This window comes from Arthrobacter vasquezii (assembly GCF_029455255.1).
In the GTDB taxonomy this organism is placed as follows: domain Bacteria; phylum Actinomycetota; class Actinomycetes; order Actinomycetales; family Micrococcaceae; genus Arthrobacter_D; species Arthrobacter_D parietis.
The window spans coordinates 169,458-225,150 of the sequence record NZ_JAROKN010000001.1 but is presented as its reverse complement, the minus strand read 5'-3'; the positions used below and the strand labels follow the sequence as shown (position 1 = coordinate 225,150).

Here is a 55,693-nt window from a genome sequence, read left to right as displayed (position 1 = left end):
GCGAAATCATGGTCATCTCGATGAACGAGGTGGCCGCCGAGTCCATCTGGTCCCGTGCGCTCATCCTGGTTGTCGTGGCTATCGCGATCACCGTGCTCGTTTACGGAGCCGTTGGTCTGATCGTCAAGATGGACGACATCGGGCTGCACCTGACAACCAAAGACTCTGCAGGCTCCAAGCGGTTCGGTGAGCTGCTCGTCAAGGGAATGCCCGCGGTGCTGGCCGCGATTACCTTCATCGGCACTATCGCCATGCTCTGGGTAGGTGGCCACATCATGGTGCAGGGCGTCCATGACCTTGGATGGCACCCGCCGTACGACCTCATCCACTCCCTCGAAGAACCGTTCGTGAGTATTGCAGTGGTGGGTGGGCTGCTGGCCTGGCTCGTGAACACGCTGTTGTCGGCAATCGTCGGACTTGCCTGGGGCCTCGCCGTCATGGCCATCGTGCACCCGCTGCTGAAGGCATTGCCGTTCGGCAAGGACAAAGGCGGGCACGAGGAGGGCGACGTACGCGCAGCAGTCTCGGGCTATCGGCCGAAGAAACACAACGCCGATTCCGCTCAGGCAACTTCCGCTCAGGCAACAGAGACGCCGAACACCAACCCCAGAACGTAGGTCGCTGCGGCCGCTCCCAGCCCGATGGCGAGCTGACGCAGTGCCCGCCTGAGCGGAGAGGCGCCGGAAAGCAAACCGACGACGGCGCCTGTCGCCAATAGCGCCAGCCCCACCAGGGCGCAGGCAACAATCACAGCCGTGATTCCGGTGAGCCCGAAAATGTACGGAAGAACGGGGATCACTGCCCCGGAGGCAAAGAAGCAGAAACTCGCGGCCGCCGCTCCCATCGCTGTCCCCACGCTCTCGTGGTCGTCCTGCCGTTCCTGACGCTCGGGCTGGAGCGAGAAACTCGGATCGCAGTCACAGCTGAACTGCCCCAGGCGTTCGGCTGCACGATGTTCTGCTGCCTCAGGGGACATGCCGCGTGCGCGGTAGACCAGCACGAGTTCGTTGGCGTCGATATCGAGCTCTTTGGCTGCCGTCAGGGTGACCTGCGTGGGACGTGACGCTGTCAGAAGCTCCCGCTGCGACCGCACCGACACGTATTCGCCGGCGCCCATGGACAGCGCGCCGGCGAGCAGGCCCGCGAGACCGCTGAACAGCACGAACGCGCTCGAGACTCCTGTTGCGCCGATACCCATGACAAGAGCCAGGTTGCTCACCAGGCCGTCATTCGCACCGAAGACCGCGGCACGGAAGTTGCCGGAAAGCCGATTGCGTCCACGCGTTGCGAGGCCCCGCACAACCTCCTCGTGGATCTGCTCGTCCGCAGCCATTGCGCTGGTCGCGGAAGGGTCCGCAGCGTAGGGGGAGCGGCCCTCGGCACGCTGGGCCAGGGCCAGCACAAACACGGAGCCGAAGCGCCGGGCAAGGAAGCCGAGAATCCGGTTCCGCAGCGACGGACGCAACGGTTTGCCGGCGTCGTTCCCCAGCAGGGTGAGCCAGTGCTGTTCGTGTCGTCCCTCAGCCTGGGCGAGAGCGAGGAGGATTTCCTTCTCCTCGCCGCCGCGCTTGCGGGCAAGGTAGCGGTAGGTTGCAGCCTCTGCCCGTTCGTCGGCGAGATACTGCCGCCAACGTTTGATCTCGGCGGGTGTTCGGGTTACCTCGGGGCTCACAGCCGGCTCCTGATTTTCTCCGGCCAGGGCTGTTGAGGAGCTCCGGCCATTAACGAATGCATGGCCGAAGGTCTCGTTCGCCGCTGATGCGGTGGACTGCCGGGCATCATCGCTGATCACCAGTATGTCGACAGGCCGCGGAGCGCATTGCACTCCGGAACTACTCCCCTTCGCAAACATCCATGGTACCCGCAACGGGTCCTGAAGCCGGCACTGGTTAGGATGAGGCGGTGGATACCGCAATGAACGACGACGACGGCGCTCGGCGCGGTCTCGCCCGCCGCCTCCTGCGCGGAGGTGCCGAGCCGGACCCGAGGTTTACGCTTGCGAACGAACGTACGTTCCTTGCGTGGATCCGCACCTCACTGGCGCTGATGGCCGGCGGGATCGCCGTGGAGGCGTTCACCACCGCGATCTTCGAGCCGCAACTGCGGACCGCCCTGGCCGTCCTGCTGCTCCTGCTTGCGATGATCATCTCTTCGCTGGCGTGTTTTCGCTGGCTCAATGTTGAGCGTGCGATGCGGCACGGCACGCCTTTGCCGCTTCCTTTCCTGGCGCCGCTGCTGGCGTTGGGAGGGTCGGTAGTTGCCGCCGTCGTCGTTGTTTTCGTGCTGATGCGGAGCAGTTGAAGTGATTTCGCTGGTCCGGGACTCCGGCCTTCAGCCGGAGCGGACATCACTGGCCTGGGGTAGGACAATGACGGCGCTGGTCGGCTCCAGTCTCCTGTTCCTGCGGTGGGTGCCAACCTACGGCTGGTTCGCTGGAACGCTTGTGGCTGCGGCACTGGCGGCGGCGCTCGGCATTTATGTGAGCCAGCGCCGCAGGTATGCGCGGAGCGTCGCAGGGATTTCGCGGGGACGGGTGGAGGCGGATGTTGTGGCGGTGATGTCTACCTCGCTGGCGGTGTTCGCGGTAGGCGCGCTCGGAATCTACACCGTGCTGTTCCTGCCGCTGTAACAGGCTGCACGTAGGGTAGTAGCGAACCCGCCTGCTTTCAGCATGCCCTCTCGTACCAGGAAGAAGCGCCGTGGAGTACAGACGCGACACCAATGCAGCACGCAACCAGCCGAACCCATGGAGGGACGGCCTCGGAAGGGTGAGCCTCCGCAGTGCGCAGCTGCTCCTGCTCCTGACGTTGCTGGTGGTATCGATCTACGGTCTGATCCAGGTGCGGCTCGTGGTCATTCCGCTGCTGCTCGCGCTGATCCTCGCCGCAGCCATCAGCCCTCTGGTCAACATGCTGCGACGCCGCGGCTGGCCGAGCGCGCTGGCAACTGCCACCTCCTTCCTGCTGCTGCTGGTGGTGCTCGGCGGTGTGATCACCGGGATCGTGTTCGCGGTACGCAGCCAGCTCGACGAGCTGATCCAGCAGGCCAACGAGGGTTTCCAGCAGGTCTACGACTTCATCCAGACCGGTCCCATCCCGATTGACCAGGAGCAAATCGAAAGCGCCCGGCAATCCCTGATCGACTTCGCTACGAGCTCGACCGTGGGTAGTACTGCGCTGACCGGGCTCAGCGCAGCCGGCAGCTTTCTCACGGGAGCGCTGCTCATGCTGGTGATCCTGTTCTTCTTCCTGAAGGACGGCGACAAGATCTGGGCCTTCATGCTGCGGCCTTTCCGCGGGGAACGGTTGCACCGCGCGCAGCGCGTTGGGCACAGGAGCCTGGACGTGCTGGGCGGCTACGTTCGGGGAACGGCCATTATCGCCACCGTGGACTCGGTGTTCATCGGCATCGCCCTGCTGATTCTGGGTGTGCCGCTGGCCATCCCGCTGGCCGTGATCGTGTTCATCGGCTCATTCGTTCCACTCGTCGGCGCAACCGTTGCGGGAGTCCTCGCCGCGCTGGTTGCACTGGTGGCCAACGGGCCGTTCGTTGCGCTGATGGTGATTCTCGCCGTCGTCGTTGTGAACCAGCTGGAAGGCAACTTCCTGCAGCCGGTTGTCATGGGGCGCTCGCTGAACATCCACGCACTCGTGATCCTGCTGGCGTTGACCGCGGGGACCATCCTGGCCGGCATCGTCGGTGCGATTCTTGCCGTACCGGTGGCCGCAGTTACGTGGGCGGCGATCAAGGCATGGAACGAGGAGGATGAGCCGGAGCCGGCTGCTGTGCCTGCGAAATCCGATCCGGACGGCGCCGGGGCGGTGCCTGCGCAGGAACCGTAAACACAGAAACTGCCCGCGGGTACAGGGCCGCCGGTTCGAAACGGCAGCCCTGCACCTGCGGGCAGTTTTTGTACTGGGGAGCCGACAGCGTCTGTATGCTCGTAAACCAGCAGCCCCGGAAGGAACCACAGTGAAGGCTCTCCCAGTTGAACCGAGCAACGCGCCGGTCGCGATTGGTTCGCGGATCAGGTCAGCGCGGCAGGCCCAGCGCATGACGATCGAACAAGTGGCAGACTCCACCGGGCTGACCAAAGGCTTCCTCAGCAGGGTGGAGCGGGACCTGACGTCGCCGTCGGTCGCTTCTCTCGTGACGCTGTGCCAGGTTTTGTCCATCTCCATCGGGGACCTCTTCACCGTCCCGGAAACGCATCTCACCCGGCTGAGTGAAGCACCGAAGATCAGTCTCGGTGGTGAAGGCATCAACGAGCGGCTCATGACAGCGCGTTCGGAGCAGCGCCTTCAGATGATTCGGGCTGTTGTTGCACCCAATGGCAAAGGCGAGTCGGATTTGTACTCGGTGGACTGCGAAGTGGAGACCCTGCATATTGTGGCCGGTCGGTTCGAACTGATTTTCTCCAACGACCGGTACGCGATGGAAGCGGGTGACACCATCACCTTCCCGGGGCGGGAACCGCACACCTGGGTGAACCCCTCTGACGAGGAAGCGGTGGTGCTATGGACCCTGGTCCCAGCGGCGTCAAGAAGCTGATTTTTCCTGTCCCAATTGTTACCGGGATACCAAGCGAGCTTATGGAATACTGATCGAACGACGCCGGTCTATACAGGATCGGCGACTGTTGTGGTCACTCATCGCGGCAGGCCGGCTCGTACCGGTTGTTCGCCTCGATGCCTCGACGACGCCGCGCCGGTGCCCGGCGCGCTAGCTTGTGAAGGGACTGGAGCGATGAAAACTTCTCGGACAGCAGGGTTTGCGGTGGTTGCGGCTGTTGCGTTGACCGCCACGGCATGTGGCGGCGGAGGCGGCGGGACTGCCGATGGCGGCGAGGCCGCAGATTACGGGGCAGAACTCTCCGGCACCATGACGACGGGCGGCTTCACTCTGGGGGATGAGGTGGCAACGTCCCGTGCGGACCTTGCTACCGCCGCCCTGGAGGAGGACGGCGTGACCGTCGAGATCAACGAGAGCAACTTCGATCCCCAACGGTTTGCTGCGCAGGCCGCGAGCGGAACACTGCCGGACCTTGTGGTGATGGACCGCCAGTACGTGGCAACCTATGCGGCCAAGGGGCTGATCGAGCCGGTTGATGAATGCTTCACTACGCATGATGTCAACGCTGAGGAGCACTACTACCCTGCGGTGCTGCAGGACGTTACCTATGACGGGAAGGTGTATGGCATTCCCCAGTTCTGGCAGCCCTGGTCAATCATCACCAACACCCGCGTCATGGACGAGGCCGGTGTCACGGCTGAGGACCTCGACACCTCGAATCCTGATGCCGTTCTCGCCGCTGCAGAGAAAATGTACGAGTCCGATGGTGAAAACCCCACCCGTCTTGGCTTCGATCCTCAAATGCCGTCACAGGCTCCGATCTGGTTCGCCGCGTTCGGTGGGCAGATCATGGACGAGACAGGTAAACCCACCCTCGACGACCCCGCGAATATCGAAGCGCTCACCTGGCTGAAGGAGATCTACGACGCCCAGGGTGGTTATGAGACCGCCTACAGCTTCGGCCAGACCTGGGACTTCTTCGGCGAGAACAACCAGTTCGTTGCTGACCAGGTTGGCGCAGGACTGTACGCCCAGTGGTACCCCAACGTCCTCGCTGATTATGCGGACAAGCTCGAGATTTCCGGTGTTCCGCTGCGGAACCAGGACGGTGAGGCCATCGCCGTTGCCGGCGGGCAGTCCTACGTGATCCCGACGGGTGCCAAGAACAAGGCGGCAGCCTGTAAGTGGGCCGTCACCAACACCTCCGATGAAGCCTGGATGGCAGCAGCCGAGGCGCGCGTTTCGGGTATGGAGGAGGGCGGGATCTTCACCGGAATCTTCACCGGTTCGCAGACCGCAGACCAGCTGATCAAGGAAGAGTACCTGGAGCCGACCGGTAACGAGGGTTTCGACCAGCTGATCGACTCCTATTACCAGGCGCTCGAGAACGGTGTGCCGCTCGGTTCATCGCCGGCTGGCCTTGAGATTCAGACCGAACTGCAGAACGCCATGGCTCCCGCGATGTCCGGTGACAAGACCATTGAGGAAGCACTGGGCGATGCGCAGGCCGCCGCAATGCTGGTATACGAACAGGCGACCGCCGGCGCACAGTAGGCGCCGCCGTCGTTGTTAAGACGTAAAGAGGGGAGCCGGCCGCAAGGCTGGCTCCCCTCTCTTTGCGCCCCGGTGGTGGGTCAGCCCTTGCGGCCCTGTCCCGCCAGGCCCTCGATGAAGTACCGCTGACCGAAAGCGAACAGGATCAGCATGGGCAGCGTTACCAGCAGGGCCGCTGTCATCACGTACTGGTAGTCGGCCTCACCGCCGGAGGTCGGGCTGAACAGCGACATCGCGTAGGAAATGCCGAGCGGCACCGTGTACTGGTCCGGGCTGCCGAAGTTCAGGTAGATCAGCGGCGCCTGCAGGTTATTCCAGCTCGCCTGGAACTCAAAGATGAACACGATGATGAAGGACGGGATGGACAGCGGCATGGCTATCCGCCGGAACAATCCGAAGTAGCTGCACCCGTCGATGCGGGCGGCTTCGAAGATATCCCGGGGCAGGCCAAGGAAGAACTGGCGCTGCAGGAAGATGTAAAACGCTGAGCCGAAGAGATTGGCTCCCCACAGAGGCACCGTTGTGCCGAGGAAACCGAGTTCCTTCCAGATCAGGTAGACCGGGATCATGGTCACTGCTCCGGGCAGCATCATGGTTCCAAGCACGAGGCCGAACAGCAGGTTGCGGAACGGGAAACGGAAGTAGGCAAAGCCGAAGGCCACCAGAGAGCTCGAGAAGGTCACCAGCCCGGCTGCCAGCAGGGCGATGATCAGGCTGTTGGAGATCCAGGCGAGGAGCGGCAGCTGGTCCCACACCTCAACGTAGTTGGTGAAGACCCAGGTTTCCGGGATGAGCCGGTTGTCGAAGACGTCCTGGCGTGGCTTGAACGTTGCCGCCAGCAGCCACGCGAACGGGTACAGGAACAGCACGGAAAATCCCAGGAGAAGCGCCCAGAGGACGACCCGCCCAATGATGCTGCGCGGCTTGTACCAGGGGAAGCGCTGCGTGGGGGTTGCGGCGGACTTGTCCCGCGGATCCGACTCAGCGGCAGCCTGCGGTTGCGACTTGAGAACTGACGCCATGGTTACCGGCCCCCCTCGTAGTAGACGAACTTGTTTCCGAAGCGGACCTGGAAGACCGTGATCAGGAGGATGATGACGAACAGCAGCCAGGCGATGGCCGCAGCGAAACCCATGTTGAACTGCTGGAAAGCCTGCTGGAACAGGTAGACACCGACAAAGAGTGCGGCGTCGGGTGCTGCGCTTGTCGTATCCCTGTAGAAGAGCAGGAACGCCTGGTCGAAGACCTGGAGCGCGGCGATGGTCAGCACGATGGTGCAGAAAAACAGGGCGTTGGAGATCATCGGCAGGGTGACGGAGAAGAACTGCCGGATGGCCCCTGCGCCGTCGAGGGACGCTGCCTCGTACAGGTCCTGCGGGACATTCTTCAGCGCCGCAAGGAGGATCAGCATGGTGCCGCTGACACTCCATAAACCAATGATGATGATGGACGGCTTCATCCAGTCCGGGTCAATCAACCACTGCGGACCGTCGATCCCGAAAATGCCCAGGAAGCCGTTGATCGCCCCGGAGTTCCCGTTGAGGAGCAGGAGGAAGATTGACGCGGCGGCGACGGACGGCGTCATCTTCGGCAGGTAGTAGATGATGCGGAAGACGCCGGCCCCCCGTTCGGGAATGCGGTGCAGCAGATAGGCCAGGAGTAGGGCGAAGCAGATCTCGAGCGGCACTGACAGTACGGCGTAATACAGCGTGTTGCCCAGGGACGTCATCACCTTGGGATCTTTGAACAGCAGTTCGTAGTTGCTGAAGCCCACAGGCGTGGCGGTGTCGGTGGAGAGGTCGTAATTCGTGAAGGAGATGACGAGGCTGTACACCATGGCTCCGAGCGTGAACACGAGGAACCCAACCACCCAGGGAAGGATGAACAGATACCCTGCCCTCGCCTCCCTGTTGAAGGGTTCCTTGATCCAGCGGGGACGCCGAAGCCGTCGCTTCCGGGGGGAGTCAACCGCTGTGGCCATGCTGCACCTCCTTGCTGTCGGCAGAGTCGCTTCTCAACAGAGTAAGCCATAAGCAAGCTTTGTTTACGGCGCAAATCTTCCCATTCGAGAAGCGATGGGCTATACGTGCCGGAGGCGGTCCGATAGCGTGAGCCGTCCCTCTCAAGGTCAGGAGCTGTCAATGGACTGGACACTGGAAGTCATTGTGGTGCCGGTGAGCGACATCGCGCGCTCGATCGGGTTTTACCGCGACAAACTTGGATTCGTGCAGGATTTCGAGACCGACTCCGGCGGCGTGCATTTCACCCAGTTCACCCCGCCCGGTTCCGGTTGTTCCATCGTGTTCGGCAACGGGCCGGGCATGAGCGCTATGCAGCCCGGCAGCCTGAAGGGCCTTCAACTGGTCGTCTCCGACGTCAAAGCAGCGCGCGAGGAGCTGATTGGTCGCGGTGCCGAGGTCGGCGACGTCACCGTCTTTGACGAGCGCGACGGCGGCACTTTCTTTGGATTTGATGACCCGGACGGCAATTCCTGGGCTGTGCAGCAGATCAAGGCACGCGCCGACAAGCCGCTGATTCCGCGTTCCTGACTGTTTCCGCTCTCCTTCATGCCGACCGGCATGAACTGACCCGCGACCTTGACTGAGACGCGTACCACAATTAGCCTTACGAGAAACAGTTGATGCCTATAGGGCAACTGCGTCCGGAGTACGAGCGGACGTCACGGGGACTAAGGAGATGTACATGGAAGAGCTGCGCGTCACGGCAGGCGGCAACCTTGGGCCGATCGATTCGGCCCGCATTCCGCGGTACGCCGGAGCGGCCACGTTCGCGCGGCTGCCGCGGATCGACCAGGTGGAGAAGACCGACATCACCGTTGTCGGTGTGCCGTTCGACTCCGGAGTCTCCTACCGGCCGGGCGCGCGGTTCGGCGCCAACCATGTCCGCGAGGCCTCGCGGCTGCTGCGCCCCTACAACCCGGCGATGGATATCTCGCCCTTCGAGCGAGTGCAGGTCGCTGACGCCGGTGACATGGCCGTGAATCCCTTCAACATCAACGAGGCCATTGAGACCATCCAGCAGAACGCGCTGGACCTCACGCACGACGGCGCCCGCCTGGTCACGCTCGGTGGTGACCACACCATCGCACTGCCGTTGCTGCGCGCGGCCTCCGAACGCGCCGGTGAGCCGGTTGCGCTGCTGCACTTCGATGCCCACCTGGACACCTGGGACACCTACTTCGGTGCCGAGTACACGCACGGAACACCCTTCCGCCGCGCTGTGGAGGAAGGGATCCTGGACACTGAGGCCATCTCCCACGTCGGCACCCGCGGGCCGCTGTACGGAGTGAAGGACCTGGAGGATGACCGGCGCTTCGGCTTCGGCATTGTGACCTCCTCCGATGTGTTCCGCCAGGGTGTTGACGAAACCGTCGCCAAGCTCCGAGACCGGATCGGGAACCGGCCCCTCTACGTGTCGATCGACATCGACGTGCTGGATCCGGCACACGCGCCGGGCACCGGCACCCCCGAAGCCGGTGGGATCACCAGCCGTGAGCTGCTCGAGATCCTGCGCGGCCTGCGCGGGATGAATCTGGTGGGCGCCGACGTCGTCGAAGTTGCTCCCGCGTACGATCACGCAGAAATCACCGGTGTGGCGGCGTCGCATGTCGCCTACGATCTGGTGAGTCTGATGGCCGACGAAATCTCCACGCGAAAGGACGGCTGATGCAGTCCGTTGAAAGTGATGCAACAGTTCCCCCGCAGCCGGTCTCGGGCCAGCGCAACGGCGGTGACCTGGTTGTCGAGACGCTGAGCGCGCTGGGCGCCTCCACCGTCTTCGGCATCCCGGGCCAGCACGCGCTGGGCCTGTTCGATGCGTTGTCCCGTTCTGATCTGCAGTTCGTCTCTTCCCGGGTGGAAAACAACTCCGCATTTGCCGCCGACGGGTTCTCCCGTGCCACCGGTGAAGTGGGAGTGCTCTTCCTCTCGACCGGACCCGGCGCATTGACCTCTTTGGCCGGGCTGCAGGAGGCATACGCCACGGGAGTGCCGATGGTCGTCATTGCAAGCCAGATCCCGCTTGAGGGCCTGGGCGCCCGCCGGAAGGGCATGCTGCACCAGCTCGATGACCAGAAGGCCTCGGCCGCCAACGTCACCAAGAGCCAGCGGCTGATCCAGCACGCGTCCGGCATCCCGTCCGCAATTCAGGATGCGTGGACCGAAGCCGTCTCCTCGCCCCAGGGGCCTGTGTGGGTGGAGGTTCCGCAGAATGTGCTGCTGGACGCCGTCGTTGTGCCCCAGGTCGAGGATGCGCTGGCAGAGCCGTTCGATAATCCGCCGCGCATCGAGCTGGTCCGTGAAGCCGTCAAGTGGCTCTCGGACGCTAAGCGCCCAGCGATTGTGGCCGGCGGCGGCGCCCGGCGCGGCAAGGCCGAGAAGGAGTTGCTCTCGCTCGCGGAGAAGCTGGATGCGCCGGTGCTGTGCTCGCCCGGCGGCAACGGCGCCTTCCCCTGGAACCACGAGCTGTCGCTGCAATCCTGGGTTGAGGACCGTTACGTCACCGAAGTGCTCGAAGACGCCGATGTGCTCCTGGTGATCGGTTCCTCGCTCGGTGAGGTGACGTCCAACTACTTCAGCCTCGAGCCGCGAGGCCGCATCATCCAGATCGACGCCGAACCACGGGTCCTCGAATCCAACCGTCCTGCCCTCGGCATCCGGGCCGACGCCGGCCAGGCACTCACCGCGCTGGATGACGCACTCGAACCGGCCGGGCGCCGCACCGGCGACTATGATCCGCGCAGGCTCGTTGCCGAGACCCTTGCCAAGGTGCAGGCGCGCCTTGATGAGCAGGACCTGGGCAAGGAGCGGACCTTCATGGCCGACATCCGGGCGGCCGCGCCCGATGACATGCAGACGTTCTGGGACATGACCATCGCGGCTTACTGGGCCTGGAGCTGCTGGGATTCCCGGGATGGAGAATTTCACTCGGCGCAGGGGGCCGGAGGCCTCGGCTACGGCTTCCCCAGCGCTATTGGCGGCTCGGTGGGGCTCGCATCGAAGGGGCTGTCTGACCGCGTGCTTGCCGTGTCTGGCGACGGCTCGGCCATGTACTCGATCGCTGAGCTTGCCACGGTCCGCCAGCACAATCTGCCGGTCACCTGGCTCATTGTCGACGACGGCGGCTACGGCATCCTCCGCGAATACATGGAGGGCGCGTTCGGCAAGGCAACAGCCACCGAGCTCACCCGGCCGGACTTCGTAAAGCTGGCCGAATCCTTTGGCGTCCCCGCTGTCCGCGTGGCGCCGGAAGACGTGCGGGAGGCACTGGAGACAAGCTTCGCTGCGGAGGGTCCCAACGTCGTCGTTGTTGAGACGCTGCTGAGGCTCTTCGCTCCCACACACCTGTAAATTGGGAGGCGAAGTCCGCTGACTCTGGGAGGCCCCGCCGTGTTTGATCTGCGCGAACTGGACAGGCCCATCATCGGAGCGCCGATGGCCGGCGGGCCTACCACGCTGGAGCTTGCCGCTGCGGTGAGCAATGCCGGCGGTCTGGGTTTCCTCGCAGCCGGGTACCGTGCGCCGGAGGATCTCGAGACGCAGCTGCGCAGCGTTTCCACGCTGAGCAGTGGTCCAGTCGGGGTGAACCTGTTTGTGCCGGATGCCTTCCAGCCGGATGTGGCGCTCCTCGGTGCCTACCGTGAGTCCCTGCGCCCGGAGGCTGCCGCGCTTGGAGCTGAGTTAGGTGAACCCCGGTACGACGACGACGGCTGGGACGCAAAGCTCTCTCTCGTTCTGGATTTCCGCCCCGCTGCGGTGTCCTTCACCTTCGGCTGCCCGGACGCCGCGGTTCTGGGAAGGATGGCCGACGCGGGGATTCTTCCGATCGTCACCGTGACAACCCCCGTTGAGGCGGAGTATGCGGTCACGGCAGGGGCTCGGGCGCTCGCCGTTCAGGGGCCGAACGCCGGCGGCCACCGCGGGACGTTCGATCAGGGGAAGGCACCGGCTTCGGATCCGCTCGAGAACGTGCTTGCCGCTATTCGGTCCAGAACTGAGGTGCCGCTGGCTGCGGGCGGGGGAGTGTCCGGGCCAGCCGACGTCGTGCGTTTGCGTGCAGCGGGCGCCGATGCGGTGCAGGTGGGTACCGCGCTGCTGCTCTCGGATGAAGCGGGCACCAATCCGCTGCACCGGGCAGCGCTGAGCGAGGGTCGATTCGCGGGGACGTCACTTACCCGCGCCTACACCGGACGGTATGCGCGCGGCCTGACGAACCGGTTCATTCGTGAGCATCAGGACGCGCCTGCCGGGTATCCGCAGTTGCACTACGTGACGGCGCCGCTCCGCAAGGTCGCGGTGGCGCAGGGGAATGCCGATGTGGCGCACCTGTGGGCGGGGACCGGGTTTGCTTCGGTACGGCCGGGGCCGGCAGCGGAGATCATCCGGTCCCTGGCCTGAACACAGCGTCTCAATACAGGGCCCGAGGTCAGGCGGCCGTGGATTCGCGTGCAATGACCTCGAACTGCGTCAGGATCTCGCGAGGCGCCGGGCCCGCCGGGTTCTTGATGCGCTCCATGAGTACTTTGATCGCGGTCTCGGCAATTTCTTCTCGTCCGGGGTTGACGCTGCTCAGGGTGGGGATGGAGTACCGGGTTTCGTCGAGGTCGTCGAAGCCGATCACGGCCACGTCGGAGGGGATGCGCCGGCCGGCCTCCTGCAGCACCCGCATTGCGCCCTGTGCCAGGGTGTCGTTGAAGCCGAACACCGCATCGAACTCGACGCCGCGGTCAAGCAGCTCATGCATCGCTTCGGCACCATTCGCGCGGTGCCACGTTCCGACATAGGCGACCAAGCCGTCGTCGTACTCTATTCCGCGCGATTCAAGCGCCTCACGGTAGCCCTTGAGGCGAAGCCCTGCCGAGCCGATGACCTCGCCCTCATGCGCACCGACGACGGCGATGCGCTGCCTCCCGGTATCCAGCAGGTGTTCGGTGGCGGCACGGGCGCCTTCGACGTTCTGCATGGTGACGTGGTCGCAGCCGCCGGAGAAGATCCGTTCGCCGAGCAACACCATTGGCACTTCGGCGGTGACCAGCGCGGCGTCCTCTTCACCGAGACCGAGAGGGCTGAAGATCAACCCGTCCGACATGCGCAGCCTGGGGCTTTTGAGGAATTCGAGTTCACGGTCGCGTTCGCCGCTCGTCTGCTCGATGAGCACCACCAGACCGCGGGCTTCGGCGGCGCGGATTACGGCGTCGGCCAATTCAGCGAAGTAGGGGAGGCGCAGCTGGGGAACCGCAAGGGTGATGGCACCGGTATGGCCGGATCGAAGACTGCGCGCCGTGAGGTTGGGCCGGTAACCCAACTCGGCGATGGCCTTCTGAACGCGCTCCCGTGTTGCGGGGCGAACGTTCGGGTGGTCGTTGATGACGTTGGACACCGTCTTGAACGACACCCCGGCCACGTGGGCCACATCATGCAGGGTCGCCGCCATGTGGAGAGTCCTTTGTCGAGTTGGAGCCGGTGGGACACATCGCGGTGTCCCACCGGCAGAATATCGCGTTGGTGGAATTCCACGCCGCCGGGCGGTTGACGACCCACATGCTGCGTGAGATCATTTTCAACGTTGTAATCCTCATAAAAACACGAGCACCCGTGCGTTCTGACAGGCAGGAAACTTATCCGTGACCACCACCACCACGCCCGATTCGACGGCGGCCACGACCTCCGCGGCAAGCGGCGAGCTTCCCATGGAAGCGCCGACCACCATCCGCATTGACCGTTCCGCCGTAGTCGCGCCCGTCAGCCCAAGAATCTTCGGCTCCTTCGTTGAGCACCTCGGCCGCTGCGTGTATGACGGCATCTACGAACCCGGTCACCCGACCGCCAACGAGGACGGCTTCCGCATGGACGTCGTCGAGCTTGTCCGCGAACTCGGCTCCACGACCATCCGCTATCCCGGCGGCAACTTCGTCTCCGGCTACCGCTGGGAAGACGGCGTAGGCCCCCGCGACCAGCGCCCCGTCCGCCGCGACCTCGCCTGGCATTCCATCGAGACCAACCAGGTGGGCCTCGAGGAGTTTGCGCGCTGGTGCAAGTTGACCGGCTCCGAGCTGATGATGGCCGTCAACCTTGGCACCCGCGGCATCGAAGCGGCGCTCGACCTCCTCGAATACGCCAACCATCCCTCCGGCACAGCGCTGAGTGACCAGCGCATCGCCAACGGCGCCAAGGAACCCTATGACATCCGCATGTGGTGCCTGGGCAATGAGATGGACGGGCCCTGGCAGATTGGGCACATGTCCGCCGAGGACTACGGGAAGATCGCCGCCCGCACCGCCTCCGCCATGAAGACGGCGGACAAGGACCTCGAGCTGGTGGTGTGCGGTTCCTCCGGTTCCTCAATGCCGACCTTCGGTGAGTGGGAGCGCGTGGTCCTCGAGCAGAGCTATGACTACGTGGACTACATTTCCTGCCACGCGTACTACCAGGAGCGCAACGGGGACCTCGGTTCCTACCTCGCCTCCTCGCTGGACATGCAGTACTTCATCGAAACCGTGGTGGCCACGGCAGACCACGTCAAGCACAAGCTCAAGAGCAAGAAGACCATCAAGCTCTCCTTCGACGAGTGGAACATCTGGTATCTCGAGGAGCACCAGGCATCCGATGAGGTCAACGACGAATGGCGCGTAGCCCCGCGCCAGCTCGAAGACACGTACTCCGTCGCTGACGCAGTGGTTTTCGGCAACCTGCTGATTACGCTGCTGAAGAACCATGATCGGGTGGCGTCGGCGTCGCTCGCCCAGCTGGTCAACGTCATTGCACCGATCATGACCGAGCCGGGCGGCGACACCTGGCGCCAGACCACCTTCTTCCCGTTCTCCGTCACCTCACGGCTGGCGAAGGGCGAGGTGTTGCGTCCGCAGATCGACGCCGGCACGTACTCCACGAAGGTCTACGGCGACGCGCCGCTGGTCGATGCTGTGGCCACTGTCGACGGCGGGAAGTCGGCGCTGTTCCTCGTCAACCGCAGTCAGACCGAGACCATTGACGTGTCGGTCGACGTGAAGGATCTCGGCGCCGAAGTCGTCACTGAAGCTCTCACCCTGCATGATGAGGACGTTTACGCCAAGAACACGCGTGAGGACCAGTTCCGGGTGGGCCTGAAGCAGCTGCCCGGCGCAGTGCTCGACGACGGTGTCCTCACCGTCTCGCTGCCTCCGGTTTCCTGGTCAGCGATCGCCCTCGGCTAGTGAAACGACGCGCAGCGGCCTGGTCCGCCACCCTTGCACTCGCTATTGGGGTGGCGGGCTGTGCCGCGCCGGCGTCCTCGTCGGGGGAGTGGGAGCTGAGCGGGGACTATTTCACGCACGATCCCGCTCTGGTAGCCGGTCCCTCACACGATGGGGATGACTGGTTCGTCTACTCCACCGGCGACGGGCAGGTGGCCGACGGCAATATCCAGGTCCGCCGCTCGGACGACGGCGTGCACTGGGAATATGCCGGCGAGGTGTGGCAGGAGAAGCCGGAGTGGCTCACCGAGGCGGTTCCCGGCGTCGACAATCTGTGGGCACCGGAGCTCTACGAGCACAACGGCACCTGGTACCTCTACTACTCCGCGTCCACGTTCGGGAGCAATGACTCGCTGATCGGGTTGGCGACGAACAGCACTCTTGATCCCGAGGACCCGGCCTATGAGTGGGTCGACCAGGGCGAGGTCATTGCGTCGGCGGGGGAAAATTTCAACGCCATTGACCCCGGCATTGTGGAGGATGCTGACGGTACGCCGTGGATGAGTTTTGGCTCGTTTTGGGGTGGCCTGCAGCTTGTGGAACTCGAGTGGCCGTCGGGGCTCCTTGCGGACTCGGACGCCGAGCCGGTCACTATCGCCGACCGGGGAACTCCGCCGAATGCCATTGAGGCGCCGTACCTGATTGAGCGCGACGGCTACTACTACCTGTTTGTCTCGAAGGACTTCTGCTGCCAAGGCCTCGAGAGCACCTACAACATGGCGGTCGGGCGGTCCACGGAGATCGATGGGCCCTACGTGGACCGCGACGGTGTGTCCATGCTCGACGACGGCGGCACGCCCCTGTTGGCAAGTGACGGACCGCGTGTGGGCCCCGGTGGCCAGTCCGTTTCCGGCGACCTGCTCGCCTTTCACTACTACGATGAAGCACTCGACGGCGCATCCCGGCTCGGCCTGGTCCCGTTGAACTGGGAGGACGGCTGGCCTACAGCGCGCTGGGAATAGGTGGCACCGGCTGCGCCGAGGTGAGACGCTGAAGCAATGTCATACAGCAAGGGAACCAAGGTCAGCTGGAACACGTCGCAGGGCAAGACGCACGGCACGGTCGTGGAGAAAAAGGACAAGGAGTTCACGTTCGACGGCCAGAAGTTCAACGCCTCCAAGGACGAGCCGTACTACATCGTCGAGAGCGAGAAGTCGGGCAAGCAGGCCGCCCACAAGGAAAGCGCGCTCGACAAACAGTAGCGGGAATGTTTCCGGCTGTTCGCTGGTTCAACTAGATGCAAATGCATGAAGCGCAGCGAAGGAGAACCGGCACATGGAAACACGCCGAGTAGTAGTGGTGTCAGGCGGCATGGGAACGCCATCGTCAAGCCGGATGCTGGCGGATCAGCTCGGAGAGGCAGCCCGTCGCCAGCTCGAGCGCGTCGACATCCACACCGACATCACCACCATCGAACTGCGCGAACTGGCCGTGGACATCGCGAACAACATGGTCACCGGCTTCGCTCCGCCTGCGCTCGCAGACGCCCTGAAGTCCGTGGCGGATGCTGATGCGCTCATTGTTGTCAGCCCGGTCTTCTCCGGCTCCTACAGCGGCCTGCTGAAATCGTTCTTCGATGTCCTCGACAACACCGCACTGGACTCGATGCCCGTGCTCATCGCCGCAACCGGCGGCAGCGTCCGGCACTCCCTCATGCTTGACCACGCCATGCGCCCGCTCTTCACGTATCTCCGGGCCCGCGTTGTCTCGACCGGGGTCTACGCCGGTCCCGAGGACTGGGGAACCGGATCCGACGGCGCACCGGCACTGGACCAGCGCGTCACCCGCGCGGCCGGCGAACTCGCGGGCATGATTGCGGGAACGACGACGGCGCGCCGCCCCAACAGCGCGCAGGCCTCCCTTCCGTTCGAGCAGCTTCTGGCTCAGGTGCAGGGCCGCTAGTTCCTAACCCGCGCTGCTGATCCTCCCGCCGCCCTTCCCGCTGAACATGCGGGTTCGGTGGGAACGAGCGTCTTCTTCCCACTGAACGCGCCGGTTCAGTGGGATAGTCGGAGCCGGGATTCTCACCCGCGGGGCTGCGCCGGCACGCGTAAGCGTGTTTTGCTGGACCCATGACTCGGATAGCAGTGGTGGGAGCAGGAATCGTCGGACTGGCTACGGCGCACGCACTTCGGAAAACGGGCGCGGACGTCACTATCTACGAGTCCGGAACGCCCGGCGGCGGACAGTCCGCCGGTGACGGGCGAATCTTCCGGCACGCCCACGACGACGTCCGGCTGGCCGGATTCGTCAGCTCCAGCCGCACTCTCTGGCGGCAGTGGGAGGCCGAGTTCGGTGTGGAACTGGTGTCCGACGCCGGAGCGGTGGCGATCGGCGACAGCGTCGAGGACAAGCTGCGCATCCTCAGCGACCTTCCACATATCCGCGTGGCGCTCCTGGCCCAGGGCCAACTCGCATCCGCTTTGCCGATCCTCGCTGATTTCGAGGGTAAGGCCATGCTCGATGTGGACGGCGGCGCTATCCGCACGCTCGCCGCCTTCCGTGCGCTGACCGAAAGCCTTACAGAAGCTTTGGTGGCGGATCACGTGCTGACGGTCCAGCACACCAGTGAGGGCGATGTCGAGATCCGTACCGGAACCGGGGTGGACCGTTTTGACCATGCTGTCCTCTCCGCGGGCCGCGGCACGGCTCCACTGGCACGGAATGCGGGGCTCGAGATCCCCGTTGAACTCGCTGCCCATGCCCGCGTGACGTTCCCCGTGCGCCAGGACGTGGATACTCCGCTACCCACCTTCCAGGACGGCAGCGGAACTTTCGGAGAAACCGGAGTCTACGCGGCCCCTTCAGCCGATAACCGTTCCTACTCGGTAGGCCTCAGCGAAACGACCGGGGTACGGCAGGACGGAAGCCTCGCGGATCCTCCGGCACTCGAATCCCTTGCTGCCCGGGCGGCGGCCTACGTCCGCCACGCTCTGCCGGGCCTGGACCCGGAGCCGTCCGGCTACGTGCACTGCTGGGTGACCCGTCTGCCCTGGGGCGAGGACGGCGTAGGGATCTGGTCCACCGGGAAAATCAGCGCCATCGCCGGCCATAATCTCTTCAAACAGGCACCGGCTCTGGGTGAGGCGCTGGCAGAAACTGCAGTGTCCGGCGTCGTGCCCGCCTTACTGCGTCCGGAAGCCCAGCTCGGAAAGGCCTGATTCGCCGGCCCGCTTCTTGGAGCGTGAGCCTCAGTGCATTGTGAAAGTGCGTGCTACGGCATCGTGCACCCTGGGTACTCCGGCCATCCTGCCCATCACCCGATTACGCAGTTCCAGCATGCCCGGCGGCAGTGGACGCCCAAGGATCATGTTGATGTGCGCCTGACGCGAGGCTGCCAGGGCTGCCCGGCGCCGCTCCTCGTTGAAGCGCCGAAGTCCAAGCCCGACGTCGGTGCCCGCCAGCGAAGTGATGACCAGCGGCACGAGCTGCACGGCATCGAGCCACCCCAGGTTCATGCCCTGCCCGCCAATGGGGGACACCTCATGCGCGGCATCGCCGATCAACGCAATACGCCCCTGCACAAACCGTTCCGCTATGCGCCGCCGTACCGCAAAGGAGCTCAACATCGTGTTGTTCCGGGTATCGACGCCCACACCGGTGCGGCTCGCCACCAGCTCCGCGACTGCCTCGGCCGTGGGGTCTTTCACAAGCGACGGCATCCGCACCACCCAGCGCCGGACCGAGCCGGGCAACGGGAAAGACTCAACAATTCCGGCCGGCTCCAGGTACAGGGCAGCGGTGCTTCCGTCACCGGTGGTGTCAGGGAAATCGCCCATGACGTAGGCGTCGGGATACGGCCGGATGCTCGCGCCGATGCCCGCCGCATCGCGTACGGTGCTTCTGGCCCCGTCGGCCCCGATGAGCAACGCGGACCGGTGGGTGCCGTTGTCAGTAATGGTCAGAACCTCACTCCCGACCTCGTGAACGGCCTCGACGGTTTCGCCCCTGCGCAGCGCGTCAGGTGCCAGCTCAGCGAGCCGCTCCGAAAGGATGCGCTCCGTCTGCTCCTGGGGGATTGCAAGCACGTAACGGTGTCTGCCGGGAAGGGACGAGAAGGACAGTTCAGCGACCGTCCGACCGCGGCTCCGCGCAACACCGCCGGGAATCTGAACGCCCGCGGCAACCAGGTTCTCCGCTACTCCAGCCTGTTCCAGTGCGGCAAGCGCCGGTGGGTGGATGCCGATCGCCCGGGAGTGCGAACTGCGCTCGGTGCGGCGCTCCAGGACCTGAACCTCTACACCTGACTGCGCCAGCAGGATCGCGGCGTACAGCCCTACCGGCCCACCGCCGACTATCAGGACATCAGGCACGGCGCACCAGCAGATTCCGGAATGGCACCTGCCGCTCCACGCGCCAACCTGGAGGGACGACGGCGCGCAGTTCGTCCGCCAGATAGCTTCGCCGGATCGACGTCAGCCCGTCCTCGCGGATGTAGGAACCGGGCAACGGCAGAGTGGCCACGGAGAACAGTGCAAACCCCACGCGGGTCCGCGACAGGTCGCTGTGCAGGGCGAGCCGCGTGCCCAGCTTCTCCGAGTCGCTGAGCAGTCCGCTCAGCTCGTCCGGCGAGAGGTGGTGGAGCACATGGTTGGAAGTGACGACGTCGAACTGGGCACCTTCGGCGACCAGTTCCGAACTGAACGCACGGCGGTACCTGAGCCCCGGCGTCCTTGGTCGGCTGCTGGCGAACGCATTCGCGCGTTCGTCGGGGTCAATCGCGGTGATCTCCAGCCTGAAGCCGTCGCGGGCAGCCCAGCGGGCAAGCGCACGGGGTACGTCGCCGCCGCCTGAGCCGACGTCGAGCAGCGTATTGGTACGCGCCGTCGACAGGACCGGCCGGATGTAGTGTGCCCAGGTGCGGTGCCAGCCGGCGACCGAGCGGTTGACGAGCGGGAACTGGGCATAGGTGCGGTCGAGCTTGGCGGGATCGCAGTCCGGCTTGTCCATCTCCTCGATTGCCGTGAGGTTCCGGGAGGCGAGGAAGGCCATTCAGGCGGATGTCTTGGTCAGGAGGGCGGTCTCCACTGTGAGCCCCGGACCGAACGCCATGGAGCAGATGCGCTCATCGGAGTCCGAGCCGGGCTGATCGAGGATGTGCTTGAGGACAAACATCACGGTGGCGCTACTCATGTTCCCGTAGTCCCGCAGCGTTTCCCGGGCGGGGACCAGCTGGTCATCGCTGAGCTTAAGCTTGGCCTGCACCTTGTCCAGAATGCTGCGGCCGCCCGGGTGGATGGCCCAGTGCTCGATGTCCCGGTACTCGACACCGATCAGGGACTCATCGCGTTCCAGTAAGGGAGCGAGGGCGCCGACGATGTGCTCGTCGATGATGTGCGGCACGTAGGTTCCGAGGACCATCTCGAAACCCTCGTCGCCGATGTTCCAGGCCATCGATTCCTCGCCGACCGGGGTCAGGGTGGTTTCGAAGAAGTCGAGGGACAGGGCTGGCCCCGACGGCGGCGCCAGGTCAGTCCGAGCGGTAATGACCGCGGCCGCTGCGCCGTCGGCAAAGAGGGACGTCCCCACAATCGTGTCCGGGTTGTTGGAGGACCGCACGTGCAACGAGCACAGCTCGCCGCTGACCACGAGGACCACCGCGTTGGGATCGGCGTCGCAGAAAGATTTCGCCGCGCGCAGCGCCGGGAACGCCGCGTAGCACCCCATGAAGCCGAGGTGGTAGCGCTGTGCTGACGGGTTCAGCCCCAGTGCGCGGACGATTTTGTAGTCCGGGCCGGGGTTGAAGAACCCGGTGCAGGAAACTGTCACCACGTGGGTGATGTCCTCAGCTTCAACTCCCTCTGCTGCATCCAGCGCTTTCTGTGCAGCTTCGACGAACAGCTTGGTGCCGGCTTCGGCGTAGACCTCGTTCCGGGCCTTGGTGCCCGGGCTGAGGATGGTCATGGTGTCCGAGTCGAAAAACACCGGGGTCTCGTTGTGGCGTTCGAGCGTGAGTTCCTCCACAGCCGTGTAACGCGTATCGATGCCGGAGGAATCGAACGCAGCAGTCACCAGCCGCTGCCCCAACCTGTTCAGCCCCGGCTGTGCTGCAAAGACATCCCGTACCTGGGACTGCACCATGACGGTGGTCGGTACGGCGGTTTCGAGGGACCTCATCAGGACTGTCATAGTTCATTGTTAGGCGACCGAGTAACTGAACACAATACGAAGCAGGCGGCCGGGAAGTCTGCCGCCTCTGCGCTGTGCCTCTGAGACGCCCGCTGCCCGTGGCGTAGCGTGTTGCTATGGCACTGCACCGGAACGTACAACGACGACGCACACGCGGCCATGAGCAAGCTGGCCGTATGCTCCGCCATGGCTCGGTGTGGGCGGTATCGGCGGTGCTACTGGCCGGGTGCAGTGCGGCACCTCCGAACACCGCTTCAGAGTCTCCTGAAACATCTGCCTCGTCTTCCGCAGCCACGCCGACCGCTTCAGGGACGCCGGCTCAGGGGCCCTCGCCGACGCCACCTGCAACACCCACGCCCTCCGCCGAACCCACGCCCTCTGCCGAACCCACCCCGGAGCGTTTCGAGCTTCCCCGCGGCGGGGTGGAATTGTTTCCGGACTACCGCCTTGTCGGGTTCAGCGGGCATCCCTACTCAGCCGCACTGGGCAGGCTCGGCATCGGTGCAATCGATGAGCGGGTGGATGAGATCGAGGCACTCGGGAAGGAGTTGGCCGGCGAGCGCAAGGTGATGCCGGTGCTGGAGCTGATTGCCGTCGTCGTGCAGGCTGATCCGGGTGCCGACGGCGCCTACCGGACCCGCGCGTCCGATGAGATCATCAGCGGGTATCTCGAGGCCGCCCGCAGGCATGACGGGATGCTGATCCTGAATGTCCAGCCCGGCCGGGCGAGCATGGCTGAGGAAGTCCGTGCGCTTGAGAAGTGGCTGGTGGAGCCGGATGTCGGTGTGGCGCTTGATCCCGAGTGGGACATTACGGCGGAGCAGCTTCCCGGGCGTTCCTACGGGCACACCACGGGTGAGGAAATCAACGAGATTGCTGCGTACCTCGATGGTCTGGTGACCGAGAATAACCTTCCGCAGAAGCCGCTCGTGTTCCATCAGGTGGCTCCCGGCGTCGTCAGTAATGTGGCGGCGATACAGGAATACGCAGGGGTGGAAGTTATCCGGAGCGTGGACGGAATCGGGTCCGCGACGATGAAAATCGAAACCTACAACCTGCTGATGAAAGACTTGCCTCCGACTGTCCACCCAGGGTTCAAGTTGTTCTTCGAGGAGGACGTGGTGCTGGGTCCGCTGATGACGCCGGCCGAGGTCCTGGCGCTTACACCGCAGCCGGAGTACGTTCTGTACGAGTAGGACCCATCCAAAGTCGCTGTGTTGCCGAACACAGGTAGAGACTTCTTTGAGGGATGGTGGACATGGCGGTTCGATCGGCAGCACTGGTTGGCGGCGCCCTGCTCGCTGCGCTCTTCACCAGCGGATGCATGGCTGTCGAGGAGAACCCGCTCGACGTGAACTCTCCGCGCTCGCAGGAGAACGTCAGCGCGGTCCAGCAGACGGCGGCGGACTTCGGTGATGACCCCCTGAACCTCGCCGAGAACGGCGCCACGCTCTGCGCCACTCAGCCTGACATCGGTTACCAGGAATTCACGGTCCTGGTGCACAACGAGGCGCTTGAAACCTTCACTCTCGACGACGTCACCCTGCAGAACCCCGAAGGGCTCACCCTCGTGAGCGCTGAGGTGTCCACGGCCAACCGGGAGGGTCACCACAAGGCACACGGCGAGGACGACGGCGGCGCTCACGGCACGCACAGCGCGGAACCGGCGCCTGCAGCTCCTTCCGAGACGGCTGAGCCGGCCGGTCCGGTTGAGCCGGTGCCAGCGGAGGGCTACAACATCACCACCCATGAGTACGTGAATCTGGTGGTGGCGGTCTCGATCGCTGACGGTGTTGACGGAGGCACGTCCCAGGGCGTTTCCGTTGCGTACTCTGCCGGTGGACAGGAATTCACGGGTACCCACCCGCTTGCGATCGAGCTGAACCGCGAGAGCTGCGCCTAACCTTCCCTCCACAGCGGGGCAGCCTTTTAGATTGCTGACCGCGTCAATGCCACAATGGCAGGCGTGAGCGCACCAGTTACCACTCCTCCGTCCATCTTCAAGCAACTCGCCGAGGAACTCGGCGTCCAGCAATGGCAGATCAAGGCCGCGGTGGACCTGCTGGACGGCGGATCAACCGTTCCCTTCATTGCGCGCTACCGCAAGGAAGTCACCGGAACCCTCGACGATGCCCAGTTGCGTGAGCTGGAGGAGCGGCTGCGTTACCTGCGCGAACTCGAGGAGCGGCGCGCGGCCGTGCTTGAGGCGATCGAAGCGCAGGGCAAGCTGACCGCTGAGCTTCGTGCCGCCGTCGTCGGTGCTACCACCAAGGCGCGGTTGGAGGACATCTACCTGCCTTTCAAGACCAAGCGGCGCACCAAAGCTCAGATTGCACGGGAAGCCGGACTGGAGCCGCTCGCGGACTCACTTCTCGCCAACCCATCGCTCGATCCCGTTGCTGAAGCAGGCCGCTTCCTGAACGGGAGCGTTCCCACGGCGGATGACGCGCTGGCCGGTGCCCGGGCGCTGCTCGTGGAGCGTGCCGGGCAGGACGCCGACCTGCTTGCTGACCTGCGTGAACGGCTGTGGAAGCAGGGCCGGCTGCGCTCGCAGGTGGTTTCCGGCAAGGAAGCCGAGGGCCAGAAGTTCTCCGACTACTTTGACTTTGTGCAGGCGCCGTCCGCCATGCCGTCGCACCGGGTCCTGGCACTGCTGCGCGGCGAGAAGGAAGGCGTGCTGCAGCTGACGCTCACCGAGGCTGACTCCACCGACGCTGAAGCTGCGTTGCGTGCCAAGCGCCGTTTCGAGAACTCCGTGGCCGCTTTCCTGGGCGTTGCGGATCAGGGCCGGCCGGCGGATGCGTGGCTCATGGCGACGGTCCAGCAGGCCTGGCGTCGGTTGCTCGCCAAGCTCTCGATCGACCTCCGGGTGCGGCTGTTTGTGGAGGCGGAGACGGAAGCGGTGCGGGTCTTCGCTGCGAACCTGCGCGATGTGCTGCTCGCGGCGCCCGCGGGTGGACGTACCACCATCGGGCTGGACCCCGGCCTTCGGACCGGTGTGAAGGTCGCTGTCGTCGACGGGACGGGCAAGGTCCTCGAAACAGCGACAATTTATCCGCACGCCCCCGCGAAGAAGTGGGATGACGCATTGACTGTGCTCTCGCGGATGGTAACCACCCACAACGTCGAGCTCATCGCCATCGGCAATGGCACGGCGTCGCGGGAGACGGACAAGCTTGCGTCCGAACTGATCTCGCTTATGTCCGGGCGTACCCTGCAGAAACTGGTTGTGTCCGAGGCAGGCGCGTCGGTGTATTCAGCGTCAGCGTTGGCATCGGCAGAGCTGCCTGAGCTGGATGTGTCGCTGCGTGGTGCTGTGTCGATTGCCCGGCGGCTACAGGATCCGCTGGCCGAGTTGGTGAAGATTGACCCGAAGTCGATCGGCGTAGGCCAGTACCAGCATGACGTGAGTCCTGCCAAGCTGGAGCGCTCGCTTGATGCCGTGATTGAAGACTGCGTGAACGCCGTGGGGGTGGACGTGAATACCGCATCGCCGTCGCTTCTGACCCGGGTGGCCGGCGTGGGGTCCCTGTTGAGCGGGAATATCGTTGCGCACCGTGATGCGAACGGCCCCTTTGCACGCCGAAGCGACCTGCTGAAGGTTCCCAGGCTTGGCGCCAAGGCGTTCGAGCAGTGTGCGGGCTTCCTTCGCATTGCCGGCGGACCTGAGCCTCTGGACGCCTCCAGCGTGCACCCGGAGGCTTATTCTGTGGCGCGGCGAATGGTGAACGATGCCAGTGGCTCACTCCGGTCACTGAACCTCGCAGAGTATGTTGACGATTCGATCGGGCTGCCCACGCTGCAGGATATCCTCACTGAGCTCGAGAAACCGGGGCGGGATCCGCGGCCCGCGTTTGTCACGGCCTCCTTTGCTGATGTCGAGAAGATTTCAGATCTGCGCCCGGGAATGATCATCGACGGGGTGGTCACGAATGTTGCGGCTTTTGGCGCGTTCGTGGACGTCGGGGTGCACCAGGATGGGCTGGTGCACGTTTCAGCGATGGCTGACCGTTTCGTCAGCGATCCCCATGAAGTTGTGAAGTCCGGTCAGATAGTGAAGGTCAGGGTGTTGGAGGCTGACCCTGACCGCAAACGGATCTCCCTCAGCTTGCGGGTCAATGACGACGCCGTGCCGCGGGGCGGCGGGTCTGACCGTGGTGCGCGGGGCGGCGGAGGAGGGGACCGCCGTCGTCGTCCCGCCGGTGGGCAAGGGGGCAGTTCCAAGCCTGGCGCTTCAAAGCCGGGAGGAAACTCCAACGCGGGAGCGCAGAAGCAGGGCGGCAAAGGCGCACAAGCTCCGGCGAACAGCGCGATGGCGGAGGCGCTTCGGGCTGCGGGGTTGGCGCCGCGGGACTAGCGCGGGCAGCGACAACCGCGGTTTTCCAGCTCCGGACACGAAAGAGCCCCGCAACGGACACGTTGCAGGGCTCTTTCGTGTGTAGCTGAAACCTTAGGCAGGCAGCTGCAGAACGTCGCCGGTGAAGATGAGGTCGGCGTGGATGAGGGTGTCGGCGTTGGCCTGGTAAAGGGCCTGCCATCCACCTTCGACGCCCAGCTTGGCAGCAATGGTGCTGAGGGTGTCGCCGGACTGGATGGTGTAAGTGTCACCGGACAGCTGAACGGCAGGAGCCGCAGGCGCCTGAACAACTGGTGCCTGAACAACAGGAGCCTGAGCAACTGGTGCCTGGACAACAGGTGCCTGAACCTGAACCTGCTGCGACTGCACCTGCACAGGGGCGGGTGCCGGAGCAGCGGGGATCGGAGTCGGGTTGGCGCCGGCGGTCAGGCCGAGCTTGGCCGAGCATGCGGGCCATGCGCCCCAGCCCTGTCCGTCGAGTACGCGCTCAGCAACAGCGATCTGCTCTGCGCGGCTGGCGTCCTGGGGGAGACCCTGGCCGCCGAAGCCGGCCCAGGTGGACGGGGTGAACTGCAGGCCGCCGGAGAAACCGTTGCCGGTGTTGATGCCCCAGTTGCCGCCACTCTCGCACTGTGCGAGGGCGTCCCAAGTGCTGGCAGGAGCAGCGTTGGCTGCGCCTGCGGAAGCGGTGATTCCAACACCGACGAGAGCTGCCGCTGCAAATCCACGGCGCGCGTTAAGAGTAAGTTTCTGATTCTTCATATGGGTACGATGCTCCAAAAGGCCACCTGCACTCGTTCCGTCCCCGGACGTCTTTGCGACGTTGCTCACCCTTGACTGATCATTGGTCTTGTCTGTGGTGTCTGCCGGACGAGCAACGTACGGTGGAGGGACAGCACCAGGGCATTATGTGGCAGACGCGTAGAGCGCCGTCTGCTTTGTGGTTACCCGAAGCGGGTTCCTGTCTACCGTAGACTGTTTTGCAATCGTTGCCAAATCGAGACGTGGCGGTTATTGACGGAAGACGTGCAGAGGTTCCTTACCGCGCAGTAGTGGAAACCCCGCAGACCACTGTAAAACATAGGAATGGACGCGCACCGGACAGTCACCTGTGAAATCCCTATGAGATGGTCAGACATGGACGCCTACGGGCATATCAATAACGTCCAGGTGGTGCGGCTTCTCGAGGAAGCGCGTATCCAGGCGTTCGGTCCGCCGGGAGGAACCGGTGCCGCGGGCCAGGACCCGCCGGTGCCTCTCTTCAGCTCCGTGGCCGCAGGGGTCCAGGCGCTGGTGGTGGAACACCGCATCAAGTACACGGCCACCCTGGACTACCGGAACGTCCCGTTGAAAATCGAGGTGTGGATTGCAGACCTGAAAGCTGCGAGCCTCGACATCGCGTACCGCATCCATGATCCGGTGACTCGCCGGGTGTGCGTGTTGGCGCAAACCACACTGGCTTTCGTACACGGCGAATCGGGGTCGCTACTGCGCATCTCGGCCGAGCAGAAGCAGCAGCTGGAGCCCTACATGGGCCCGGGCCTCTTCAGATAGACCCGTGAGTTGGCAGGACACACCCCTTCTGAGTGCTCATAAGGGGCGTGTCCTGCCAACTCAACGAGGGGTCAGGCGGCGATGTAGCCGTTCGGGTTCAGCACATACTTGGTGGCCGCACCCTTGTCGAACTCCTCGTATCCGCGCGGCGCATCCTCAAGGGGAATCGCCTTGGCGTTCACTGCCTTCGCGATCTGCACCTTGTCATGCAGGATCGACATCATCAGACCGCGGTTGTACCTCATGACCGGGCACTGACCGGTGGTGAAGGACAGCGACTTCGCCCACCCGGTACCGAGGGAAATCGACAGCGAACCAACCTTGGCCGCCTCGTCGATACCGCCCGGATCGCCGGTGACATAGAGTCCGGGAATGCCAAGCGCGCCACCGGCCGCCGTGATGTCCATCAGCGAGTTCAGGACGGTAGCCGGCGCCTCATGAGAGGAGTCGCTGCCATGGCCGCGCGCCTCGAAGCCGACCGCATCAACACCGCAATCAACCTCCGGCACACCGAGGATCTGCTCGATCTGGTCCTTCGGGTGCCCCTTGGAGACATCGACGGTCTCGCACCCGAAGCTACGGGCCTGCGCCAACCGCTCCTCGTTGAGATCGCCAACAATAACGACGGCGGCACCCAGCAGTTGCGCAGACACCGCTGCGGCGAGGCCTACGGGTCCGGCGCCTGCGATGTAGACAGTGTTCCCGACGGTAACGCCGGCTGTGTAGGCGCCGTGGAACCCGGTGGGGAAGATATCGGAGAGCATGGTCAGGTCAAGAATCTTTTCCAGCGCCTGGTCCCGGTCCGGGAACTTCAGCAGGTTCCAGTCCGCGTACGGAACAAGGACGTACTCTGCCTGGCCGCCGACCCAGCCGCCCATGTCCACGTAGCCATAGGCGCTGCCCGGACGGTCGGGGTTGACGTTGAGGCAGATGCCGGTCTTCCGTTCCTTGCAGTTTCGGCATCGACCGCAGGAGATGTTGAACGGGACCGAGCAGATGTCGCCCTTCTTGATGAACTCCACACCGCTTCCCACCTCGATCACTTCACCGGTGATCTCATGCCCCAGCACCAGGTCCGTGGGGGCGGTGGTTCGTCCGCGGACCATGTGTTGGTCTGATCCGCAGATATTTGTGGCGACCGTCTTGAGGATGACTCCGTGGTCCACCTTGCGGCCGATATTGGCCGGGTTGATCCCCGGTGCGTCCTTGAGATCGAACGTGGGGTAGGGGGTATCAATGACTTCGACCTTGCCGGGGCCCTTGTAGGCCACAGCCCTGTTTCCTGACATGGTGATCCTTCCGATGTGATGGGAGTTCGTCTTCGAACGTCCCTTTCGAAGGCCGCAACTGACCCCGTCTGTCAGAAGGTGGCCTCGCCGTCAGTCTAGGTCTGAAAGGCTTCGCCGTATACCGATTTGATAAACATTCCAGTCGTTCAAAAGTACGTCCCGCCGGGTTTCCGGGCGGGACGTGCTTCGGGGACAAAGATCGCTAGAGGGCACGGCTCCCACGGTGCCGCATGGCATAGGCAGCGCCCAGTCCAACGGCGACGACGCCGAGGATCAGGTTGAGCCAGTTGGTGGATGCGTTGGTCGACAGAATGTTGGCGGCAGAGGTGCCGACAATCAGTCCGTAGAGCCACATGACCAGCAGGACCGCGCCGCTTCCGAGCAGGAAGTTTCGAGCTGAAAGAACTCCGCGGCTCATCCAGACTCCGGCGGCTCCCATGGCTAGATACAGCAGGTTGAGGAGCACCGACACCTGGAACGCGCCCAGGAGCATTGCCTCGGAACCGGATGCAAAGGCCATGGAACCGTATTGTGTGGTGATGCCCGGGATGAATCCGAGAATCCCCACCAGCAGGAAAACTACTCCCATCCCCATCGAGGCGCTGCGAACGTGATCGCGCGTCACATGGAAATCATGCGCATGGTGTGATGCGGTAGTCATCTCCCCTCCTCATGTGTGAATATGACTCTTCGCGGTGCCGCGAAAACGTCAGGAGAGGCGCATCGCCTGCACCGCCGTTGGAGGAGCGCAAACCGCGCCCAACCAGCACTCTCATTTTACTGCTGAAATACCCACCTGATAAGGGAAAACATGGCCAACTGGGCAATGATTACCGGCGCAACTGCAGGCCTTGGGGCGGAGTTCGCGGAGCAACTTGCCCGGCAGGGAAAGGGCCTTGTCCTGGTCGCCCGGGACTCGGCCAGGCTGGAGAAAAAAGCGGCTGCACTTCGCTCCCGCTTCAGCGTGGCGGTGGAGGTGCTGGCTGCGGACCTGCACGACGACGACGGCGTCCGCCGTGTCCTCGACAGGCTGCGGGACAGCACGGAGCCGGTGTCAACCCTGGTCAACAACGCGGGCTATGGCCTGCCCAAATCCTTCGAGGCGAATCCGCTTGAGGACGAACTGAACCACGCGGCGATTCATCTCACCGTTCCCCTTGCGCTCAGCCATGCCGCGCTGCAGGGCATGCTCGCACGCGGTTCCGGGCAGATAGTGAACGTGGCCAGCGTTGCCGGGTTCACTCCGCGCGGGACCTACGGCGCGCTGAAGGCAGCAATGATCAACTTCAGCACCTGGGCCAACTTCGCCTACAAGTCCCGGGGAGTAACCGTAATGGCGTTGTGTCCCGGCTTCGTCCACACTGAATTCCACCAGCGTATGGGCATGGACAAGGGCTCCGTTCCACGCTGGATGTGGTTGGATGCTCAGGGCGTCGTGGGCGCTGCCCTGAAGGATCTTTCCGCCGGCAAGGCGGTGTCGATTCCCAGCCTTCGCTATAAGGTGCTTGCGTTCGTTGCGAGGAATGCGCCGTCGTCGTTGGTGGCAAGGCTCGCCGCGCGCGGCAGGTGAACGAATATGTGGGTGGGGTTCATCGAGTTCGACCTCCTGCTGGGGGACGTGCACTCACTGAAGGCGAAGCGTTCGCTGGTTCGGCCGCTGGTGGCGGAGGTGCGGCGACGTTTCGAGCTGTCAGCTGCCGAAGTCGGTACGCAGGATCTCCACCGCCGCGCAACCGTTGGCGTGGGTCTGGTTTCGGGGGATCGTAGGCACGTTGTCGAGGTGCTGGATGAGGTTGAGCGGTTTGTCGCTGCGCGGCCGGAACTTGAACTCTTGAGTGCTCGACGCCGAATTGTGACCAGCGATGACTAACGGGATCGTCAGCGAACTTACTATCATGGGAACGTTGAGGCGTACTTACGAGGAGGTAAGAGCGTGTCTGGATATTTCAAGCTGGTTGACGCCCATGATCATGGGTACCGGCTCAAACTCATGGCCGGTGACGGCACCCTGGTTGCTGTCTCCGCGTACTTCCCCACCAAACAGGCTGCCATCGAGGGCATCGACGTCATCCGTGAAATCGCCGGTACCGGTCCCGTGATGGACCACACCCGCAGGGAGCAGTCTGCCCACGGTCACGCTGCCAGGGAGCAATCCACCCATGCCGTAGCGAAGCCGCGCCTTTCGGCCTGAAGGTTCGCTCCTAGCCTTCACACTCGACGCAGTAGGTGTGCCCGTTGCTTTCCCGTGCTTTCTGAGACCGGTGCCGGACCAAGAAACAGGAGTAGCACGTGAACTCGTCCTCACCCTGAGGGACCACCTGAACGATCAGCTCTTCGGAGACGATTTCCCCGCCGGGCGTATGTCCTTCATCAAGGGAATCGGACTCGTCCAGCTCAGTTACGACTCTCTTCGCATCGGGGGCGTTGGCGGCTTGCAGTGCCTCCAGCGACCGGTCCTGAGATTCCTTGACGTCGGAACGGACTTCGTCGTAATCGGTTGCCACTTTGGATGTTCTTCTCTCTGGCGTTAGCGGTTGTTACTACAGCAATCTTGCAACACATATGTGCGTGCCTTTGTTCCCACGATCCAGCGATAGTGTCGAATCAATGCAAAGTGAACAGCACGCCTCCAAACTTCCCGACCAGATGCTACTGACGCCGGACCCTACCCGTCCCACGGATGGCTTTGTCCGGGTGCGCGGCGCCCGCGAAAACAATCTGCGCGCCGTGAACGTGGACGTTCCCCGCGATGCGATCGTTGCTTTCACCGGGGTGTCCGGCTCAGGCAAGTCTTCCCTGGCCTTCGGTACTATATACGCCGAAGCCCAGAGACGTTATTTCGAGTCCGTGGCGCCGTATGCCCGCCGGCTCATTCAGCAGGGCCACAACCCCAAAGTGGAACAGATCACCGGGCTGCCTCCCGCGGTTGCACTTCAACAGCGCCGGGGCGCCCAGAGCAGCCGGTCCTCCGTTGGCACAGTAACGACCCTGTCCAACTCTGTACGCATGCTTTTCTCACGGGCAGGCAGTTACCCTGCCGGCGCGGAGCAACTTGATTCGGATGCGTTTTCTCCGAACACCGCTGCCGGAGCCTGCCCGGAATGTCATGGCCTCGGCATAGCGCACACCGTCAGCGAGGATTCGCTGGTGCCGGATCCCTCGCTCAGCATCCGTGACGGAGCCATCGCTGCCTGGCCGGGCGCCTGGCAGGGCAAGAATCTGCGTGACATCCTCACCCACCTCGGCTACGACGTCGAAACTTCCTGGCAGAAGCTGCCGAAAAAGGACCGCGACTGGATCCTTTTCACGGAAGAGCAGCCCGTGGTCGAAGTGACCCCGGAGCGGGACCGCGTAGCAAAGCCGTACAAGGGAAAGTTCTGGAGCGCCCGCAGCTACGTCCTGCACACTCTGGCCGATTCGCAGAGCACCACCATGCGTAACCGTGTTCTGCAGTTCATGCACACCGGACCGTGCACGCGTTGCGGAGGCAGCGGCCTCAGGCCCGATGCCCTCGCCGTGACGTTCGCCGGGAAGACCATCGCCGAGCTCAACGCGGTTCCGTTGAGCGAACTGGCCGGCATCATCCGTCCCACCACCGAGCTGACCTCGGCGGGAACGGCCTCGCGCAGGCGGTCCTCAGGCGAAACCAACGAGGTGGCCGTCGCACTCACCCAGGATCTGCTGCAACGGATCACCGTCCTTCTGGATTTGGGTCTGGGTTATCTTGCGCTCGGTCGATCCACTCCGACGCTTTCTCCGGGGGAAATGCAGAGACTCCGGATCGCCACCCAACTCCGGTCCGGACTGTTCGGTGTGATCTACGTGCTCGACGAGCCGTCGGCCGGGCTACACCCAGCGGACGCCGAACCCCTGCTGGCCGTGCTGGACCAGCTCAGGGTTTCCGGCAACTCAGTCTTCGTCGTGGAGCACAATATGGACGTGGTGCGCCGTGCTGACTGGGTTGTGGATGTCGGACCCAACGCCGGCGAGGGCGGCGGTGAAGTGCTCTACAGCGGGCCGGTCGACGGGCTTCGAGACGTTGCAGCGTCTGTAACCAGGCCGTTCCTCTTCCGTGGGCACCCTGACGGGACGGGCGACGTCGCTTCAGCCGGTCACGATCACGACGGCGCAACCGCTGGCCAAGGTGCAAGCAGGGAGGCAACAGGTTGGCTCGGGCTGAGGAACATCACCCGGCACAACCTGCGCAACCTCGACGTGGACTTCCCACTCGGAGTACTTACTGCGGTCACCGGTGTTTCCGGCTCCGGCAAATCGACCCTGGTCAGTCAGGTCCTCGCCGAGCTCGTCAAGGAACGGCTGCGTCCACACGGTGAAATTCCACACGGTGAAATTCCGCACGGTGCAGATCCGCACGGTGGGACAACGGAATCGTCGGACACGGGCGAAAATGGCCCTGCTGCCGCCCGCACAGGGTCGCTGACAGTCGACTCGCCGTCCGGACGGAACCACCTCGACCGGCTCGTGACGGTTGATCAGAAGCCGATCGGCCGGACTCCGCGCTCCAACCTCGCAACCTACACCGGGCTCTTTGACGCCGTGCGGAAGGAATTCGCCGCCACCGACGAGGCCCGATCCCGTGGCTACGGCGCCGGACGCTTCTCCTTCAATGTGGCAGGCGGCCGGTGCGAGGTCTGCCAGGGCGAAGGGTTCGTGGCCGTGGAGCTGTTGTTCCTGCCCGGCAGTTACGGGCCGTGCCCAGAGTGCGATGGTTCCCGGTTCAATCCCGAAACTCTTGAGGTCACCTACCGCGGCCGGAACGTCGCCGAGGTGCTGGGAATGACGGTTACCGCTGCCGCTGAATTCCTGGCCGACGTACCCTCAGCGGCCCGGAGCCTTCGAACCTTGCTGGAAGTGGGATTGGGCTACCTTAGGCTGGGTCAACCCGCCACCGAGCTGTCCGGCGGAGAGGCCCAGCGCATCAAGCTGGCCACGGAAATGCAGCGTGCCCAGCGCGGTCACACGCTGTACCTGCTGGATGAGCCCACCACCGGATTGCATCCCGCAGATGTCCGTCTGCTGATGACGCAACTGCACGGGCTGGTCGACGCCGGCAACACAGTGATTTTGGTCGAGCACACCATGGATGTTGTCGCCTCCGCTGACTGGGTCATCGATCTTGGACCCGCCGGTGGCGACGGCGGCGGAAAGATCACTGCCGTCGGCACTCCCGCTGCGGTGTCGGCATCACAGGACAGCCGGACCGCCTCGTATCTCGCTGCTACCCTGCACTCCTGACCTCCAGCGCTTACCCGGCCAACAGTTCCCTGATGTCATCCGCCGTCAGCGCTGAACTGAAGACGGCGTCATCATCCATGACTGAGCTGAACAGCTTGGCCTTCTGCTCCTTCAGCTTCATGACCTTCTCCTCGATGGTGTCCGTTGAGACCATCCGGTAGACCATGACGTTCTTCGTCTGGCCGATGCGGTGCGTCCGGTCCACCGCCTGCGCTTCGCTGGCCGGGTTCCACCACGGATCCAGCAGGAAGCAGTAGTCAGCTTCGGTCAGGTTCAGCCCGAAGCCGCCTGCCTTGAGGCTGATCAGGAACACCGGTGCGGTGCCGTTCTTGAAGGAGTCGATGACGTCTCCGCGCTTCCGGGTGGAGCCGTCCAGATAGGCGAACTCGACGCCCTGGGCTTCCAGGCGCGCTGCCGCCAGCTTGAGGTAGGACGTGAACTGGCTGAATACCAGAGCGCGGTGTCCCTCTGCGAGAACGTCCTCCAACTGTTCAAACAAGACGTCCAGCTTTGCTGACGGCACACCCTCATACTCCGGCTCAACCAGAGACGCATCGAGGCTGAGCATCCGCAACAGGGTCAGTGAACGGAACACGATCATCCGGTTCCGGTCCAGGTCCTCGATCAGGCCGAGCAGCTTCTGCCGTTCCCGCTGGAGGTGCGTCTGGTAGATCTTGCGGTGCCGCGGGTGCAGTTCCACCGCGAGCACCTGCTCCTGTTTGGGCGGGAGGTCTGACGCGACGGCCTCCTTGGTTCGCCGCATCATCAGCGGCCGGATCCGGCGCCGCAGCCGCTGCAGCCGCTCCGTACTGCCCTGCTTCTCGATGGGGGTCCGGTACTCCTCCGTGAAAGCACGCGAGGACGGGAACAACCCCGGAGCGGTGATATTGAACATCGCCCACAGCTCCATCAGGTTGTTCTCCATGGGAGTGCCGGTGATGGCCAGCTTGAAGGGTGCGCGAAGTTCCTTGGCGCACCGGTGCACCTTCGCCGCATGATTCTTCACGAACTGCGCCTCGTCCAGGATGAGACCTGCCCACTCCTGCTTCCCGTACGCGTCATTGTCCAGCCGGAAGAGTGCATAGGACGTGATAACGACGTCGGCGCCCTCCACCTGCTCGGACACCGGCGTTCCGCTCTTGGCCTGCGTGTCACCGATACCCCGCACAGCAAGACCGGGCGCGAAGCGCTGCGCCTCAGCAATCCAGTTCGGCACCACCGAGGTGGGCGCCACCACGAGGAAGGGCCGTTTCTCGCCCTGATCCTTCGCGTGGACCAGCAACGCCAGCGTCTGGAGGGTCTTGCCGAGACCCATGTCATCTGCCAACACACCGCCCAGGCCGTGCGACCACAGGAACGCGAGCCAGTTGAAGCCGTCCACCTGATAGGGGCGCAAGGTTGCGTGAAGCCCCTCCGGTAGTGGTGTCTGCTCAACCTCGGTCAACTCGAGTAGGCCATTGACGGCTGCACGCCATGACTGTGCCTGTTCCGTTTCCTCAGCAAGGTCCTCGAATTCAGCCCACAGACCCGCCTGATAGCGGCTGATCCGCAGCCCGGTCTCCCACTCGTTGAGCATCCGTGCCTCATCGATGAGTTCGCGAAGCTGGTCGAAGATGGGCTGGTTCAGGGACAGGTAGCTGTTGTCTACCAGCTTGATCCGGTTGCTGCCCTTGGCGAGGGCGGTGAAGATGTGGTCGAACGGGATCTTCCGGCCCTGTACGGTGACCAATACGCCCAGGTCAAACCAGTCGCGGTCCTCGGTATCCACGGTGGTGATGAGAAGCTGCGGTGTGTCGGTGAGCTCCTCAAACTTCGGTTTGCTGCCGAGAATGTCCACGCGCACTGCGTCCAGCCGCTCCAGCCGCGGCAGGGCGGTCTCCGTGAAGTCCACCACCTCCATGCCGGTGAATACGCGGTCCTTCACCATGCGACCGCCGAGGGCGTCCCGAGCCGCTGCGAGCGTGGCGGTTTCGGTTGCGGCGTCTCGGTACCCGCCGTCGTCGTCCTTGCTTTTGAGGGGTTTGCGGGTCTCAGTATCACCGCTCTGGTAGGCCCAGTCCCAGGAGAGCTGCAGCTCATCCTCACCGAAGGCAGCAGTGAGAACCAGCACGGGGGGAAGGATTTCCGGGAAGATGACCGAGCCGTCGCTGCTCACCACATCGATGGACTGGATGAGCCGCGGGTAAAAGCCTGACAGGAACTCCTGCTTCTCGCTCTCCGGGATGCGCACCGGCTTGGTGCGCTCGAGGAGTTCCCGGTTGTGATCGGTCAGCTTGCGCGTGGTGGGCGCCAGAGTGATGGTGCCGTTCTCGGAGGCCGTGTAGACGCCGTGATCGGCAATGACGTGTGCCGAGTCCGGCGGGTGGTTCTCGCCGTCGATATTGATGGCCGGGCAGAGCTGGATGGCGTTGTCCGTGGTGGTGGCATCGAGGAGCAGGACCGCCTCGGAAGCCAGGTGGACCGTGACGCTCTTCTTCGAACCGACGAAGGCGATCCCCAACCGTTGAGCCTCCTGCAGCAGCTGCCACAGGAGCGGGTTGCTGAAGTCATCCAGGTACAGCCAGGAGTCATTGTTCCCGAAGTAGGTGACGCCGGTCCCGCGGTGCAGCGCCGGAAACTGGGCGAACCAGCGGTGCTGATCGGGATCCAGCTTCAGCCCGTACGTCTGGTAGCTGATGTTTCCCCACGCGAGATTGTTCTTCACCCAGTTGCCCTTGGCGTTCCGGATCACTGGGCGGACGCCGAGCTTGAAACCGCGGTAGGCATGGCGCTTCTCCCACTTGGACACCGTGGTGGGGCGCAGTTCAAACTGCAGGCCCAGAACGGTGGGCTGGACGGTGGCGAGGGCTCCGTCGTCGTGCTGGTGGCTTGAAAGGAGGCCGGACAGGGATTCCTGCCACCCGGCGGGGCGGGCGGGCGACGACGGCGCCGTCAGCTCCTGATTGGCGCGAAGATTCTCCATGTTGGAACGAAGTGCGACGGCGGCAACATGCTTGCAGTCCAACCCCACCGGGCAGGAGCACACGCTGTCCCGGAGGTGGAAGCGGCCGTCACCCTTCTGCGCCAGATACAGTTGCGTGCGGTATGGCGCAGGCGAGCTTCCCATGACGCGCGCGTGGACCGTCCTGGAGTCCGGTTCGAAGGTCAGCCCCTGCACCAGGGAATCCTTGGCATACCCCTGCCCACGCTGAAACGCGGCGCCACCCACCATGCGGATGATGTCAGCGACATCGATCATGGGATATGGGGTTTCGGGCATGAATTTATGCTCTCATGTGGCCCTGACAGACTGGTGTCATGCGGCTACTTACTGTGGGGCACGGAACAGCGGACCGGGATCAGTTCGGCGCACTGCTTCAGGGAGCCCAGGTGCAGACCCTGGCGGATGTGCGTCGCTTTCCGGGCAGCCGCCGGAACCTCGACACCCGGAAGGAAGCGCTCGAGGAGTGGTTGCCGTCCGAAGGAATCGATTACCGGTGGTTCGAGGATCTGGGCGGGCGCCGGCGCAATGCTGCGGGGGAGCCGGAAACTGACACGTGGTGGCGGGTGGCGCAGTTCCGCGCCTATGCCGCCTACACCCGCACGGACGAATTCGCGGCCGCGCTGGCGGAGCTGCGGGCGGTCGCTGCACAGGCCTCCACCGCGATCATGTGCAGCGAGAGTGTCTGGTGGCGTTGCCATCGGCGCATTGTTGCGGACGTGCTGGTGATGCTGCATGGCTTCGAAGTGCATCACCTCATGCCTGATGGCCGGTTGACGCTGCATGAACCGTCCGCAGGCGCCCGAGTTTCTGACAGTGCCGTGTACTGGGATGTGCAGGACTAGTCGACCAGCCCGGCACCGAACTTCCTCAGCAGGTCTGCAAGTGCGTGGCGCTCGCTGGCGGAGAGGCCCGCGAGCAGTTCCTCCTCAGCGGCCAAGTGGGTAGGGAGGGTTGCATCGACCAGGTCCTTCCCCTGTTGCGTCAGCGTTACTTCGGTTCCGCGCCGGTCAACGCTGCTTTTGGCGCGGGTAATCAGTCCGCGGTCTTCCAGCCGGTTCAGGCGCTGTGCGACGGCGCTTGAGGTGATCATGGCGCTCGCAGCGAGGTCTTTCGGGCTAAGTGTGTAGGGGGGTCCGTTCCTCCGCAGGGTGGCGAGCACGTCAAAAGACCCGGCATCCAGCCCGTGCCGCGAGAAGTTTCCCTCAAGCCGGCGTTCCGCCTGTTGCGCCACCCGGGAGAGCCGGCCCAGTACGTGCATGGGGGAGACTTCGAGCTCGGGCCGCTCGCGATGCCACTGCTGCACAATCCCGTCCACGTGGTCAGTCATGGATCCACTCTAAAGTTTGCTAAGCACTTAGCTACTATTGCTAAGTGCTTAGCAAAATGAGTTGGACCCTGTTGATAACCGCCCTTGCGCCGATGGTCTGGGGTAGCACCTATCTGGTGACCGAGGCCTTGCTGCCGCCGGGGCTTCCGCTGACTGCCGGGGTGCTTCGCGCACTCCCTGCCGGTCTCCTGCTTCTCCTGGTGGTGCGGCGGTTGCCACACGGCTCATGGTGGTGGAAGGCGCTGGTGCTTGGCGGCCTCAACATCGGGGTCTTCTTTGCGTTGCTCTTCGTGGCGGCGTACCGGCTGCCCGGGGGAGTGGCGGCGACCGTAGGCGCTGTTCAGCCGCTCATTGTGGCGGGACTGGCAACGTGGGTCCTCAAGGATCGGCTGTCGCTCAAAGTGGTGCTGGCGGGGATTACCGGTGCTGCCGGCGTCGCGCTTCTGGTTCTGTCATCGCAAGCGCGACTCGATACGGTGGGTGTGCTCGCCGCACTGGGCGGGGCGGTGTCCATGGCTGCCGGCGTCGTGCTTGCCAAGAAGTGGGGCAAGGCAGAGAAGCCGCTCACCATGACCGCGTGGCAATTAGTGGCCGGCGGGCTCCTGCTGGTCCCGCTGATGCTCATCGTCGAGGGGCAGCCGCCCGCGCTTACGATGACCAACCTGGGCGGGTACCTGTACCTCTCGATCCTTGGAACAGCTGTGGCCTACGTGCTGTGGTTCCGCGGTATTCAGCGGCTGCCGGTTACTGCTCCTTCCTTCCTCGGACTGCTCAGCCCGGTGGTCGCAGCGCTTTTGGGGTGGCTGGTTTTGGGCGAGCAACTGTCCCTTCTGCAGGGAGTTGGCGGGTTGCTGGTTCTGGGTTCCATCCTGGCGGTCAATGTGCGCAGGCGCTCCGGTAGGCAGCCGGCGGTTGCGCTGCCTGCCGTAGATCGGTCGCCTGAAATCTGCATCCCGACGCCGCTGCGTTAGATTTGTTGAACCGCACCCGTTTGACCAGGAGAATCCATGAGCCCTCGTACCCTCTTCCGTAGCGTTGCCGTCGCGGAGGCGATCACGTGGGCACTGCTTCTGGCGGGCATGTATCTGAAGTACGTTACTGAAACCACTGAGATCCTGGTTTCGGTGGGCGGGGCACTGCACGGTTTCATCTTCCTCACGTACCTGGTGAGCACAACCTTTGTCTGGGTCAACCAGCGGTGGAGCACGGGCACCGGGGCGCTGGGCCTTTTGGCCGGTGTCATTCCGTTCGCCACGGTTCTTCTTGACTGGCAGCTTGAGCGCCGGGGAAAGCTCGACGGCGGATGGCGCCTTGCGGCCGGAAAGGACCAGCCGTCCGGTGCAGTTGAGAACCTTCAGGCGTGGGTGCTGCGCAACCCGCTTACGGCCGCACTGGTGGGAATCATCGGTGTCAGCGTGGTCTTTGCGGCACTGTTGATCGCCGGTCCGCCCGTACCTGTGGGCTGATTAGGTCTTTTTTGGGGTGACCGGCCGGGCATCCATCGGGGCTGACCGAGTCTTACCTCTTCATGCGCCGGTAGCGCATCTTTGGAGGAGTTCCTGCTGATCCACCGGGTCGAGCCCGCTGCCGGACAGGGCACGCGCGATCCGCTGTCGCTGTTGGCCGAAAATCTCACCATGCCGGCCTGAGGCGTTGAGTTCTGTCTCATCGATCAGGTCAATCAGGCGGCGCGCTACGCGCGGGTCATCCATGCCGTAGGTGCAGATCTGCGACACGACCAGTTCAAGCAGCATGGACAAGGTTCGCCTGCGGATGGTGACCCTCACGTTGCCCTCGCCGTCAGTCATCATCCGGTGTCCCGAGTCTTCCCTGGCCAGCGAGGACAGGCCTGCCGAGAGGTGCCCCAAAGCGTGCACGCACGTCGTAGGGTCATTGACGCTAGGGGAGATGGCTCGGACCGCGACGTCGAGGATCTGCTGCACCGGAAAGCCGATGTCCTGAACCGAGTTGCGTTCAAATCCGATGGTGGCGCAGTTCTCGACCGCCTGCCTGAGCTGTTGCGCTTGGTCTTCGGTCCAGTCGCCGCCCTCCCGTTGTGTTGCGTATCCGTAGGGCACACCCTCGACGAGGAAGTCTCCCGGCGGACGCTGGAGGACGATGACCACGTCGAACTGACTGGCCACCTTGAGCAGCGACTCCTCATTGACCTGCACGAGGAAGCCCGATGACCCGGCGGGTAGATCCAGCGCTCCAGCAGGGGCCTCCAGCTCAATGTGCGGTGTCGCAGATCCGCCCGTGACGCTGCCCATCGTCGCCGATAGATCATCGTGGACGTCCGCCAGCATTCGTTCCACCCGCAGTTGGCGCGAGAGGTGACCAAGGAACAGAACCAGTCCAATGACGGTGGTCAGCGACAGCAGGAAGGACAGCGTGACGGCAATCTCCGGAACGAAGCCGGTGGATTCCTCGTCGTTATCCCGGATTGTCCGCAGCACAGTCAGGGAATAAGCGAAGGTCGCCAGGAAAAGCGCGAGAGTGTTGTGGACAAACCTGTCGCTGGTGAAGGTGCGCAGCAGGCGCGGCGAATACTGGCTGCTGGCAAGTTGCAGTGTGACGACCGTCAGCGAGAAGGTCAGGGATGTCACGGTGATGGTTGACGCCGCTATCGCTTCCATGAGCGATCGCGCCGCCGCCGCGCCGCCGCCGAAGAGAAGCGCTGACAGTGCGGGCGGCATGTCGTCGTCGAGCTGGTGGTCAAGCCAGGTGACATACTGTGCGAGCACCACTGAGACGATGACCGCGGTGAGCGGGACCGGCCACAGCTGGGTTCGGATGTAGTCGCGAACCATGCGCGGGGTCAGGTTCGTTGCACTGCGCCAGACTGACCTGCTGCGTTCCATTCGAGAACAGTAGCAATGCCGCACGGGTCGCTGATATCCGAGCGACAACTTGCGTGAGAAAAGAAAGCCTGCTTATTATTCTCTGGTGCTTCAATCTTCAACGAGTTCCCTATCCTCAGCGCGAGACCATGATCGGCCCGGCATTGCCGAGGAACTGAGGGAATCGGCCCGCCGGATCCGGGATCTGGAACGGGTGCGGGTCCAGCTCGCGAGGACGCTGCTGGACGTTCAGCGGGCGGGCGAGACCTCCCGGGATCCTGACCATGTTCAGCGGTTGATTTCTGCCGCGGTGCGCGATCTTGAGGAGCTGGACGCCCGATTGTTCGAGGCGCGCACCCTGCACTCTACGACCGAGCGCTGCGAAACACTCCTCGCGAGCTGACGCCTGGCCTCGTAGCTGCCGCGTACCCTCGTGAGCGTGCGCTCGACCTGCGGAGCAGTCGTTCAGCCTGCGCCTGGCCTGCGGGGCAGCCGCCTAGCCTGCGGTCAGATCGTGTCCGGCGAGCTCCTCGGCGAACTTGTCCTGCGGCAGGTCACGGGAGTCCGCGTGTTCGTTCTGGCCTTGCCCTACGAGGCGGGGGAAACCCCCCAGATCCCGGATGTGGGCAATCAGTTCCGCCCGCAGGACGGCGTCTGAGCCCATCGACGACTGAGCTTCCTCGTCCTCCATTGCCTGGGCCCGCTGTAGCACGGCCTTGCCCTCTGCGCTGAGGCTGACGATGAAGACACGGCGATCGTCGTCGCTTCTGGTGCGTTGGATCAGGCCCCGTGTTTCAAGCCTTTCGAGAAGTTTGCCGGTGGTCTGTGCCTGAACGCGAAGTTCCCGCGCCAGTTCCACCTGCGTGATGGCGCTGGTTCTGCCGAGAACGCGCAGTGTCAGGAGTCCCGCGTGGGTGGTTCCCAGTTGACGGAGTCGCTCATTTTCCTGATTGGCGCTGAGCCGGGCAGCCGTGTTGAGAAGTCGGTTTGTTGGCCACTGCGCGATATCCATGATGTGTTGTCTCTTCCGGTCGCCGTGCAACGAATCCTTGTGGTTGGTTGTGCTTCTGTTGGTGTCAGGGGTGATGGGGCGGGTCCTCTTGTTCCACAGCCCAGGTCATGCGTTCAAGAAACCGCGTGACATGCAGTGCCTCCTCGGTGGTCAGTGATTCAGCAACTTCAAGCATCCGCTTGTGCATCCCGCCAAGGGTTTCACGTACTTCTGTGTCAGCACTGCCGGTCGGGATGATCTCGACGGAACGCCGGTCGGTAGGATGTGGCCGTCGGATCAGGTGTCCGCTCGCAACGAGACGGTCAACGAGTCCGGTGGTGGACGCCGTCGAAATCTTCAGCATGCGTGAGAGGTCCTTGGGACTGATGCAATGCCCGGCCTTGTGGGCTCGCATGGCATACCTGATAGCCAGAAGGTCTGTTTCATTCATCTTCATGGAATCACGGGTTCGACGGCGCATCTCGGCTTCTGCGGCACGGTACGCGCGGAGCGCGTTGAGCACGTCAACGCTGCCAGGGGTGTCCTGGTCGGCGTACCAATAGCCTGCGCCGTCGGGGTTCATTGCGGTCTCCATGTCAATCATTTTATCGCTCAGCTATATGCTAGGCCACCTAGCGAATCTCAAGGTCGGGAAAGGTTTCGAGACCGCCTCAAGAGCGACTCAGCTTTTGGTCTGTTTCTGGTGATGGACAGTCAAGCTAAGGTCATATATAACTAGTCAGGCTAGTTACTATTTCACCTATTGATAGAGAGCCGCCGATGATCACCATCGCTCACGAGTCCCCCGGGGAGTTTGTCTCGGGTTCTGCTGGTAACGCCTTGGATTTGGGCGACCAGCTGTGGATGTCCGAAATCGACGTGGCGTTCGACGACAGCGCCTCAGGTACAGAACGGGTCATTGCCGCCGCCGGGGTGGTCGAGTCGCTCGAGTGGAAACTGGATCGTGCTCGAGCCGGTCTTGCCGAGGCGATCGAGCGGGCCGCGTCCGAGGGATGTCCGGTAGACGCAATTGCCGTGGCTGCGGGAATGACGCACGAAGACATCACCTCTCTGCTCTGGGCGCCCTGTATGGAACTTCGTGAGAGCGAAGCCTGAAGTCGGAGCGGCGCTGGCCCACGGGTGGTGCCTCTGTCCGGTCAGGAATGCTCTCCTCCAGGAATGCTTCCCTCCAGAAATCATCAGAACGCGTAGCGAACCCGGCAGTACGGTGCTATCTCCTCGATGAGCTCGGTCAGCTGCCGCACGTAGCGCCCCTTGGCGCCGGATCGGTAACGGACGTTGGTAAAGCCGTTGGAAGAGACCTTCGACTCCTGCAGGTCTGGCCGCCACAGCACGTTCTCGGCCTGCGGGTGCCACCCGAGGTTGACCTCGTGCAGGCGCTCGTTGTGGGTGAGGAAGATGACTTCGGCTGCGAGCTGAGCCTTTGCTGCAGGGGTGAGCGTCGCATCGAGTTGGCGGAGGAGGTCCCCCCAGTCGCGGAGCCAGGTATCCGTGATGATCACGGGGGAGAAGTTCACGTGGACTTCGTACCCGGCGTCAACGAAATCGTTGATCGCGGCCATCCGCTCTGCCACGGGTGAGGTGCGAACGTCGATCGACTTGGCGAGGTCCGCGGGCATGAGGGAAAAGCGGATCCGGGTGCGGCCGCCGTGGTCCCAACTCAGCATTGCCGGATTGACGTACTTGGTGGCGAACGAGAGCTTGGCGGTGGGCAGGTCACGGAAGAGCTCGACCAGGTCCTTGACGTTGTCGCTGATCAGGGCATCTACGGAGCAATCGCTGTTTTCCCCGATGTCATAGACCCACAGCTCGGGATCACACTGGTTAGGTTCGAGCTTCATCCCCTGACGCGTGGCGTGCCGTTCAAGCGCGCCGGCGATCTGGTCGATGTTGGCGAACACCGTCACCGGGTTGCTGTACCCCTTGTGGCGGGGAACGTAGCAGTAGGCGCACGCCATGGCGCAACCGTTGGCGGTTGAGGGAGCGATGAAGTCTGCTGACCTGCCGTTCGGCTTGACGGTGAGCGCCTTCTTGACGCCGAGGACCAGCGCCTCGGTCTTGATCCGTGACCAGCGCGGGACGTTTGTTTCATCACCGTGGACTTCCGGGATGTTCCAGTGGTTGTCCACCAGCACGACGTCGGCTTCCGGCCACCGCTCCACAATCTCCTTGCCGCGGGGCAACTCCAGGGCGGCAGGCTGCGCATAGATGCGCTTGATCTGCAGCAGCCGGTTGAATTCCATGCGTCCATCCTTCCGTCTCGCGCGGGACGCCGCAGGCGGTTAAGCCCACGGCGTCCATCCTCCTCGCGTTGAGTTGTCAGGACACACCCCTTTCGGAGAGTCATTGAGGGAGTGTCCTGCTCACCCGAAGTGGTGATCCACCCGTAAGGGCCGCGCTACAGGATGGGCCGGCCGCCGGTGACGGCGATCCGGGCGCCTGACATGTAGCTACCGTCGTCGGACGCGAGGAGAACATAGGCAGGAGCGAGTTCGGCGGGCTGGCCGGCGCGTCCCAGAGGAGTGTCGTCGCCGAACTGCTTGACCTTTTCTTCGGGCATGGTCGAGGGAATGAGCGGCGTCCAGATGGGGCCGGGCGCGACACTGTTGACGCGGATTCCCTTTTCGCCGAGCATTTGCGCGAGGCTCGCTGAGAAGTTGGCGATGGCTGCTTTGGTTGCGGCGTAGGGCGCCAACGCGGGGCTCGGCATGTCCGAGTTCACCGATGAGCTGCCGATGATCGAAGAACCCGGAGCCATGTGTGGCAGGGCGGCCTTGACGAGGTGGAACATCGCTGAGACGTTCACCTTGAAGGTGTATTCCCACTCCTCTTCGGTGATCTCATCGAGGGTCTGGTGGCTCATCTGGTAGGCGGCATTGCTGACGAGGATGTCCACTTTGCCGAATTCCTGCACGGCTCTGTCGATGATGTCGCGGCAATGCTGTGAATCGGACAGCTCGCCCGGAACGAGGACCGCTTTCCGGCCCGCTTCCTCGATGTAGCGGGCTGTTTCCCTTGCGTCCTCGTCCTCGTTGAGGTAGGAGACCAGCACGTCGGCGCCTTCACGCGCAAAAGCGATGGCCACCGCGCGGCCGATCCCGCTGTCACCGCCGGTGATGACCGCTGCCTTGCCGGTCAGTTTGCCGCTGCCGCGATAGCTTTCCTCACCGCAGTCAGGGATGGGTTCCATCGCCGACTGAACGCCCGGTACATCCTGCTGCTGTGCTGGCTGGCCCATGATTTTTCCTCCACTGTTCGTTGTCTATCGATGGGAACTTTTGCGCAGCTCCGGTGGCTTTCCAGCGCCGGAACCCGCCGTAGCTGCACAAAATTTCCTCGGGGTTAACCGAAGAGGCCCGCCGTTTGGGGGAAACGACGGGCCGGGCTTCTGGGTACTCAGCGGTTGAAGATGCCGTCAAGTAGGTTCTTGGGACGCTGCTGCTCACCCTGGTTGGCGCCAAGCACAATCACTGCGCCGCTGAGGGCGGGCAGGATCCACTGGAGTGTTTTCAGCTGCGACTGGGCTTTCTTCAGCTCCTCCGGTGCTCCGGGCTTGGGCTCAGTTGCGCCGGCAGCTCCGTGCTGGCTCAGTTCGCCCACCTTCTTGCCGAGCATGCCCGAGTAGAGGGATGCTGCCATGCCGACCACCGTGATTGCTGACTTCACCACGGTATTGGCAACAGCGCCGGATTGACCGGCAAGCCGTCCCTTGTTCGCTGCGATGAGGCCGATGCCGCCAACTGCGTGTGCGCCGAACGCTGCGATCTGCACCGGGGTCCAGCGCGCCCAGCCAACGGTGGAAAGACGGGTGCGTTCTGTCGGGTCCTTGGCTTCGGCCGCTGCGCCGTTCAGGCCGACGACGCCCATGAGCGATCCGCCGAACCAAGCCGCAGCACTGAGATCGTGTAGGGACCGTACAAGCGTGTTTCCTGCCATGATGCTCTCCTTAGACTTGGGTGTGCCGTAATCCGATGGGGATATTTGGAAAACGGCTCCCTTAATGTTTATCAGCATGCTTAGCATTTTGCGAGTGATCGGGTGGAAAATTTCGCCCGGCAGTAGGATCGACGGGTGCTACCGTTCCTGCTATTGGCCACCCGTGCCGAGGATGCTGCTGCCGAAGGCGAATACCGGAGCTTTCTCCGTTTCACTGGACTGGCGCCGTCGAACCTTCACCGCATCCGGGTGGAGCAGGAGCCGCTGCCTGCCCTCCGCCTCGAGGACTATTCGGGAATCTTCCTGGGTGGAAGTCCCTTCAACTCGTCTGATGCGGAGGACACCAAGTCTCCGACGCAGCACCGGGTGGAACGGGAGCTTGGTGAGCTGCTCGATGGCGTGGCCGAAAACGATTTTCCGTTCCTTGGTGCCTGCTACGGCGTGGGAACGCTCGGGCGGCACCAGGGCGCCGTCATTGACCGCACCTTTGCTGAGCCCATTGGTCCCACCGAAATCACAGTGAACGACGACGGCGCAGCGGACCCGCTGTTGGCCGGGCTTCCGCTTCGCTTCGATGCATTTGTTGGGCACAAGGAGGCGTGCGCAACGCTTCCGGCGGGCGCGGTACTGCTGGCGTCGTCGTCGTCCTGTCCGGTTCAGATGTTCCGGGTCCAGCAGAACCTCTACGCCACGCAATTTCATCCCGAGCTCGACGTGGATGCACTCGTTGAACGCATTCGGATCTACCGTCATGCGGGCTACTTTCCGCCCGATCAGGCAGAGACCGTGATCGAGCGTGCGGAGGCTGCGTCTGTCACATGGCCGCCGAAGATCCTCAACAACTTCGTGCGCCGTTACGCTCGCTGCTGACCCACTGCCAACTCAACGCGGGTGGAATGTTTGCTTTCACCCGCCGTTCATTCCGCGTTGACCGGGTGGACTTCGGCGGCCTGTTGCATCGGATGAGGGGGACCACCCACACACTCATCCGAAAGGAACTGAACCTTATGGCTTATCGCCTGACCAGGATTATTGCGACCACAGCCGCCGGTCTGATGCTCGCGACCGCGCCCGCCGCCGTCGCACACGCTGCGCCGGCACAGAAGGCGCACGCTCTGCCGGCACAGAAGGCAAGCGACGCTCCCATTCTCATCGGGCACCGCGGAGCCGCCGGCACGGCACCGGAGAATACTGTCGCGGCGTTCAAGGACGGCCGTGCTTCGGGTGCTGACTTCTTTGAGATCGACGTTCAGCTGAGTGCCGACGGCGTGCCATTCCTCTTTCACGACAACACTCCTGCGCGCACCACGAACGTGGAAGAAGTGTTCCCGGGCCGCGAGAACGACCCCATCACGTCCTTCACCTGGGCGGAACTTCAGCAGCTCGATGCCGGGGCATACTTCGACGAAAAATACGAGGGTGAGCGCATCCCGCACCTTGACGACGCCGCCAGGGTCGCGACCGTGAAGACGGGCGTGTACATCGAGATCAAGGCTCCCGTGAATTCGCCCGGTGTTGAGCAGGTTGTTGCCGACGAACTGCGCAACGATCCCAAGTGGACTCAGCTGGTAGCCGCGGACAAGATCCAGGTTCTCGGTTTCGATGAGGCTTCAAACCGCCGCTTCGCAGCGATTGCGCCGGAGATCGAGTTGCAGCAGCTCACCAGCGTGGTCCCTGCGCGTGCTGTCGTCGACTCCTGGGCAACGTTTGCCGATTCGGTGGGCACCAACTACCGCACGCTGACGCCACAGAACGTTGCCGACGTCAAGGGTGCCGGTCTGATCCTCGGTGTGTACACCGTGAACTCGCCTGAGGCTGTGCAGTATTCGCTCGACCTTGGCGTCGATGCGGTGACTACTGACTTCCCGATCCAGAACCAGCGCTTCCTTCAGGGTCAGCCTGTGTTCCCGGGAGCCGGCGTTGAAATCGCGGATGCTGCCAACAACGTGCCCGGTGATGATGTCCAGCCCGAGAACGGTGAGTATGTCCTGCTCCGCAACACGTCGGCAGCGAGCGTTGATGTAAGTGGCGCGATCATCCGCGATGCCGCGAACAACATCCTCACCGTCGGTCAAGGTTACGTCCTGGCTCCGGGTGCCGAGCTGCGTGTCTACGCGGGTCCGGGTACCAACTCAGCTGAGGCCTACTACAACGGCGGCGGAGCTTCCGTGCTGAACAACGGCGGTGACTCGGTTGCCCTGTGGATCGGCCCGCGCCTGCAGGACGTTTTCGCGAACTAGTTTTCTGCTGCGTGTGCCCACCGGGTTGATGTACCCGGTGGGCACACGCGGTTCCGGCCCATCCAGTTGCTCAGCTGGGTGGGCCGGTCCCGTGCCGGGTGGCGGGGTATCGCCGCTCGCGCAAGTCTGCGAACGTTGCCACCATGACTGAAATGCCCCGGACCATCGTCTTCGACGTTAACGAAACCCTGTCCGACCTGAGTCCCCTCGCGAAGGCATTCGAAGCAGAGGGGCTTCCGCCGCTGGCCGCCCGGGTGTGGTTCGCCGGGATACTTCGGGACGGATTCGCGCTCACCGTCACCAATGACAACCCCGGGTTCGCCGAGCTCGCCAAAGACAGCCTGGAGCGGCTGTGCGCCGACACCCGTGGCGGAGGAGACCACGCTGCCGCAGTGGAAAACATCATGACTACGCTGACGTCTCTGCCAGTGCACGACGACGTCGTGCCCGGCGTTGAAGCCCTGTCTCACCAGGCGGAGCTGGTCACCTTGAGCAACGGTGCTACTTCAGTGGCGGACGGTCTTTTTGAGCGAGCCGGCATCCGCGGGCACTTCGCGCGGCTCCTCAGCGTCGCGGACGCACCCGTCTGGAAGCCCGGGAACAGCGCTTACCAGTACGCAGCCATGGAACTCGGCAGGCAGACGCAGGAGATGCTGCTGGTCGCCGTGCATCCCTGGGATATTCATGGCGCTCATCGGGCAGGGCTCCGGACCGCCTGGATCAACCGGACCGGTACCTCGTATCCCGAGTACTTTGACGCACCGGACCTGGAGGTGGTTAGTCTCCTTGATCTCGCAGGGGCGATTCGGGCGACATAGTCCTTCCGAAACGTTGCATGCATTGCAGGCCATGCAATGAAAGCAGTGCCTGCACCGTCTGAGAGAAGACCGTACTCCCGCGCATCCGCAATTGATCAAGAGGTGCGCCGCTGACGCAACTCACCGTCTTATCCTCCCGTCTACCCCTCTCCCCGCCTGCCCGGCCAGCAACTCGAGAATGTGGTGGTAGCTCCGTTCGGTAGCCCTCGTCATGCCGAGTTCGCAGGTGCGGTTGCAGGAGGCATGTGCACGTGCCCCAAACGCGCGGACCTCTGCGGCCTGTGCGCTCGTCGCCGAGGCAGTGAGCTCGGGGTGGAGCATTCCGCGGTCCCCGGCGAAGGCACAGCAACCCCACGTCGCCGGTACCCGAACCGATTCCGCCACCGCGGAAGCCACCTGCTGCAGGGACTCGTTCAAACCGAGCCGTGTAGACGAGCACGTCGGATGAAGCGCCAGTGAATCCAGTTTTGGGTAGGGGCCGAGCAGCGGCAGGATGCGATCGACGGTAAATTTCACAGCGTCGATGATTCGTAGGGGCCGTTGCCCTCCCGCCGTCGCCTCAGCCTCCAGCGTGGCCAGAAGCCCCTCCGTGCAGGAGGCGGCGTCGACGATCACGGGCAGCTCGCCGTCGTTGGTGGCTTCACGCAATTCCTCAAGGACGTGCCGGCGCATGGCGTGGGCACCGGCAACCATGCCCTTCGACGACCACGGGGTTCCACAGCACATCCCGTCGATGGCGGCCGGAACCAGGAGAGTGATCCCGGCAAACCGGCAGAGCTGTTCGAAGCTGGCCTGCACGCCGTCATCGCCGGGCTCTGCCGGTCCGAACATTGTTCCCACACACGCCGGGAAATACACCGCGTCCGGCGCAGTTGCCGGACGCGGACGACGCCGGGAGTGCCCACCGGCGGGCAGGTCCGGTGAGTAGAGGGGCACGTTATCCGTGCCAAGTACGGCACGGGCGGCCACGTTCGGAGCGCGGATCACCGGCGTCGGAATCCTGTCTGCCACCGTGAGCGCAGCCGCCGCACCGCGGCTTGCCGGCCCCCAGTGTCCTGCCGCCGTCTCCCAGATTTTGGCCGCTACCGGATTCGCGCTTTCGCGGCGAAGCCGTTTGACCAGGGTGCCCGTATTGATGTCCACCGGACATGCGGTCTGGCACATTCCGTCGACCGCGCACGTCTGGACCGACTCGTAGTCGTAGTCCTTCTCCAGCGCTTCGACCAGCGCCGTATCCCCGTCGATGCGGGCTTGCTCGATGGCCCGCAGGGTCACGATGCGCTGCCGCGGCGTGAGGGTGATGTCCTTGCTGGGGCATACCGGTTCGCAGTAGCCGCACGAGACGCACCGGTCTACCTCCTCGGCCACGGCGGGCGCCGTCTTGATATGGCGCAGATGTGCCTGCGGGTCGTCATTGATGATGACGCCGGGATTGAGCATTCCGGAAGGGTCGAACAGCGCCTTAATGTCCTGCATGACCCCGTACAGTGCGTCGCCGTACTGGCGACGGACGTATGGGGCCATGACGCGGCCGGTGCCGTGTTCTGCCTTGAGGGACCCGCCTTCGGCCAGCACCAGGTCAACCATGTCCTCGGTGAAGGCGTGGTAACGGTCCAGTTCAGGGGCGGAAGCAAACCCGTCGGTCAGCATGAAATGGATGTTGCCGTCCTTGGCGTGCCCAAAAATCACGCTGTTGCGGTACCCGTAGCGGTCAAACAGCTCGGACAGCGTGCCGCACGTACGGGCAAGGGAAGGCACCGGAACCACGATGTCCTCGAGCAGTGCGGTCGTGCCGGGAGGGCGGGCACCGGCGACAGACGCGTACAGCCCCTTGCGCAGATGCCACAGTTCCGCCCGTGCAACAGGGTCGGTGCTGAAGGTGGCCGGCATCGTCAGTCTGAAGGGCTTCAGGCCATCCGCGCCCTTGGCAACCGCATCGGTGAGACGTTCAGGAGAATCAGCCGAGTATTCCACGAGCAGTGCCGCGTGATCCTCGACGGACAGGCCGCGTACCGCCGGGGGAGTGTCAGGAATTGACTGGCCGACCCGAAGGGACAGCGCATCCATTAATTCCGCTGTCGCAGCGCCTGATTCCACGAGCGCCGGCAGCGCGGAATTGGCGGTCGCCAGATCAGGGAAGACCAGCAGTGCCGTCGCCGTATGCGCCCTGATAGGTACGGTGCGGAACACCGCATCCGCCACGAAACCGAGCGTTCCTTCACTGCCGACCATCAGGTGCGCCAGGATGTCCACAGGACGCTGGAAATCGAGTAGCGAGTTCAGCCCGTAGCCCATGGTGTTCTTCATGGCGAACTGCCGCCGCACTGTCGAGGCTGATGCGGCGTCGGACCGGACGCGCGCGGCCAGCCGGCGGAGCCCCTCGTGAAGCTCAGGCTCCGCCGCGTAAAGGCGCTTGTCAGCATCCGGCGCGGCTGTGTCGATCACGGTCCCACTGCTCAGGACAACCGTCAGGGACTCCAGCGTCCGGTAGGCGTTGTCCACTATGCCGCAGTGCATCCCGGAGGAATTGTTGGCAATGACGCCGCCGATGGTGCACGCGGATTCGCTCGCCGGGTCCGGCCCGAATTTGCGTCCGTAACGCAGCAGGTGGCTGTTGAGCATCCGCACCGTGACGCCGGGCTGCACGCGTACCCGTGCGCCGTCGTCGAGCACTTCGATGTTCCGGAAATTACGCCGCACGTCGACCAGCAGGCCGTCGCTTACCGCTTGTCCGCTGAGGCTCGTCCCGCCGGAACGTAGAGTCAGCGGCATCCCCGCGGCGGCGCTGGCGCGGAGCAGCCTGCCGACCTCGACGGCGTCCGACGGCGTTGCCACCGCCTCTGGAATCAGCAGGAAGTGCGATGCATCGTGCGCCTTGGCGTGCCGGTCGATAGCCCGGTCGCTGATCCGGGACGGATCGGCGACCGCGGCGAGGAAATCGGTCAGCATGGTTACCTCCCTGGGCAATGGACGACGACGGCAGCGGTAGAAGCGTGCTGCACACGTGCCCAGACTAGGTCCGGTCAGCGGAGGAGTATGCAACACATTCTCACCCTGTGAAAAGCGGTCTTCCGCGTTGCCACGGTCGGCAGCAGACTAGGACCCACATGAGAGCAGCGCACCCGAACGAAAGGCAGCAGCATGATCTTCATCGTCGTCAAATTCAAGGTGAAGCCCGACTGGAGCGACCGTTGGCTTGACCTCACCCGAGGCTTTACCGAAGCCACCCGCGCCGAACCGGGCAACCTGTGGTTCGACTGGTCGCGGAGCGTGGACAACCCGAATGAGTTTGTGCTGGTCGAGGCCTTCGAGGACGACGCCGCGGGCGACCACGTCAACAGCGACCACTTCCAGCAGGCGATGAAGGATATGCCGCAGGCGCTGGTCGAAACGCCGCAAATCATCAGCGAGAAGATTTCGGCCAACGGCTGGAACCGCATGGGCGAACTCAGCGTCGACTAGGAACCTTGCTACGTGAACGGGAGCTCCGGGCAAAGCTCGGGGCTCCCGTTCACGTCCGTGCTGTCACTGCGGGGCATGTGGCATAAGCGGGCGACACCGGCGAAGATAGCCCTATGGGACGCAATGATGCACTGGGGGGCATGGCTTCTGTCCAGAAAGCCTTCGCACTGCTCGACGCTGTGGCCTCCGACCGCCGTGGACTGACCGCCAAGCAGATCGCGGAGAAGCTCGACATGCCGCTTCCCACGGTCTACCGCCTCCTGAAGCTGCTGGTGGGGTCCGAACACCTCGTCCATCTCAAGAAGGAAAGCCGGTATGCGCTCGGCTACAAGCTGCACGCACTGGATACCTCGCTGCGCCGGCAGATCGGCACGCCTCCGGCAGTTGCGCGGCTCATTCTCGAACTGCATGCCCGGGGTGACGCTGCGGCCTACTACGCCGTTCACCGGGGAGACCATATTGTCGTGGCGCACGTGGTCGACTCACCGCGCCGCCCGCGCATCACTCCGCTTGGCTTCGGCTTCAACGACGCCGCCCACGCGACCGCGTTCGGGAAAATCCTCCTGGCCGGCATGGAACCGGCAGAGCGCGCTGCCCTCCTGCGTCGGCAGGGCCTGCCCGCGATGACGGCACAGACTATCGGCACGTCCGATGCGCTGGATTCCGTGCTTGACCGGGTCCGCGAAGGCGGCATCGCCATTGAACGTGAGGAGTTCATTGAGGGGGCGTCCTGCATTGCCGCTCCCGTGCGCAATGCGGCGGGTCAGATTGTCGGCTCCGTGGCAGTGTCGATGGATGCGGCTGAGTTCGATGCCCGATCTGCAAAACTCGCCGTCCTGCTGCGGGACACGGCGGACCGGGTCAGCAGGGCGCTTCGGGCAACTTCGGTACTACCGCACGGTACCTGAGCTTTTTCCAACACTGGCGGGTCCCGGGACAGGAAACTGGCCGGCAGCGCACCCGCGGTGGGGGATCACGGGAGCGCGCCGACCAGAGTTCCGGACCGAACCTCAGAGGGCGGCCGAGGCCATCTGCTGTGCCATGTAGTCAGCCTGGCGGATCGCCAGCGCCACAATCGTCAGCGTCGGATTGGCAGCAGCTCCGGTGGTGAACTGGGAGCCGTCCGAGACGAACAGGTTCTTCACATCGTGGGTCTGGCCGAACCCGTTGACCACACCGTCTTCCGGCCGGGCGCTCATCCGTGCGGTGCCCATGTTGTGAGTCGCAGGGTAGGGCGGCGTGTGGTGCGAAGACAGGGCGCCCACCGCCTCGTACAGCAGTGATGCCTGCTGGTACCCGTGGTTGCGCATCGCGGTGTCGTTCTCGTGGTCGTCGAAGTGCACGTTCGGCACCGGCAGCCCCAGCCTGTCGGTGACCGCGGTGTTCAGCGTCACCCGATTGGTCTCTTGTGGCATGTCCTCACCCACGATCCAGAGCCCGGCTGTGTTCTCGTAGTCATCGAGGAGCGACGCGAATCCGGGACCCCAGGCTCCCGGATCCACAAAGCTGGCGAGGAACGCCGGACCGAGGGCGATGGTCTCCAGGTAGTAGCCGCCGGCGAAGCCCCGGTCGACGTCGTGCCGGGACTCATCCGCGACCAGCCCGGCCATGGTCTCTCCCCGGTACATGTGTACCGGCTTGTCGAACTTCGCATAGACGGATCCGGTGGTGTGGCGCATGTAGTTGCGGCCCAGCTGTCCCGAAGAGTTCGCGAGACCGTCCGGGAACATCGGCGAACCCGAAAGCATGAGCAGGCGCGGCGTCTCGATCGCGTTGCCAGCCACCGCGACGATCCGGGCGCGCTGCCGCTGCAGGTTCCCCTCGGCGTCGACATAGAGCACGCTGTCCACCAGCCCCTCCGCGGTGTGCGTGATCTGAACGGCGTGGCTGTTGGGCCGAAGGTCGAGTTTTCCGGTGATCAGCGCCTTGGGGATCTCGGACACCAGGGTGGACCACTTGGACTTGTTCTTGTCGCCCTGGAAGTTGAAGCCGTCCTGGATCGACGCCGGCCGGCCGTCGAACGGCTCAGCGTTGGTGCCGTACGGTCCGGTGGCATAGTGGCGGTAGCCGATGCGCTCGGCGCCGGCGGCGAGCACCTTGTAGTTGTTGTTAGCGGGCAGCGCCGGACGCCCATGACGATGTGTACTGCCGATCTTCTGTTCTGCCCTGTCGTAATACGGTGCGAGGTCATCGAGGGTGATTGGCCAGTCCAGCAGGTTGGCGCCGTCGACCCGCCCGTAGGCGGTGCGGGTCTTGAACTCGTGGGCCTTGAACCGCGGGGTGGCGCCGGACCAGTGCGTCGTCGTTCCGCCGACCGCCTTGACGAGCCACGCGGGCAGGTTCGGGAAGTCGCGCGCAATCCGCCATGAACCGGACGTGGTGCGCGGGTCCAGCCAGGCCATCTGGTTGAAGGCCTCCCACTCGTTGTTGTGGTAATCCTCGTTGGTCAGATGGCCACCCGCCTCCAGGAGGACCACCTTCACGCCCTTTTCGGTGAGTTCGTGGGCGAGGGTGCCGCCGCCGGCGCCGGAACCGATGATGACGACGACGTCGGCGTCGTCCTGGTCGAAACGGGCAGATTCGGCCGTGGTCATGATGCTGTGTTCCCTTCGTTGACGGTGTCGGAGCCCTTGAAGAGGTCCGAGAACTGCTCATCGGAGGGCACGCCCCCGGTCTGGCCCGCCGGTTCCGCGCGGTCGGGTGCCTGCTGGGCAATGTTGTAGGGCAACGGGCCGACCTCGGTCAGGTCCTCGTCGCTCTCCTCGATGCGAGGCTCGGGCAGCCAGTCGAGGTCGTTGAAACCGCGGTTGATGTAGCCGCCCTTGGAGAAGGACTCGCCCTCGTAACCGAGGACGTCCCAGACCTGCGGATCGTCGTAGAAATTCAGGACGGTGGTGCGCCGGATGAAGCCGAAGAAGTCGAGGTCGCTGATGCGCTTGAGCACGGCGAGCGCGCGGTCGTCAGGAAGGTCCAGGAAATGCTCCTCGGTGAGTGAGTCGAGAGTGAGCAGGCCTTGAGTCAGCGCCACCCGGAACCACGTGGACGCCTGCGCCTCCGACACGATCTTCTCGGTCATGCGTTCGTACGGCCCGTCAGGAACCGCAGGATGCGGAA

The 55,693-nt window shown here is 63.8% G+C and carries 55 protein-coding genes (2 of these 55 only partly in view); 33 read left to right on the top strand and 22 right to left on the bottom strand.

The window, feature by feature from the left end; all coding sequences use genetic code 11:
- Positions 1–617: the 3' portion of a DUF808 domain-containing protein gene (locus P4U43_RS01075; protein ID WP_277357071.1), read on the top strand. 454 nt of this gene lie to the left of the window's left edge; the window shows 617 of its 1,071 coding nt (coding positions 455–1,071); its start codon lies beyond the left edge, outside the window; it ends in the stop codon at positions 615–617.
- On the opposite strand, the gene P4U43_RS01070 is transcribed toward P4U43_RS01075, so the two are convergent.
- Complete coding sequence (locus tag P4U43_RS01070; protein ID WP_277357070.1) at positions 578–1,672, bottom strand: VIT1/CCC1 transporter family protein; 1,095 nt, start codon at positions 1,670–1,672, stop codon at positions 578–580. The genes P4U43_RS01075 and P4U43_RS01070 overlap by 40 nt on opposite strands.
- Positions 1,673–1,914: 242 nt before the next feature.
- On the opposite strand from P4U43_RS01070, the gene P4U43_RS01065 reads away from it, so the two are divergent.
- The 5 genes from P4U43_RS01065 (at position 1,915) to P4U43_RS01045 (ending at position 6,126) form a co-directional block, all read left to right on the top strand.
- Positions 1,915–2,301: a YidH family protein gene (locus P4U43_RS01065; RefSeq protein ID WP_277357085.1), complete on the top strand. Its 387-nt coding sequence runs from the start codon at positions 1,915–1,917 to the stop codon at positions 2,299–2,301.
- Position 2,302: 1 nt separating this feature from the next.
- The gene (locus tag P4U43_RS01060; RefSeq protein WP_277357069.1) at positions 2,303–2,629 is read left to right on the top strand and encodes a DUF202 domain-containing protein; all 327 of its coding nucleotides are present in this window, start codon (positions 2,303–2,305) and stop codon (positions 2,627–2,629) included.
- A 70-nt stretch (positions 2,630–2,699) separates the two neighbouring features.
- Positions 2,700–3,842 (top strand): AI-2E family transporter, encoded by a 1,143-nt coding sequence (locus tag P4U43_RS01055; RefSeq protein ID WP_277357068.1) that lies wholly within the window; start codon positions 2,700–2,702, stop codon positions 3,840–3,842.
- Between the two features lie 130 nt (positions 3,843–3,972).
- A complete protein-coding gene (locus P4U43_RS01050; protein WP_056550151.1) occupies positions 3,973–4,551 on the top strand; it encodes a helix-turn-helix domain-containing protein in 579 nt (192 codons plus the stop codon).
- A gap of 195 nt (positions 4,552–4,746) precedes the next feature.
- Positions 4,747–6,126, top strand: a complete 1,380-nt coding sequence (locus tag P4U43_RS01045; RefSeq protein ID WP_277357067.1) for an extracellular solute-binding protein — start codon at positions 4,747–4,749, stop codon at positions 6,124–6,126.
- Positions 6,127–6,206: 80 nt separating this feature from the next.
- Here P4U43_RS01045 and P4U43_RS01040 read toward each other — a convergent pair whose 3' ends face one another.
- Both P4U43_RS01040 and P4U43_RS01035 read right to left on the bottom strand, forming a co-directional pair.
- Positions 6,207–7,148 (bottom strand): carbohydrate ABC transporter permease, encoded by a 942-nt coding sequence (locus tag P4U43_RS01040; protein ID WP_056550156.1) that lies wholly within the window; start codon positions 7,146–7,148, stop codon positions 6,207–6,209.
- A gap of 2 nt (positions 7,149–7,150) precedes the next feature.
- Positions 7,151–8,107 (bottom strand): carbohydrate ABC transporter permease, encoded by a 957-nt coding sequence (locus P4U43_RS01035; RefSeq protein ID WP_277357066.1) that lies wholly within the window; start codon positions 8,105–8,107, stop codon positions 7,151–7,153.
- 160 nt (positions 8,108–8,267) lie between these two features.
- Between P4U43_RS01035 and P4U43_RS01030 the strand changes: the two genes are divergently transcribed.
- The 4 genes from P4U43_RS01030 to P4U43_RS01015 all read left to right on the top strand — a co-directional run bounded on the left by P4U43_RS01030 (position 8,268) and on the right by P4U43_RS01015 (position 12,542).
- The gene (locus P4U43_RS01030; protein ID WP_277357065.1) at positions 8,268–8,675 is read left to right on the top strand and encodes a VOC family protein; all 408 of its coding nucleotides are present in this window, start codon (positions 8,268–8,270) and stop codon (positions 8,673–8,675) included.
- Between the two features lie 154 nt (positions 8,676–8,829).
- Entirely contained in the window at positions 8,830–9,813 is a 984-nt protein-coding gene (gene speB / locus P4U43_RS01025) for an agmatinase (RefSeq protein ID WP_277357064.1), read from the top strand.
- Positions 9,813–11,495 (top strand): thiamine pyrophosphate-binding protein, encoded by a 1,683-nt coding sequence (locus P4U43_RS01020; RefSeq protein ID WP_277357063.1) that lies wholly within the window; start codon positions 9,813–9,815, stop codon positions 11,493–11,495. The genes speB and P4U43_RS01020 overlap by 1 nt, the downstream gene beginning before the upstream one ends.
- A gap of 39 nt (positions 11,496–11,534) precedes the next feature.
- Entirely contained in the window at positions 11,535–12,542 is a 1,008-nt protein-coding gene (locus P4U43_RS01015; protein ID WP_277357062.1) for a nitronate monooxygenase, read from the top strand.
- A 28-nt stretch (positions 12,543–12,570) separates the two neighbouring features.
- On the opposite strand, the gene P4U43_RS01010 is transcribed toward P4U43_RS01015, so the two are convergent.
- Entirely contained in the window at positions 12,571–13,578 is a 1,008-nt protein-coding gene (locus tag P4U43_RS01010) for a LacI family DNA-binding transcriptional regulator (RefSeq protein ID WP_277357061.1), read from the bottom strand.
- Positions 13,579–13,834: 256 nt separating this feature from the next.
- On the opposite strand from P4U43_RS01010, the gene arfA reads away from it, so the two are divergent.
- The 5 genes from arfA (at position 13,835) to P4U43_RS00985 (ending at position 18,537) form a co-directional block, all read left to right on the top strand.
- Entirely contained in the window at positions 13,835–15,337 is a 1,503-nt protein-coding gene (arfA, locus tag P4U43_RS01005) for an arabinosylfuranosidase ArfA (RefSeq protein ID WP_277357084.1), read from the top strand.
- The gene (locus P4U43_RS01000; protein WP_277357060.1) at positions 15,337–16,338 is read left to right on the top strand and encodes an arabinan endo-1,5-alpha-L-arabinosidase; all 1,002 of its coding nucleotides are present in this window, start codon (positions 15,337–15,339) and stop codon (positions 16,336–16,338) included. Before arfA ends, P4U43_RS01000 begins: the two co-directional genes overlap by 1 nt.
- A gap of 36 nt (positions 16,339–16,374) precedes the next feature.
- A complete protein-coding gene (locus P4U43_RS00995) occupies positions 16,375–16,578 on the top strand; it encodes a hypervirulence associated TUDOR domain-containing protein (RefSeq protein WP_056550188.1) in 204 nt (67 codons plus the stop codon).
- A gap of 73 nt (positions 16,579–16,651) precedes the next feature.
- Positions 16,652–17,278: an FMN reductase gene (locus P4U43_RS00990; protein ID WP_277357059.1), complete on the top strand. Its 627-nt coding sequence runs from the start codon at positions 16,652–16,654 to the stop codon at positions 17,276–17,278.
- A 170-nt stretch (positions 17,279–17,448) separates the two neighbouring features.
- Positions 17,449–18,537 (top strand): NAD(P)/FAD-dependent oxidoreductase, encoded by a 1,089-nt coding sequence (locus tag P4U43_RS00985; RefSeq protein ID WP_277357058.1) that lies wholly within the window; start codon positions 17,449–17,451, stop codon positions 18,535–18,537.
- A gap of 30 nt (positions 18,538–18,567) precedes the next feature.
- On the opposite strand, the gene P4U43_RS00980 is transcribed toward P4U43_RS00985, so the two are convergent.
- From P4U43_RS00980 to P4U43_RS00970, 3 genes are read right to left on the bottom strand one after another with little or no spacing between them, the layout of a single operon-like run.
- The gene (locus P4U43_RS00980) at positions 18,568–19,689 is read right to left on the bottom strand and encodes an FAD-dependent oxidoreductase (protein ID WP_277357057.1); all 1,122 of its coding nucleotides are present in this window, start codon (positions 19,687–19,689) and stop codon (positions 18,568–18,570) included.
- Positions 19,682–20,368, bottom strand: coding sequence for a class I SAM-dependent methyltransferase (locus P4U43_RS00975; protein ID WP_277357056.1), 687 nt, complete (start codon positions 20,366–20,368; stop codon positions 19,682–19,684). Before P4U43_RS00975 ends, P4U43_RS00980 begins: the two co-directional genes overlap by 8 nt.
- Positions 20,369–21,505, bottom strand: a complete 1,137-nt coding sequence (locus P4U43_RS00970) for a type III polyketide synthase (RefSeq protein ID WP_277357055.1) — start codon at positions 21,503–21,505, stop codon at positions 20,369–20,371.
- 116 nt (positions 21,506–21,621) lie between these two features.
- Between P4U43_RS00970 and P4U43_RS00965 the strand changes: the two genes are divergently transcribed.
- The 3 genes from P4U43_RS00965 (at position 21,622) to P4U43_RS00955 (ending at position 25,862) form a co-directional block, all read left to right on the top strand.
- A complete protein-coding gene (locus P4U43_RS00965; RefSeq protein WP_277357054.1) occupies positions 21,622–22,701 on the top strand; it encodes a hypothetical protein in 1,080 nt (359 codons plus the stop codon).
- 62 nt (positions 22,702–22,763) lie between these two features.
- Complete coding sequence (locus tag P4U43_RS00960) at positions 22,764–23,408, top strand: hypothetical protein (RefSeq protein ID WP_277357053.1); 645 nt, start codon at positions 22,764–22,766, stop codon at positions 23,406–23,408.
- 54 nt (positions 23,409–23,462) lie between these two features.
- Positions 23,463–25,862 (top strand): Tex family protein, encoded by a 2,400-nt coding sequence (locus P4U43_RS00955; protein ID WP_404800674.1) that lies wholly within the window; start codon positions 23,463–23,465, stop codon positions 25,860–25,862.
- A gap of 93 nt (positions 25,863–25,955) precedes the next feature.
- Here P4U43_RS00955 and P4U43_RS00950 read toward each other — a convergent pair whose 3' ends face one another.
- Positions 25,956–26,624 carry a LysM peptidoglycan-binding domain-containing protein gene (locus P4U43_RS00950; protein WP_277357051.1) on the bottom strand — a complete coding sequence of 223 codons (669 nt, stop codon included), beginning with the start codon at positions 26,622–26,624 and terminating at the stop codon, positions 25,956–25,958.
- Between the two features lie 360 nt (positions 26,625–26,984).
- Between P4U43_RS00950 and P4U43_RS00945 the strand changes: the two genes are divergently transcribed.
- Positions 26,985–27,416, top strand: a complete 432-nt coding sequence (locus P4U43_RS00945; RefSeq protein ID WP_277357050.1) for an acyl-CoA thioesterase — start codon at positions 26,985–26,987, stop codon at positions 27,414–27,416.
- A gap of 71 nt (positions 27,417–27,487) precedes the next feature.
- Here the strand turns inward: P4U43_RS00945 and fdhA are convergent, their stop codons facing one another.
- Together fdhA and P4U43_RS00935 are read right to left on the bottom strand one after the other, a co-directional pair.
- On the bottom strand, positions 27,488–28,705 hold the full coding sequence (gene fdhA, locus P4U43_RS00940) for a formaldehyde dehydrogenase, glutathione-independent (protein ID WP_277357049.1): 1,218 nt from the start codon (positions 28,703–28,705) through the stop codon (positions 27,488–27,490).
- 202 nt (positions 28,706–28,907) lie between these two features.
- A complete protein-coding gene (locus P4U43_RS00935) occupies positions 28,908–29,366 on the bottom strand; it encodes a DUF4383 domain-containing protein (protein WP_277357048.1) in 459 nt (152 codons plus the stop codon).
- A gap of 150 nt (positions 29,367–29,516) precedes the next feature.
- On the opposite strand from P4U43_RS00935, the gene P4U43_RS00930 reads away from it, so the two are divergent.
- From P4U43_RS00930 to P4U43_RS00920, 3 genes are all read left to right on the top strand, one after another.
- Positions 29,517–30,275 (top strand): SDR family NAD(P)-dependent oxidoreductase, encoded by a 759-nt coding sequence (locus P4U43_RS00930; RefSeq protein WP_277357047.1) that lies wholly within the window; start codon positions 29,517–29,519, stop codon positions 30,273–30,275.
- Between the two features lie 6 nt (positions 30,276–30,281).
- On the top strand, positions 30,282–30,575 hold the full coding sequence (locus P4U43_RS00925) for a DUF503 domain-containing protein (protein WP_277357046.1): 294 nt from the start codon (positions 30,282–30,284) through the stop codon (positions 30,573–30,575).
- Positions 30,576–30,638: 63 nt separating this feature from the next.
- Positions 30,639–30,896: a YegP family protein gene (locus P4U43_RS00920; RefSeq protein WP_277357045.1), complete on the top strand. Its 258-nt coding sequence runs from the start codon at positions 30,639–30,641 to the stop codon at positions 30,894–30,896.
- 10 nt (positions 30,897–30,906) lie between these two features.
- Here P4U43_RS00920 and P4U43_RS00915 read toward each other — a convergent pair whose 3' ends face one another.
- A complete protein-coding gene (locus tag P4U43_RS00915) occupies positions 30,907–31,209 on the bottom strand; it encodes a DUF4193 domain-containing protein (RefSeq protein ID WP_056550228.1) in 303 nt (100 codons plus the stop codon).
- A 103-nt stretch (positions 31,210–31,312) separates the two neighbouring features.
- Here P4U43_RS00915 and P4U43_RS00910 point away from each other — a divergent pair, with 103 nt between their 5' ends.
- Positions 31,313–33,961, top strand: a complete 2,649-nt coding sequence (locus tag P4U43_RS00910) for an excinuclease ABC subunit UvrA (protein WP_404800673.1) — start codon at positions 31,313–31,315, stop codon at positions 33,959–33,961.
- A 10-nt stretch (positions 33,962–33,971) separates the two neighbouring features.
- Here P4U43_RS00910 and P4U43_RS00905 read toward each other — a convergent pair whose 3' ends face one another.
- Positions 33,972–37,220, bottom strand: coding sequence for a DEAD/DEAH box helicase (locus P4U43_RS00905; protein ID WP_277357044.1), 3,249 nt, complete (start codon positions 37,218–37,220; stop codon positions 33,972–33,974).
- A gap of 38 nt (positions 37,221–37,258) precedes the next feature.
- Between P4U43_RS00905 and P4U43_RS00900 the strand changes: the two genes are divergently transcribed.
- Positions 37,259–37,786, top strand: coding sequence for a DUF488 domain-containing protein (locus P4U43_RS00900; RefSeq protein WP_277357043.1), 528 nt, complete (start codon positions 37,259–37,261; stop codon positions 37,784–37,786).
- Here P4U43_RS00900 and P4U43_RS00895 read toward each other — a convergent pair.
- Entirely contained in the window at positions 37,783–38,271 is a 489-nt protein-coding gene (locus P4U43_RS00895) for a MarR family winged helix-turn-helix transcriptional regulator (RefSeq protein ID WP_277357042.1), read from the bottom strand. The two genes, P4U43_RS00900 and P4U43_RS00895, sit on opposite strands and share 4 nt — an antisense overlap.
- 44 nt (positions 38,272–38,315) lie before the next feature.
- On the opposite strand from P4U43_RS00895, the gene P4U43_RS00890 reads away from it, so the two are divergent.
- Together P4U43_RS00890 and P4U43_RS00885 are read left to right on the top strand one after the other, a co-directional pair.
- Positions 38,316–39,242: an EamA family transporter gene (locus P4U43_RS00890; protein ID WP_277357041.1), complete on the top strand. Its 927-nt coding sequence runs from the start codon at positions 38,316–38,318 to the stop codon at positions 39,240–39,242.
- Between the two features lie 36 nt (positions 39,243–39,278).
- Positions 39,279–39,737, top strand: a complete 459-nt coding sequence (locus tag P4U43_RS00885; protein ID WP_277357040.1) for a DUF3817 domain-containing protein — start codon at positions 39,279–39,281, stop codon at positions 39,735–39,737.
- Between the two features lie 60 nt (positions 39,738–39,797).
- On the opposite strand, the gene P4U43_RS00880 is transcribed toward P4U43_RS00885, so the two are convergent.
- A complete protein-coding gene (locus P4U43_RS00880; protein WP_277357039.1) occupies positions 39,798–41,132 on the bottom strand; it encodes a DUF2254 domain-containing protein in 1,335 nt (444 codons plus the stop codon).
- Positions 41,133–41,217: 85 nt separating this feature from the next.
- Here P4U43_RS00880 and P4U43_RS00875 point away from each other — a divergent pair, with 85 nt between their 5' ends.
- A complete protein-coding gene (locus tag P4U43_RS00875; RefSeq protein ID WP_277357038.1) occupies positions 41,218–41,514 on the top strand; it encodes a hypothetical protein in 297 nt (98 codons plus the stop codon).
- 93 nt (positions 41,515–41,607) lie between these two features.
- On the opposite strand, the gene P4U43_RS00870 is transcribed toward P4U43_RS00875, so the two are convergent.
- Both P4U43_RS00870 and P4U43_RS00865 read right to left on the bottom strand, forming a co-directional pair.
- Positions 41,608–42,123, bottom strand: a complete 516-nt coding sequence (locus P4U43_RS00870) for a MarR family winged helix-turn-helix transcriptional regulator (RefSeq protein ID WP_277357037.1) — start codon at positions 42,121–42,123, stop codon at positions 41,608–41,610.
- A 64-nt stretch (positions 42,124–42,187) separates the two neighbouring features.
- The gene (locus P4U43_RS00865) at positions 42,188–42,697 is read right to left on the bottom strand and encodes a MarR family winged helix-turn-helix transcriptional regulator (RefSeq protein WP_277357036.1); all 510 of its coding nucleotides are present in this window, start codon (positions 42,695–42,697) and stop codon (positions 42,188–42,190) included.
- 185 nt (positions 42,698–42,882) lie between these two features.
- On the opposite strand from P4U43_RS00865, the gene P4U43_RS00860 reads away from it, so the two are divergent.
- Entirely contained in the window at positions 42,883–43,218 is a 336-nt protein-coding gene (locus P4U43_RS00860) for a hypothetical protein (protein ID WP_277357035.1), read from the top strand.
- Between the two features lie 83 nt (positions 43,219–43,301).
- On the opposite strand, the gene P4U43_RS00855 is transcribed toward P4U43_RS00860, so the two are convergent.
- From P4U43_RS00855 to P4U43_RS00845, 3 genes are all read right to left on the bottom strand, one after another.
- Entirely contained in the window at positions 43,302–44,366 is a 1,065-nt protein-coding gene (locus P4U43_RS00855; RefSeq protein WP_277357034.1) for a spore photoproduct lyase family protein, read from the bottom strand.
- 155 nt (positions 44,367–44,521) lie between these two features.
- Positions 44,522–45,361, bottom strand: a complete 840-nt coding sequence (locus tag P4U43_RS00850) for a glucose 1-dehydrogenase (RefSeq protein WP_277357033.1) — start codon at positions 45,359–45,361, stop codon at positions 44,522–44,524.
- 158 nt (positions 45,362–45,519) lie between these two features.
- Entirely contained in the window at positions 45,520–46,059 is a 540-nt protein-coding gene (locus P4U43_RS00845) for a hypothetical protein (protein ID WP_277357032.1), read from the bottom strand.
- 135 nt (positions 46,060–46,194) lie between these two features.
- Between P4U43_RS00845 and P4U43_RS00840 the strand changes: the two genes are divergently transcribed.
- From P4U43_RS00840 to P4U43_RS00830, 3 genes are all read left to right on the top strand, one after another.
- Entirely contained in the window at positions 46,195–46,929 is a 735-nt protein-coding gene (locus tag P4U43_RS00840) for a glutamine amidotransferase (RefSeq protein ID WP_277357031.1), read from the top strand.
- Positions 46,930–47,066: 137 nt separating this feature from the next.
- Positions 47,067–48,299 carry a glycerophosphodiester phosphodiesterase family protein gene (locus P4U43_RS00835; protein WP_277357030.1) on the top strand — a complete coding sequence of 411 codons (1,233 nt, stop codon included), beginning with the start codon at positions 47,067–47,069 and terminating at the stop codon, positions 48,297–48,299.
- A 143-nt stretch (positions 48,300–48,442) separates the two neighbouring features.
- Complete coding sequence (locus P4U43_RS00830) at positions 48,443–49,117, top strand: haloacid dehalogenase type II (RefSeq protein WP_277357029.1); 675 nt, start codon at positions 48,443–48,445, stop codon at positions 49,115–49,117.
- A gap of 120 nt (positions 49,118–49,237) precedes the next feature.
- On the opposite strand, the gene P4U43_RS00825 is transcribed toward P4U43_RS00830, so the two are convergent.
- The gene (locus P4U43_RS00825; RefSeq protein WP_277357028.1) at positions 49,238–52,066 is read right to left on the bottom strand and encodes an FAD-binding and (Fe-S)-binding domain-containing protein; all 2,829 of its coding nucleotides are present in this window, start codon (positions 52,064–52,066) and stop codon (positions 49,238–49,240) included.
- A gap of 192 nt (positions 52,067–52,258) precedes the next feature.
- Here P4U43_RS00825 and P4U43_RS00820 point away from each other — a divergent pair, with 192 nt between their 5' ends.
- Both P4U43_RS00820 and P4U43_RS00815 read left to right on the top strand, forming a co-directional pair.
- Positions 52,259–52,579, top strand: coding sequence for a putative quinol monooxygenase (locus P4U43_RS00820; protein ID WP_277357027.1), 321 nt, complete (start codon positions 52,259–52,261; stop codon positions 52,577–52,579).
- Positions 52,580–52,719: 140 nt separating this feature from the next.
- Positions 52,720–53,487 (top strand): IclR family transcriptional regulator, encoded by a 768-nt coding sequence (locus P4U43_RS00815; RefSeq protein ID WP_277357026.1) that lies wholly within the window; start codon positions 52,720–52,722, stop codon positions 53,485–53,487.
- A gap of 102 nt (positions 53,488–53,589) precedes the next feature.
- Here P4U43_RS00815 and P4U43_RS00810 read toward each other — a convergent pair whose 3' ends face one another.
- Together P4U43_RS00810 and P4U43_RS00805 are read right to left on the bottom strand one after the other, a co-directional pair.
- Positions 53,590–55,173, bottom strand: a complete 1,584-nt coding sequence (locus P4U43_RS00810) for a GMC family oxidoreductase (RefSeq protein ID WP_277357025.1) — start codon at positions 55,171–55,173, stop codon at positions 53,590–53,592.
- Positions 55,170–55,693, bottom strand: partial view of a hypothetical protein gene (locus P4U43_RS00805; protein WP_277357024.1) — the 3' portion only. It continues 91 nt past the right edge of the window; only the last 524 of its 615 coding nucleotides appear in the window; the start codon falls outside the window, past its right edge — the gene reads right to left on this strand; the stop codon is at positions 55,170–55,172. Before P4U43_RS00805 ends, P4U43_RS00810 begins: the two co-directional genes overlap by 4 nt.

Bases quoted from the DNA above. Each gene is read 5' to 3' on its own strand.
- P4U43_RS01065 (WP_277357085.1), top strand. From the start codon at position 1,915: ATGAACGACGACGACGGCGCTCGGCGCGGTCTCGCCCGCCGCCTCCTG.
- P4U43_RS01045 (WP_277357067.1), top strand. From the start codon at position 4,747: ATGAAAACTTCTCGGACAGCAGGGTTTGCGGTGGTTGCGGCTGTTGCG.
- P4U43_RS01040 (WP_056550156.1), bottom strand. From the start codon at position 7,148: ATGGCGTCAGTTCTCAAGTCGCAACCGCAGGCTGCCGCTGAGTCGGAT.
- P4U43_RS01035 (WP_277357066.1), bottom strand. From the start codon at position 8,107: ATGGCCACAGCGGTTGACTCCCCCCGGAAGCGACGGCTTCGGCGTCCC.
- P4U43_RS01030 (WP_277357065.1), top strand. From the start codon at position 8,268: ATGGACTGGACACTGGAAGTCATTGTGGTGCCGGTGAGCGACATCGCG.
- speB (WP_277357064.1), top strand. From the start codon at position 8,830: ATGGAAGAGCTGCGCGTCACGGCAGGCGGCAACCTTGGGCCGATCGAT.
- P4U43_RS01020 (WP_277357063.1), top strand. From the start codon at position 9,813: ATGCAGTCCGTTGAAAGTGATGCAACAGTTCCCCCGCAGCCGGTCTCG.
- P4U43_RS01010 (WP_277357061.1), bottom strand. From the start codon at position 13,578: ATGGCGGCGACCCTGCATGATGTGGCCCACGTGGCCGGGGTGTCGTTC.
- arfA (WP_277357084.1), top strand. From the start codon at position 13,835: ATGGAAGCGCCGACCACCATCCGCATTGACCGTTCCGCCGTAGTCGCG.
- P4U43_RS00995 (WP_056550188.1), top strand. From the start codon at position 16,375: ATGTCATACAGCAAGGGAACCAAGGTCAGCTGGAACACGTCGCAGGGC.
- P4U43_RS00990 (WP_277357059.1), top strand. From the start codon at position 16,652: ATGGAAACACGCCGAGTAGTAGTGGTGTCAGGCGGCATGGGAACGCCA.
- P4U43_RS00985 (WP_277357058.1), top strand. From the start codon at position 17,449: ATGACTCGGATAGCAGTGGTGGGAGCAGGAATCGTCGGACTGGCTACG.
- P4U43_RS00975 (WP_277357056.1), bottom strand. From the start codon at position 20,368: ATGGCCTTCCTCGCCTCCCGGAACCTCACGGCAATCGAGGAGATGGAC.
- P4U43_RS00970 (WP_277357055.1), bottom strand. From the start codon at position 21,505: ATGACAGTCCTGATGAGGTCCCTCGAAACCGCCGTACCGACCACCGTC.
- P4U43_RS00965 (WP_277357054.1), top strand. From the start codon at position 21,622: ATGGCACTGCACCGGAACGTACAACGACGACGCACACGCGGCCATGAG.
- P4U43_RS00960 (WP_277357053.1), top strand. From the start codon at position 22,764: ATGGCGGTTCGATCGGCAGCACTGGTTGGCGGCGCCCTGCTCGCTGCG.
- P4U43_RS00955 (WP_404800674.1), top strand. From the start codon at position 23,463: ATGGCAGGCGTGAGCGCACCAGTTACCACTCCTCCGTCCATCTTCAAG.
- P4U43_RS00950 (WP_277357051.1), bottom strand. From the start codon at position 26,624: ATGAAGAATCAGAAACTTACTCTTAACGCGCGCCGTGGATTTGCAGCG.
- P4U43_RS00945 (WP_277357050.1), top strand. From the start codon at position 26,985: ATGAGATGGTCAGACATGGACGCCTACGGGCATATCAATAACGTCCAG.
- fdhA (WP_277357049.1), bottom strand. From the start codon at position 28,705: ATGTCAGGAAACAGGGCTGTGGCCTACAAGGGCCCCGGCAAGGTCGAA.
- P4U43_RS00935 (WP_277357048.1), bottom strand. From the start codon at position 29,366: ATGACTACCGCATCACACCATGCGCATGATTTCCATGTGACGCGCGAT.
- P4U43_RS00930 (WP_277357047.1), top strand. From the start codon at position 29,517: ATGGCCAACTGGGCAATGATTACCGGCGCAACTGCAGGCCTTGGGGCG.
- P4U43_RS00925 (WP_277357046.1), top strand. From the start codon at position 30,282: ATGTGGGTGGGGTTCATCGAGTTCGACCTCCTGCTGGGGGACGTGCAC.
- P4U43_RS00910 (WP_404800673.1), top strand. From the start codon at position 31,313: ATGCAAAGTGAACAGCACGCCTCCAAACTTCCCGACCAGATGCTACTG.
- P4U43_RS00905 (WP_277357044.1), bottom strand. From the start codon at position 37,220: ATGCCCGAAACCCCATATCCCATGATCGATGTCGCTGACATCATCCGC.
- P4U43_RS00900 (WP_277357043.1), top strand. From the start codon at position 37,259: ATGCGGCTACTTACTGTGGGGCACGGAACAGCGGACCGGGATCAGTTC.
- P4U43_RS00895 (WP_277357042.1), bottom strand. From the start codon at position 38,271: ATGACTGACCACGTGGACGGGATTGTGCAGCAGTGGCATCGCGAGCGG.
- P4U43_RS00885 (WP_277357040.1), top strand. From the start codon at position 39,279: ATGAGCCCTCGTACCCTCTTCCGTAGCGTTGCCGTCGCGGAGGCGATC.
- P4U43_RS00880 (WP_277357039.1), bottom strand. From the start codon at position 41,132: ATGGAACGCAGCAGGTCAGTCTGGCGCAGTGCAACGAACCTGACCCCG.
- P4U43_RS00870 (WP_277357037.1), bottom strand. From the start codon at position 42,123: ATGGATATCGCGCAGTGGCCAACAAACCGACTTCTCAACACGGCTGCC.
- P4U43_RS00865 (WP_277357036.1), bottom strand. From the start codon at position 42,697: ATGGAGACCGCAATGAACCCCGACGGCGCAGGCTATTGGTACGCCGAC.
- P4U43_RS00860 (WP_277357035.1), top strand. From the start codon at position 42,883: ATGATCACCATCGCTCACGAGTCCCCCGGGGAGTTTGTCTCGGGTTCT.
- P4U43_RS00855 (WP_277357034.1), bottom strand. From the start codon at position 44,366: ATGGAATTCAACCGGCTGCTGCAGATCAAGCGCATCTATGCGCAGCCT.
- P4U43_RS00850 (WP_277357033.1), bottom strand. From the start codon at position 45,361: ATGGGCCAGCCAGCACAGCAGCAGGATGTACCGGGCGTTCAGTCGGCG.
- P4U43_RS00845 (WP_277357032.1), bottom strand. From the start codon at position 46,059: ATGGCAGGAAACACGCTTGTACGGTCCCTACACGATCTCAGTGCTGCG.
- P4U43_RS00835 (WP_277357030.1), top strand. From the start codon at position 47,067: ATGGCTTATCGCCTGACCAGGATTATTGCGACCACAGCCGCCGGTCTG.
- P4U43_RS00830 (WP_277357029.1), top strand. From the start codon at position 48,443: ATGACTGAAATGCCCCGGACCATCGTCTTCGACGTTAACGAAACCCTG.
- P4U43_RS00825 (WP_277357028.1), bottom strand. From the start codon at position 52,066: ATGCTGACCGATTTCCTCGCCGCGGTCGCCGATCCGTCCCGGATCAGC.
- P4U43_RS00820 (WP_277357027.1), top strand. From the start codon at position 52,259: ATGATCTTCATCGTCGTCAAATTCAAGGTGAAGCCCGACTGGAGCGAC.
- P4U43_RS00815 (WP_277357026.1), top strand. From the start codon at position 52,720: ATGGCTTCTGTCCAGAAAGCCTTCGCACTGCTCGACGCTGTGGCCTCC.
- P4U43_RS00810 (WP_277357025.1), bottom strand. From the start codon at position 55,173: ATGACCACGGCCGAATCTGCCCGTTTCGACCAGGACGACGCCGACGTC.